Raw genomic sequence first — 57,671 nt, forward strand, 5'->3', positions numbered from 1 at the left:
AGGGATTGCCATTGGGCTATGTGTCGGTTATATCGCGTCGTTATGCCTGGGCATGGTGGATTTCAGCAGTATGCGCAATTTGCCGTTAATCACCATCCCGCATCCGTTCAAATACGGGTTTAGTTTCAGCTTCCATCAGTTCCTGGTGGTCGGCACGATTTATTTGCTTAGCGTGCTGGAAGCTGTCGGTGATATCACCGCCACGGCAATGGTTTCCCGCCGCCCCATCCAGGGAGAAGAGTATCAGTCGCGTCTGAAAGGCGGCGTACTGGCAGATGGCCTGGTTTCGGTTATCGCTTCCGCTGTCGGTTCATTACCGTTAACCACGTTTGCGCAAAATAATGGGGTTATTCAGATGACCTGTGTCGCTTCACGTTATGTCGGGCGAACCATCGCGGTCATGTTGGTTATTCTCGGCTTGTTTCCGATGATTGGCGGCTTCTTCACGACCATTCCCTCGGCTGTTCTGGGAGGCGCAATGACGTTGATGTTTTCCATGATTGCCATCGCTGGGATTCGCATCATCATCACCAACGGATTAAAGCGCCGTGAAACACTTATTGTCGCCACTTCTTTAGGTTTAGGGCTTGGCGTCTCCTACGATCCGGAAATTTTTAAAATATTGCCAGCCTCTATTTATGTATTAGTTGAAAACCCTATTTGTGCTGGTGGGTTAACTGCGATTTTATTAAATATTATTCTCCCTGGTGGCTACCGACAGGAAAACGTTCTGCCTGGTATTACCTCAGCGGAAGAGATGGATTAACAGTAAAGGAGTCAATGATGTCAGGAGAACACACGTTAAAAGCGGTACGAGGCAGTTTTATTGATGTCACCCGTACGGTCGATAACCCGGAAGAGATTGCCTCTGCGCTGCGGTTTATTGAGGATGGTTTATTACTCATTAAACAGGGAAAAGTGGAATGGTTTGGCGAATGGGAAGACGGAAAGCATCAAATTCCTGACACCATTCGCGTGCGCGACTATCGCGGCAAACTGGTAGTACCGGGCTTTGTCGATACACATATCCATTATCCGCAAAGTGAAATGGTTGGGGCCTATGGTGAACAATTGTTGGAGTGGTTGAATAAACACACCTTCCCTACTGAACGTCGTTATGAGGATTTAGAGTACGCCCGCGAAATGTCGGCGTTCTTCATCAAGCAGCTTTTACGTAACGGAACCACCACAGCGTTGGTGTTTGGTACCGTTCATCCGCAATCCGTTGATGCGCTGTTTGAAGCCGCCAGTCATATCAATATGCGTATGATTGCCGGTAAGGTGATGATGGACCGCAACGCACCGGATTATCTGCTCGACACTGCCGAAAGCAGCTATCACCAAAGCAAAGAACTGATCGAACGCTGGCACAAAAATGGTCGTCTGTTGTATGCGATTACGCCACGCTTCGCCCCAACCTCATCTCCTGAACAGATGGCGATGGCGCAACGCCTGAAAGAAGAGTATCCCGATACATGGGTACATACCCATCTTTGTGAAAATAAAGATGAAATTGCCTGGGTCAAATCGCTTTATCCTGACCATGATGGTTATCTGGATGTTTACCATCAGTACGGTCTGACAGGTAAAAATTGTGTCTTTGCTCACTGCGTCCATCTCGAAGAGAAAGAGTGGGATCGTCTCAGCGAAACCAAATCCAGCATTGCTTTCTGTCCTACCTCCAACCTTTACCTCGGCAGTGGCTTATTCAACTTGAAAAAAGCATGGCAGAAGAAAGTCAAAGTGGGCATGGGGACTGACATTGGCGCAGGAACAACTTTCAACATGCTGCAAACGCTGAACGAAGCCTACAAAGTGTTGCAATTACAAGGCTATCGCCTCTCGGCATATGAAGCGTTTTACCTTGCCACGCTCGGCGGGGCGAAATCTCTGGGCCTTGACGATTTGATTGGCAACTTTTTACCTGGCAAAGAGGCTGATTTCGTGGTGATGGAACCCACCGCCACCCCGCTACAGCAGCTGCGCTATGACAACTCTGTTTCTTTAGTCGACAAATTGTTCGTGATGATGACGTTGGGCGATGACCGTTCGATCTACCGCACCTACGTTGATGGTCGTCTGGTGTACGAACGCAACTAATAATAAAACTTTAACATCCTCGTGAGGACATCATTATGTCTGGAGACATCCTACAAACACCGGACGCACCAAAGCCACAAGGCGCACTGGATAATTATTTTAAAATTACCGCTCGTGGCAGTACCGTTCGTCAGGAAGTACTGGCTGGCTTAACGACCTTTCTGGCCATGGTTTATTCCGTTATCGTCGTTCCGGGAATGCTGGGCAAAGCAGGTTTTCCTCCCGCAGCTGTGTTTGTTGCCACCTGTCTGGTCGCGGGCTTCGGCTCGTTGCTGATGGGCTTGTGGGCCAACTTGCCAATGGCGATTGGTTGCGCTATTTCCTTAACGGCATTTACCGCATTCAGTCTGGTACTCGGGCAACAAATTAGCGTTCCTGTCGCACTGGGTGCGGTCTTTCTGATGGGCGTCATCTTCACCGCCATTTCTGTAACCGGTGTGCGAACCTGGATATTACGTAATTTACCGATGGGTATCGCTCACGGCACAGGTATCGGTATCGGCCTGTTTCTGCTGCTGATTGCTGCTAACGGTGTGGGAATGGTTATCAAAAACCCGATTGAAGGCTTGCCGGTGGCGCTCGGCGCGTTTACCTCCTTCCCGGTGATGATGAGCTTACTGGGTCTGGCGGTCATCTTCGGTCTGGAAAAGTGCCGCGTACCTGGCGGGATCTTGTTGGTGATTATTGCAATTTCGATCATCGGCTTAATCTTTGATCCAGCGGTGAAGTACCACGGTCTGGTGGCGATGCCCAGTCTGACTGGCGAAGATGGTAAGTCTCTGATTTTCAGCCTCGATATTATGGGGACACTCCAGCCAACTGTACTTCCGAGTGTACTGGCATTGGTGATGACCGCAGTGTTCGACGCCACCGGTACCATCCGTGCCGTCGCCGGTCAGGCGAATTTGTTAGATAAAGACAACCAGATCATCAACGGCGGTAAAGCCCTGACCAGTGACTCAGTAAGTTCAATATTCTCCGGCCTGGTGGGTGCTGCGCCCGCAGCGGTTTATATCGAATCAGCGGCAGGAACCGCCGCCGGGGGTAAAACAGGGTTGACCGCAACCGTAGTGGGGGCGTTATTCCTGTTGATTCTGTTTTTATCACCACTGTCATTTTTGATCCCTGGTTACGCCACTGCACCCGCTCTGATGTACGTAGGTTTGCTGATGTTAAGTAACGTCTCGAAGCTGGATTTCAACGATTTTATTGACGCAATGGCTGGCCTGGTGTGTGCCGTGTTTATCGTTCTGACTTGTAATATCGTTACCGGTATTATGCTGGGCTTTGTGACACTGGTCGTAGGCCGCGTCTTTGCACGCGAATGGCAAAAGCTGAATATTGGTACGGTAATCATTACTGCCGCACTGGTCGCATTTTACGCGGGTGGATGGGCTATCTAATAGATTCTCCGCGCCTTTCAGCGCGGAGAATTCTTTCAGAGAGGATTCTCACCGCTGGCAACAATACGCTGCTGGCGGACTAGCCTGAGTTCTCTTTCAGTAAGCAACTGCAGCGCCTGTGTCGGGCAAGATTCAACGCAGGCAGGCCCCTCTTCCCGCTGTTCACAGAGATCGCATTTCACAATTTGTTGCCGGGTATCCCCCGGCAACGACTGAATGGTGATCATCCCAAACGGACACGCACTGACGCAACTCTGACAGCCAATACAACGGGCAGAATTGGCCTGCACCACCTGCTCGCCCATCGTCAGCGCTCCCACGGGGCAAGCGCCAACACAAGGGGCGTTTTCACACTGATGGCACATCACCGGCGCACTGATGCAGTCCAGTCGCTGTACCTTCAGCCGGGGTAAAAAGACATCGGCATTCAACTCCTGTTCTGAAGGGTGAGCGACCACACAGGCCACTTCACAAGTACGGCAGCCAATACAGTCAGCCGGATTAACGATAATTAACGATTTCATCACGATGCCTTCGTATCAAACAGAGTTAACATATCGCGCGCCGCCTGCCTTCCTGCGGCCATTGCAGTGACAACCAGATCCGCGCCATGAACTGCATCCCCACCAGCAAAGACTTTTTTCAGATGCGTCTGGGTGGGTAAATACCCGACGTCCCCGGTTTGAATCAGGCCCCATTTATCGAGCTTAATTCCGCTGCCTTGCAACCACGGCATGGCATGCGCCTGGAAACCAAAGGCCATAATCAGAACATCGGCAGGCAGCTCAAACTCTGAACCCGCTACCGGACGAGGACGACGGCGTCCATCCGGACCCGGCTCACCCATAGCGGTACGAATAAGGCCCACCGCAGTTAAACGCCCATCTTCGTCACAAGCGATATATTGCGGCTGAACATTGAACTGAAACTCGACACCTTCCTCGCGCGCATTGACCACCTCTTTGCGCGAGCCCGGCATACTGACTTCATCACGACGATACGCGCAGGTCACGCTGGCGGCATTGAGGCGGATGGAAGTCCGCAAACAATCCATGGTCGTATCGCCACCGCCCAATACCACGACTCGCTTACCTTCCACATCCGTCAGCGGATACTCTTCAGACTCCGGCAATCCCATCAACTGGCGGGTATGGGCAGTCAGGAACGGTAGAGCCTGAATGACACCGGGCGCATCTTCATGCGGCAGATCTGCTCGCATCATCCCGTAAGTCCCCACGCCGATGAAAACTGCATCATATTCAGAAGTTAAATCGCTAAAGGTAATATCGCGGCCAATCTCACAGTTGAGATGAAAGTCGATTCCCATTGCGGTGAATATCTCACGCCGCTGGCTTAAGACTGTTTTATCGAGTTTGAAAGGAGGAATGCCAAAAGTCAGCATACCGCCAATTTCTGGATGGCGATCAAAGACATCAACCTGAACTCCTGCGCGCGCCAGAATATCAGCACACCCTAACCCTGCAGGCCCTGCGCCAATCACCGCCACTTTTTCGATACGGGGAACAACATGGCTGACATCAGGACGCCAGCCCATCGCCAACGCGGTATCGGTGATGTAGCGTTCCAGATTCCCGATAGAGACTGCGCCAGAGTGATCTTTCAAAGTACATGCGCCTTCACAAAGACGGTCCTGTGGACATACCCTGCCGCAGATTTCTGGTAAGGAACTGGTCTGGTGGCAAAGTTCTGCCGCTTCAATAATCTTTCCTTCCTGCACCAGACGGATGTAATCCGGAATAGCGTTATGCAGCGGGCAATGCCAGTTGCAGTTAGCTTTTTCGGCACAATAAACACAGCGGTCACTCTCATAAGTCGCTTGTTGTGGATCCAGCCCGCAATAAATTTCGCCAAAGTGGGTTTTCCGTTCACTCGCTGAAATTTTATCTGCGCCTTTACGCGAGTTAACGGGGAGCAACGCTGCACTGCGAGATGGCTGAGCGTCTGATGACGCTTTTCCTGCTGCCGTTTTGCGCTGGCGGGCCACCTTTATCTGCTGCAACCCTTTATCGTCCATCAGCCGTAACGCCTGTGTTGGGCATACGTCAATACAGGCTTGCGTGCCGGAACTGCGCTGATTACAAAGGTCGCATTTCTGCGCAATCGTATCGACCATCTCAACGACGCCAAAGGGGCAAGCGATTGCGCATCTTTTACAACCAATACATTTTTGCTCGTCCAGTTGTACGCTATCGGGCTGGAAAGTCAGAGCATTAACCGGACAAGCCGTAACGCAAGGAGCATTGTTGCAGTGATGACAGGCCACCGGATTCGCAGCCTGGCCTTTCCCTACAACGTGGATACGCGGTCGAAAGTCACTGTGACTCAGCGGCCAGTTTTCTTGATTGTGTGCCACCGCACAGGCAATTTCACAAGCATGACAGCCTATACATTCCGCAGCTTCAGCAGCGATAAACTTATTCATTTGCATCCCTTTCATTTAATGAGTTATGTCTTCTCAAAGTTCGCGATGCAATAAACGGGCATATATTAGGTAGAATGACTTTTTAATTATAAGTTTGTGACTAAGTTCAAATTATTACCCCTCAATCTGTGCCGCTTTCATTATTTCAACATTGCCGACCAAAAGAGCGCTATCCAGATAAAAACGATTAAATGCGAGAGTGCGACATGCCAGAATGATTAATGAAATATCAATATGAGAAAATTACAGATAATTCCATTGTCAGGTTCTCTTCTCATTTTCGTGGTTTAACCACGATTATGTGATTGCCTCCGCAATTCCTGTCTCTAACTCCCCTTCCTCGCAAAAACTGGCACTCCACGAGCATATGTTTAGACAGTTTCAATAACGTAAACGGTTGCTTTTTACTCTGGCGGGCGAAAGGAGAAACACTGATGAGCGCCATAGATTCCCAACTTCCCTCATCTTCAGGGCAAGACCGCCCAACTGATGAGGTTGACCGCATATTATCACCAGGAAAGCTGATCATACTCGGTCTGCAACACGTCCTTGTAATGTACGCAGGTGCAGTCGCTGTTCCTCTTATGATTGGTGACCGACTGGGCCTCTCAAAAGAAGCTATTGCGATGCTCATTAGCTCGGATCTCTTTTGCTGCGGGATCGTCACATTATTACAATGTATCGGTATCGGCCGCTTTATGGGGATCCGTCTGCCGGTGATTATGTCGGTAACCTTTGCTGCTGTAACACCAATGATAGCCATTGGCATGAACCCGGATATCGGCCTGCTGGGGATATTTGGTGCCACTATCGCCGCGGGATTTATCACCACATTATTAGCACCACTTATCGGTCGCTTAATGCCTTTATTCCCGCCACTGGTTACCGGTGTGGTTATTACTTCTATCGGGCTTAGCATTATTCAGGTCGGTATTGACTGGGCCGCTGGAGGTAAAGGGAATCCGCAATATGGTAATCCCGTTTATTTAGGTATCTCCTTTGCCGTCTTAATTTTTATCTTGCTCATTACTCGCTATGCGAAAGGATTTATGTCCAACGTCGCCGTATTACTGGGGATTGTATTTGGCTTTTTACTTTCGTGGATGATGAATGAAGTCAATTTGTCCGGGCTACATGATGCTTCGTGGTTTGCGATTGTCACCCCAATGTCGTTTGGTATGCCGGTATTTGACCCCGTTTCTATTCTAACCATGACCGCTGTGTTAATCATCGTGTTTATCGAGTCGATGGGGATGTTCCTGGCACTGGGTGAAATAGTCGGTCGTAAACTCTCTTCGCACGATATTATTCGCGGGCTGCGTGTCGATGGTGTAGGGACAATGATAGGCGGAACGTTTAACAGCTTCCCCCACACGTCATTTTCTCAAAACGTTGGCCTGGTTAGCGTGACTCGCGTTCATAGTCGCTGGGTGTGTATTTCTTCGGGGATCATATTAATCATGTTTGGCATGGTGCCCAAAATGGCGGTGCTGGTAGCCTCGATTCCGCAATTTGTGCTTGGCGGCGCAGGGCTGGTGATGTTCGGCATGGTACTGGCGACGGGGATTCGAATTCTGTCGCGCTGTAACTACACCACTAACCGTTACAACCTCTATATTGTGGCGATCAGTCTCGGCGTTGGCATGACTCCGACGCTCTCTCACGATTTCTTTTCTAAGTTACCGGCCGTACTGCAACCGTTGCTGCATAGCGGCATTATGCTCGCAACCCTTAGCGCCGTTGTGCTGAACGTCTTCTTTAATGGCTATCAGCATCATGCTGATCTGGTGAAGGAATCCGTCTCTGATAAAGATTTAAAAGTCAGGACAGTACGTATGTGGCTTCTGATGCGCAAGCTGAAGAAAAATGAGCATGGAGAATAATATGAATCTTTTAATGCGCGCTATATTCAGTCTGTTGTTGCTTTTTACTCTCTCTATTCCTGTCATTTCTGACTGTGTTGCAATGGCCATTGAAAGTCGCTTCAAATATATGATGCTGCTTTTTTAAATGGTTTTACCTGTCGACATCCGCTCAAAACGGGCGGTTGTCGATAAACGCTCACTTGGTTAATCATTTCACTCTTCAATTATCTATAATGATGAGTGATTAGAATTACATGTGAGAAATTATGCAAACGGAACACGTCATTTTATTGAATGCACAGGGAGTTCCCACGGGTACGCTGGAAAAGTATGCCGCACACACGGCAGACACTCTCTTACATCTCGCGTTCTCCTGCTGGCTGTTTAATGCCAAAGGGCAATTATTAGTTACCCGCCGCGCCCTTAGCAAAAAAGCATGGCCGGGCGTGTGGACTAACTCGGTTTGTGGGCACCCACAACTGGGAGAAAGCAACGAAGACGCGGTGATCCGCCGTTGCCGTTATGAGCTTGGCGTGGAAATTACACCTCCTGAATCTATCTATCCTGACTTTCGCTATCGCGCCACCGATCCGAATGGCATTGTAGAAAATGAAGTATGTCCGGTATTTGCCGCACGCACGACCAGTGCGTTACAGATCAACGATGATGAAGTGATGGATTATCAATGGTGTGATTTAGCAGCGGTTTTACGCGGTATTGATGCCACGCCGTGGGCGTTCAGTCCGTGGATGGTGATGCAGGCGACAAATCGCGAAGCCAGAAAACGATTATCTGCATTTACCCAGCTTAAATAAAAAACCCCGACATTTGCCGGGGTTGTGAGCATAACGTAATGCTTATTTCACCGGACGCATCGCCGGGAACAGAATAACGTCGCGGATGGTATGGCTGTTGGTGAACAGCATTACCATACGGTCGATACCAATTCCCAGACCTGCTGTCGGCGGTAAGCCGTGTTCCAGTGCGGTGACGTAATCTTCGTCGTAGAACATCGCTTCGTCGTCGCCTGCGTCTTTCGCGGCAACCTGATCCAGGAAGCGCTGCGCCTGATCTTCCGCGTCATTCAACTCGCTAAAGCCGTTACCGATTTCACGACCACCAATGAAGAACTCAAAGCGGTCAGTGATTTCCGGGTTAACGTCGTTACGACGCGCCAGCGGAGAAACTTCTGCCGGATATTCAGTAATGAAGGTCGGCTGGATCAGATGTGCTTCTGCCACTTCTTCGAAGATCTCGGTAACGATACGGCCCAGACCCCAGCTCTTCTCAACGTGGATGCCGATAGATTCAGCAATCGCTTTCGCAGAGTCGAAGTTGTCCAGATCCGCCATGTCGGTTTCCGGGCGATATTTCTTGATCGCTTCACGCATGGTCAGTTTTTCGAACGGTTTACCGAAGTCCAGCGTCACGTCGCCGTAGGTCACTTCGGTCTTACCGAGAATATCCTGTGCCAGAGTACGGAACAGCGATTCGGTCAGCTCGATCAGATCTTTGTAATCAGCGTAAGCCATATAGAGTTCCATCATGGTGAACTCTGGGTTATGACGTACGGAGATACCTTCGTTACGGAAGTTACGGTTGATTTCGAATACACGCTCGAAGCCACCAACCACCAGACGCTTGAGGTACAGTTCCGGCGCGATACGCAAGTACATGTCGAGATCCAGCGCATTGTGATGGGTGATAAACGGACGCGCCGCCGCGCCGCCTGGGATCACCTGCATCATCGGCGTTTCAACTTCCATAAAGCCACGATTCACCATGAACTGGCGAATGCCAGAGAGGATCTGCGAACGCACTTTAAAGGTGTTGCGGGATTCATCGTTAGAAATGAGATCCAGATAACGCTGACGATAGCGCGCTTCCTGATCCTGCAAACCGTGGAATTTGTCCGGCAGCGGACGCAGTGCTTTGGTCAGCAGACGCAGCTCGGTGCAGTGGATAGACAGTTCGCCGGTTTTGGTTTTGAACAGTTTACCTTTCGCGCCGAGGATATCGCCGAGGTCCCATTTTTTGAACTGCTCGTTGTAAACGCCTTCCGGCAGATCGTCACGAGCAACGTACAGCTGAATGCGGCCCCCCACATCCTGCAGGGTAACGAAAGACGCTTTACCCATAATACGGCGGGTCATCATGCGGCCAGCAACGGCAACTTCGATGTTCAGCGCTTCCAGTTCTTCGTTTTCTTTGCCGTCGAATTCTGCGTGCAATTGGTCAGAGGTATGATCGCGACGGAAATCGTTCGGGAAGGCAATCCCCTGCTCACGCAGGTTCGCCAGCTTCTCACGACGCGTTTTCAGTTCATTGTTAAGATCGACTACCGCGTCAGCGCCCTGTGCGTGTTGTTCAGACATGTTGGTTCCTCATAACCCTGCTTTCAAACTTGCTTCGATAAATTGATCCAGGCTGCCGTCCAGCACTGCCTGCGTGTTACGAGTTTCTACCCCGGTACGCAGATCTTTAATGCGGGAGTCATCAAGGACATAAGAACGAATCTGGCTGCCCCAGCCGATGTCAGATTTGTTATCTTCCATCGCCTGTTTCTCGGCATTTTTCTTCTGCATCTCCAGTTCATAAAGCTTCGCTTTCATCTGCTTCATGGCCTGGTCTTTGTTCTTGTGCTGGGAACGGTCGTTCTGGCATTGGGTCACAATCCCGGTTGGGATGTGAGTAATACGCACCGCAGATTCGGTACGGTTAACGTGCTGACCACCCGCGCCGGATGCGCGATAAACGTCGATGCGCAGATCCGCCGGATTGATTTCGATATCGATATCATCATCGACTTCCGGGTAAACAAACGCGGAGCTGAACGACGTGTGGCGACGACCGCCGGAGTCAAACGGGCTCTTGCGCACCAGGCGGTGAACGCCGGTTTCAGTACGCAGCCAGCCGTAAGCGTAATCGCCGGAGATTTTGATAGTCACGGATTTAATACCCGCCACTTCACCTTCCGACTCTTCGATGATTTCAGTTTTGAAACCACGCGATTCAGCCCAGCGCAGATACATACGCTCAAGCATGCTCGCCCAGTCCTGTGCTTCCGTACCGCCAGAACCTGCCTGAATATCGAGGTAGCAGTCGGCGCTATCATATTCGCCAGAGAACATACGACGGAACTCAAGCTGCGCCAGTTTTTCTTCCAGGGCGTCGAGTTCAGCAACGGCTTCGTTAAAGGTTTCTTCGTCGTCAGCTTCTACAGCCAGCTCCAGCAGACCAGAAACATCTTCCAGCCCCTGTTTCATTTGGTCGAGGGTGTCGACAACGGCTTCGAGGGAGGAACGCTCTTTACCCAGCGCCTGTGCGCGTTCGGGTTCGTTCCAGACATCCGGCTGTTCCAGCTCGGCGTTTACTTCTTCCAGACGCTCTTTCTTGGCGTCGTAGTCAAAGATACCCCCTAAGAACGTCGGAGCGTTCCGTGAGGTCCTGAATGCGATTATTTACCGGATTAATTTCAAACATGGTCTGATTTCTTTTATTGAGCTAGTCAAAATGCGGTGATAAGAGCGGGATTGTACCGAATCCACGCTCTTTTTTATAGATAATATGACGCTAAATTGGCCAGATATTGTCGATGATAATTTGCAGGCTGCGGTTGCCACGAAACTCGTTGATATCCAGCTTGTAAGCCAGTTGCACTTCGCGCACGCCATTATCCGGCCAGAGGGCGGTATCGACATTAAAAGCAATACCGTCCAGCAGCGGACCGCCGCCGACCGGTTCGACCATGACTTTCAAATGACGTTCACCCACCAGTCGCTGTTGCAGCAGACGGAAATGACCGTCAAACAGCGGCTCCGGGAACATCTGCCCCCACGGGCCAGCATCGCGCAGCAGCTGCGCCACTTCCATGGTCATTTCGGCTGGGCTTAGCGGACCGTCTGACACCACTTCGCCTTGCAATAGCGAAGGGTCCAGCCACTCAGTAACCAGTTCGCCAAACCGTTGCTGAAAGAGTTCGAATTTATCCTCTTCCAGCGACAGGCCTGCCGCCATCGCATGACCGCCAAATTTCAGCATCATGCCGGGGTAGAGTGTGTCTAGCCGCTCCAGCGCATCACGCATATGCAGCCCCTGAATGGAGCGACCGGAACCTTTCAGCGTACCGTCACCCGCAGGCGCAAAAGCGATAACCGGACGGTGAAAACGCTCTTTAATACGCGAAGCCAGAATACCAACCACGCCCTGATGCCATTCCGGGTGATACATTGCCAGCCCGCCGGGTAGTGTCTCGCGGCTGCGCTCCAGTTTCTCGCACAGGGTCAGGGCTTCAACCTGCATTCCCTGTTCGATCTCTTTTCGCGTCTGGTTTAGCGCATCGAGTTCATTTGCCAGTACGCGCGCTTCGCCGATGTTGTCGCACAGCAACAGCGCCACACCAACGGACATATCATCCAGTCGCCCGGCAGCATTGAGACGTGGCCCCAGCGCAAAACCTAAATCGCTGGCGGCGAGTTTTTGCGCATCGCGGTTGGCCACTTCCAGCAGCGCTTTAATCCCTGGACGGCACTTTCCGGCACGGATGCGACTCATCCCCTGCCAGGTCAGAATGCGATTATTAGCATCCAGCGGCACGACGTCTGCCACTGTCCCCAATGCGACCAGATCCAGCAGTTCTGCCAGGTTAGGAATTGCGATACCACGCTCATCAAACCAGCCCTGATCACGCAAAAAGGTGCGCAGCGCCAGCATTAAATAAAACGCCACCCCCACGCCTGCCAGTGATTTCGACGGGAAATTGCAGTCGCGCAAGTTAGGGTTAATGATCGCTTCCGCCGCGGGTAATGTTTCGCCCGGCAAATGGTGATCGGTAACAATAACCGGAATGCCCAACGAGCGAGCGTGTTCAACCCCCGCATGGGAGGAAATACCGTTATCCACCGTGACAATTAACTGCGCGCCACGGGCATGGGCCTGATCAACCACTTCCGGGCTTAAGCCGTAACCGTCTTCGAACCGGTTTGGTACCAGGTAGTCGATATTGCTGCAACCAAGCGAGCGCATCGCCAGCACGCTTAGAGCCGTGCTGGTGGCACCGTCGGCGTCGAAGTCACCGACCACCATAATCCGCGTTCCTTCGCGAAAAGCGTTGTAAAGGATCTCAACGGCCTTTTCGACGCCGCTCAGTTGCTGCCAGGGCAGCATACCTTTTACACTACGTTCCAGTTCTTGCGCACTGCGTACTCCCCGGCTGGCATATAAACGGCGCAGCAAGGGAGGCAATTCAGCGGGCAAGTCTGCCGTTTCATCGACTTCACGGCGACGAAGTTGTATCTGTTGTTTCACGCGAATTATTTACCGCTGGTCATTTTTTGGTGTTCGTCGAGGAATTCTTTCATCTCTTTCGGCGGCTGGTAACCCGGAACAAGTGTGCCATTGCTCAGCACAATTGCCGGAGTGCCACTAACGCCAAGCTGGACGCCAAGTGCGTAATGATCGGCAATATCGATATCGCAACTTGCCGGAGTGGCAGCTTTACCCGCCATCACATCATCAAATGCTTTCTTTTTATCTTTCGCACACCAGATGGCTTTCATTTGTTGCTCAGCCTGGCTCTCCAGCCCCTGGCGCGGGAAAGCAAGATAACGCACGGTGATCCCCAGCGCGTTGTAGTCTGCCATTTGCTCATGCAGTTTGTGGCAGTAACCACAGGTAATATCAGTAAACACGGTAATGACGTGTTTTTCCTGCGGCGCTTTATAAACGATCATCTCGTTTTCAAGCGCGTTCAGCTGCTTTAACAACATCTTATTAGTGACATTGACCGGAGTCGTTCCGCTAACGTCATACATTGGTCCCTGAATGATATGTTTACCATCATCAGTGATGTACAACACACCGCTGTTAGTCAGAACTGTCTTCATACCAGCCACGGGCGCAGGCTGAATATCACTGCTTTTGATGCCCATTTTGGCTAACGTTTGTTGAATTGCCGCGTCATCCGCCTGAGCAAAGCCTGAAAACGCCGCCAACAACGTAAATAACATAAAACCTTTCTTCATAAATCTTCCCGTTCTTTTCAGACATCACGCCCGCGGGTGATGCTGTTGATGAAGTTGCCGCAGACGCTCGGTAGCGACATGCGTATAAATTTGCGTGGTAGAGAGATCGCTGTGGCCCAGTAGCATCTGAACCACGCGTAAATCCGCACCATGATTTAATAAATGAGTGGCAAAGGCGTGACGCAACACATGCGGTGACAACTTTTCGCTGTCGATCCCCGCCAGCACAGCATAATGTTTAATGCGGTGCCAGAAGGTTTGTCTCGTCATCTGCTGCGCGCGCTGGCTGGGAAACAACACGTCAATTGACACACCGTTTAGCAACCACGGTCGCCCGTGTTCCAGATAAGTTTCCAGCCAGTAAACCGCCTCTTCACCTAACGGCACAAGGCGTTCTTTGTTGCCTTTACCAATGACCCGCACTACGCCCTGACGCAGGCTGATATCACTCATTGTCAGCCCGACCAGTTCAGAGACTCGCAGCCCGGTAGCATACAACACTTCAAGCATGGCTTTATCGCGCAGCTCCAGTGGCTGATCAATTAATGGTGCCTGTAATAATCGTTCGACCTGCGCTTCGCTTAAATCTTTTGGCAAACGCTGGGGCAATTTCGGCGAAGCGAGATGCGCGCTGGGATCGTCTTCACGAAACTTTTCGCGATAAAGATACTGGAACAATCGGCGCACTGCACTCAGCAAACGCGCTGAGCTGGTGGCTTTATACCCACCCTCCAGCCGTTCTGCCAGTAATGCCTGCAAATCGTCACTTTGCGCCGTCGCCAGCGTCAACCCGCGGTGATGCAACCACTCCACCATCATTGACAGATCGCGACGGTATGCGTTCAACGTATTTTCAGCCAGATTTTTTTCCAGCCACAGAGCATCAAGAAACTGCTCGATGCGTGCCAGATCCTGTTTCACTTGCGCCCCTTATGGTCACTCATTTGATCCATTATGCCTTATTGTGCCGTGACTAAAGCGATTCTGATACACTAGCCGCAAAAGCCACAGCAGAATCGAGAAGCTTACGTTATGAATATGGGTCTTTTTTATGGTTCCAGCACCTGTTATACCGAAATGGCGGCAGAAAAAATCCGCGATATTATCGGCCCAGAACTGGTGACCTTACATAACCTCAAGGACGACTCCCCGAAATTAATGGAGCAGTACGATGTGCTCATTCTGGGTATCCCGACCTGGGATTTTGGCGAAATCCAGGAAGACTGGGAAGCCGTCTGGGATCAGCTCGACGACCTGAATCTCGAAGGTAAAATTGTTGCGCTGTATGGGCTTGGCGATCAACTGGGGTATGGCGAGTGGTTCCTCGATGCGCTCGGCATGCTGCATGACAAACTCTCGACCAAAGGCGTGAAGTTCGTCGGCTACTGGCCAACGGAAGGATATGAGTTTACCAGCCCGAAACCGGTGATTGCTGACGGGCAACTGTTCGTGGGTCTGGCACTGGACGAAACTAACCAGTATGACCTTAGCGACGAGCGTATTCAGAGCTGGTGCGAGCAAATCCTCAACGAAATGGCAGAGCATTACGCCTGATGTCACTGACGGCTTAGCACACAGCCTTTGCCGTCATCTTTATCTTTGCGTCTCTTGTTGCAACAAAATCCGCCGTAAATCCCGCCATTCGGCTTCGTCCATGCTGTCGGCTGCCAGCCACAAGTGCTGACGTTTACCGCTATCAGAACGTAAACGCAACATCATGCCGCTTTTAATCATCCACGGCGCTTTGACGATGCACCACTCCTGCCCTTGCCAACGCAAACGCCCGTCCATCAACAGGCGAATTTCCCCCTGGCGAGCATTAATGCGTCGCTGGCTGCGAACGCAATCAAACACCACCAGCGAAAGTAACACCATCCATAACGGGGTGTAACTTAACGGCCAGGGCATGAGTAAAATAACAGCGGCAACCAGCCCATGAATCAGCAAGGAAAGCCACTGCGCGCGCCAGGAGACGCGTAAATCAGATTGCCACAGGACCACGTTCCCGATTCCGTGTCTGGATGAGTCGGACCATCATTTCCAGTTCTGCATCGGCCGGTTTACCGTGATTCATCAGCCAGTTGAACAGATCGGGATCGTCACATTCCAGCAGACGAATAAAGATGCGTTTTTCGTCATCACTTAAGCTGTCGTACTCATGTTCGAAAAACGGCATGATTGAAATATCGAGTTCGCGCATACCACGGCGGCATGCCCAGTGAATGCGGGCTTTGTTATTAATGTCCATCTTCTTCCTGTCTCACGAAAATCCAGTACCAGGCTATTGTAACGTGTTTTTCGACTTCTTTTGCGGGAATATCAGTAAACACAATCGCGATCGCGAAATTAACCCACAATATTTCAAGGGCTTCATTTTTTTGGAAGTCGCCTCGCAAAGCATATCAGAAGGCACAGATCGCGTAGTGAAAGCACTTGCATTGCCTCATAGCTCTTTTACCATTAGTCATAAATACGCCGTTTGTAAAACAGGACTCCATTATGGCTTTTACACCTTTTCCTCCCCGTCAGCCTACGGCTTCTGCCCGTTTACCGCTGACGCTGATGACGCTTGATGACTGGGCGCTTGCCACCATTACTGGCACGGACAGCGAAAAATATATGCAGGGTCAGGTGACAGCAGATGTCAGCCAGATGACAGAAGATCAGCACCTGCTCGCCGCCCATTGCGACGCCAAAGGTAAAATGTGGAGCAATTTACGTCTGTTCCGCGACGGCGATGGCTTTGCGTGGATTGAACGGCGCAGCGTGCGCGAGTCGCAACTGACTGAACTGAAAAAATATGCGGTGTTCTCTAAAGTGACCATCGCGCCAGACGATGAACGTGTGCTGCTTGGTGTTGCCGGTTTTCAGGCACGCGCTGCGCTGGCTAACCTCTTTAGTGAATTACCTTCGAAGGAAAAGCAGGTTATCAGAGAAGGTGCGACTACCCTGCTATGGTTTGAACACCCAGCAGAACGTTTCCTGATCGTAACCGATGAAGCTACCGCCAATACGCTGACCGATAAACTGCGCGGTGAAGCGGAACTGAACAATAGCCAACAGTGGCTGGCATTAAACATTGAAGCGGGTTTTCCGGTGATTGATGCCGCCAACAGCGGGCAGTTTATCCCACAGGCGACCAACCTCCAGGCGCTGGGCGGCATCAGCTTTAAAAAAGGCTGCTATACCGGACAAGAGATGGTGGCACGAGCTAAATTCCGCGGTGCCAACAAACGTGCCCTCTGGCTGCTGGCAGGTAGCGCCAGTCGACTGCCGGAAGCAGGTGAAGATTTAGAGCTGAAAATGGGCGAGAACTGGCGTCGTACCGGTACGGTGCTGGCTGCGGTAAAACTGGAAGATGGCCAGGTCGTGGTACAGGTCGTCATGAATAACGATATGGAACCGGACAGCATCTTCCGCGTACGCGACGATGCGAATACATTGCATATCGAGCCGCTGCCCTATTCGCTGGAAGAGTAAATCTCTGTATCGCATCAGGCATTTATCGCCTGATGCGACGCTGACGCGTCTTATCATGCCTACAACGGCGCACCAATTACGCCTGCCCAATATACAAATAGATCGCCAGAAAGTGGCACACGCTGCCGCCGAGCACAAAGCCGTGCCAGATGGCATGGTTGTAGGGAATGCGTTTGCAGACGTAGAAAATCACCCCGAGCGAGTAAACCACGCCGCCTACTGCCAGTAAGGTAACGCTGCCCGCCGCGAGCTTAACGGCCATTTCATAAATCACCACCAGCGACAGCCAGCCCATCGCCAGATAAGTCACCAGAGATAAAATTTTGAATCGGTGCGCGATGGTCAGCTTGAACAGAATCCCCAACAGCGCCAGGCTCCAGATAACAATCATCAACCCGCGCGCTAACGGAGAATCCAACCCCACCAGCAAAAAAGGCGTATAGGTTCCGGCAATCAACAGATAAATAGCGCAGTGGTCAAATTTCTTCAGCCACATTTTTGCCCGTTGATGAGGAATGGCGTGATACAGCGTCGAAGCGAGGAACAGCAGGATCATACTGCCGCCATAGAGGCTGTAACTGGTTATCGCTGTGGCGCTGGCATTGAGATCCACCGCCTGAACCAGTAGCAACACCAGCCCAACGATACCAAACACCAACCCAATGCCGTGACTGACGCTGTTGGCAATTTCCTCTGCCAGCGAATATCCCTGCTTAATGAGGGGCTTCTGAACCATAACTTACTCCGGAGAAACGTACACGCACATGTATACCTCTCCAGCGTAACTGAGAATAGTTCCAGTGAACACCTGTTAGCTAAAATAAATTCTGATTTGAGACTAATCTCCGAAAAATCATGAAATTAAATGCGAAATTTCAACTAACAGGCGTGAGTTCAATTTAAAGGCATTTAAATTCAATCACATAAAACTGTGTCTGGCCGGGATAGATATCGGCAATGACCTTTTTCAGATCAGTCAGGGTCATATTTTCCTGCTCTGCATGTTTTTCCGTCAGTGTATCCAGCGTTACGGTTGAGGTTGCGGTGACTTCAATCGTGCAAAAATAACCGTCATCTTCAAATCGCCCGACACGAAGCACATCACCCGTTTTGAAGTGCGATTCAGACTCGTCGCGGATGGTGATGGTTTTACACCCAGCCAGAATGTCATCCTGGAATCGTTGAAAAAAAGTGATGTCGTTTGGCTGCATGGTACTATTTCCTGTAAGAATTGACTCATTTGGAGCCTATGATAGTGAAAAAACTCACCTTACCGAAAGATTTCTTATGGGGCGGCGCAGTTGCCGCTCATCAGGTCGAAGGCGGCTGGAACAAAGGCGGCAAAGGACCGAGTATTTGTGACGTACTGACCGGTGGCGCACACGGCGTGCCGCGCGAAATCACCAAAGAAGTCTTGCCAGGAAAATACTATCCAAACCATGAAGCCGTTGATTTTTATGGTCACTACAAGGAAGACATCAAGCTATTTGCCGAAATGGGCTTCAAATGTTTTCGCACTTCCATCGCCTGGACGCGCATTTTCCCAAAAGGTGATGAAACTCAGCCAAACGAAGAAGGGCTGAAGTTCTACGATGATATGTTCGATGAACTGCTGAAATACAACATCGAACCGGTGATCACCCTCTCCCACTTTGAAATGCCGCTGCATCTGGTGCAGCAATACGGTAGCTGGACTAACCGTAAAGTGGTTGATTTCTTTGTCCGTTTCGCGGAAGTGGTATTTGAACGCTATAAGCACAAAGTCAAATACTGGATGACCTTCAACGAAATTAACAACCAGCGTAACTGGCGTGCACCGCTGTTCGGTTACTGCTGCTCCGGCGTGGTTTATACCGAGCATGAAAACCCGGAAGAGACGATGTATCAGGTGCTGCATCACCAGTTTGTCGCCAGCGCCCTGGCAGTGAAAGCCGCGCGTCGCATTAACCCGGAGATGAAAGTCGGCTGTATGCTGGCGATGGTGCCGCTCTATCCCTACTCCTGTAACCCGGACGATGTGATGTTCGCTCAGGAGTCGATGCGCGAACGCTACGTCTTTACCGATGTGCAGCTACGCGGCTATTACCCGTCGTATGTGTTGAACGAGTGGGAGCGTCGCGGATTTAACATCAAAATGGAAGACGGCGATCTCGATGTACTGCGTGAAGGCACCTGCGATTATCTTGGTTTCAGCTATTACATGACCAACGCAGTGAAGGCCGAAGGCGGCACCGGCGATGCGATCTCTGGTTTTGAAGGCAGCGTACCGAACCCTTATGTTAAGGCTTCGGACTGGGGCTGGCAGATTGATCCGGTGGGTCTGCGTTACGCACTTTGCGAACTGTATGAGCGTTACCAGAAGCCGCTGTTTATTGTCGAAAACGGTTTTGGCGCTTACGACAAAGTGGAAGAAAATGGCAGCATCAACGACGACTACCGCATTGATTACCTGCGAGCTCATATTGAAGAGATGAAAAAGGCGGTGACTTACGATGGCGTGGATCTGATGGGCTACACGCCGTGGGGTTGCATCGACTGCGTGTCGTTCACCACCGGGCAGTACAGCAAACGCTACGGCTTTATCTATGTGAATAAACATGACGACGGTACTGGCGATATGTCGCGTTCACGTAAGAAGAGCTTTAACTGGTACAAAGAGGTGATTGCCAGCAACGGCGAGAAGCTTTAAGTCGATGAAGTACCGGATGCAATACTTGTTGCGTTGCATCCGGTCAGACAACTGTCCTGTTTTATTTCCCGCCCGCCAAATCGATAAAACTTCCCGTAACATAAGAGGCTTTATCACTTAACAGCCAGACGATGGCCTGCGCGACCTCTTCCGCCTGTCCGCCACGCTGCATGGGGATGTTCGACTTAACGCGATCAACGCGTCCAGGCTCGCCACCGCTGGCGTGCATTTCGGTATAAATAAACCCTGGCCGCACGCCGTTAACGCGGATCCCCTGCGCGGCGACTTCCAGCGATAGTCCGGTGGTTAACGTATCAATCGCCCCTTTCGATGCCGCATAGTCAACGTATTCTCCCGGCGATCCCAGCCGTGAGGCCACTGACGAGACGTTGACGATAGCACCGCCATTACCGCCATTTTTAAGCGCCATGCGTTTTACCGCCTCGCGGCAACAGAGAAAATATCCCGTCACATTGGTGGAAAGTACCCGGTTGATTCGCTCTGCGGTAAGGTTTTCTACGGTGCACTGGGTAAACAAGATCCCGGCGTTATTGACCAGCGCGGCTAGCGGTTCATCGTGCTGATCGATTGCTGTAAACATTGCGATGACCTGATTTTCGTCGCTGATATCCGCCTGAAGCACGAATGCCTTGCCACCGGCTTGCGTGATTAACTTCACCACTTCCTGCGCCGCGTGGAGGTTTTGCTGATAATTAACCGCCACCGTATACCCTTCTTGCGCCAACAGTAATGCAGTTGCCCGCCCGATGCCGCGACTGCCACCGGTCACAAGTGCTATAGTCATTTGTTTTCCTAAAAAAATAAAGGCGCCGAAGCGCCTTTCAAATTATTGATGACAAAGTGCTTTTATTATGCCGGATGCGGCGTGAACGCCTTATCCAGCCTACAAGATCGTGCAAATTCAATACATTGCACAGACTATGTAGGCCTGATAAACGAGGTGCATCAGGCAATGTTGAGTTTGACATCAGTGTCAAAGGCGCCGAAGCGCCTTTAGAAGATAGTCGAATCAGTAAATTACTGGTATTCGCTAATCGGTACGCAGGAGCAGAACAGGTTACGGTCGCCGTAAACATCATCCAGACGTTTCACTGTTGGCCAGTATTTGTCTGCCACGCCTGCCGGGAATACTGCAACTTCACGGCTGTACGGATGCGCCCACTCGGCGACCAGTTCGCTCTGAATGTGCGGCGCGTTCACCAGCGGGTTATCTTCCAGCGGCCAAACACCGGCTTTCACCTGGTCGATTTCTGCGCGGATAGACAGCATCGCATCAATAAAGCGATCCAGTTCCACTTTGCTTTCAGATTCAGTCGGTTCAACCATCAGCGTCCCCGCCACCGGGAACGACATAGTCGGCGCGTGGAAACCATAGTCGATCAGGCGCTTGGCAATATCCAGCTCGCTGATGCCGGTTTCTTCTTTCAACGGACGAATATCAAGAATACATTCATGCGCCACGCGACCGTCGCGACCGGTATACAGCACCGGGAAAGCATCCTGCAGGCGGCTGGCAATATAGTTGGCGTTGAGGATTGCCACCTGGCTTGCTTTTTTCAGCCCTTCTGCGCCCATCATGCGGATGTACATCCAGCTAATTGGCAGAATAGAAGCGCTACCGAACGGTGCCGCAGAAACCGCGCCCTGACGGGTTAACATGCCTTCGATTTGCACCACGCTATGACCCGGAACAAACGGTGCCAAATGCGCTTTCACGCCGATCGGTCCCATACCCGGACCACCACCGCCGTGCGGAATGCAGAAAGTTTTATGCAGGTTAAGGTGCGAAACGTCCGCGCCAATAAAGCCCGGCGAAGTGATGCCAACCTGGGCGTTCATGTTCGCGCCATCAAGGTAAACCTGACCGCCGAACTTATGCACGATTTCACACACTTCACGGATCGTTTCTTCGTACACGCCGTGGGTGGAAGGATAGGTCACCATAATGCAGGAGAGATTATCGCCCGCCTGCTCCGCTTTCGCGCGCAGGTCAGTCAGATCGATGTTGCCGTTTTTATCACACGCCACAACCACCACCTGCATTCCTGCCATATGCGCGGAAGCCGGGTTAGTGCCATGCGCAGAAGCCGGGATCAGGCAGATATCGCGATGCCCTTCGTTGCGGCTTTCATGATAATGACGAATCGCCAGCAGCCCCGCGTATTCGCCCTGAGCGCCAGAGTTCGGCTGCATACAGACGGCGTCGTAACCGGTCAGTTTCACCAGCCAGTCAGCCAGTTGGGCGATCATCTGCTGATAACCTTCGGCCTGTTCCGGCGGGCAGAACGGGTGCAGTTCGGCAAATTCCGGCCAGGTGATTGGGATCATCTCGGCGGCGGCGTTCAGTTTCATGGTGCAGGAACCCAGCGGGATCATCGCCTGATTCAGCGCCAGATCTTTACGCTCCAGCGAGTGCATATAGCGCATCATTTCGGTTTCGCTGTGGTAGCGATTAAACACCGGATGGGTGAGAATTTCGTCATCGCGCAGCATTGCAGGCTGAATAGAACGGCTGTCGTGAGCCACGTCTTTGTCCAGCGTGTCGATGTCCAGTCCGTGATTATCGCCCAGCAGTACGCTGAAAAGCTGCATCACGTTTTCGCGCGTGGTGGTTTCATCAAGGGTGATCCCCACCGCATTCAGAATATCGCTACGCAGGTTGATTTCAGCCGCTTCGGCACGCGCCAGCACGCCCGCTTTGTCGGCCACTTCCACACACAAAGTATCGAAATAGTGCGCATGGCGCAGCTTCTGACCTTTTTGTTGCAGACCTGCAGCCAGGATATCGGTCAGACGGTGGATGCGGTTAGCGATACGTTTCAGGCCAACCGGACCGTGATAAACGGCATACAGGCTGGCGATGTTAGCCAGCAGTACCTGGGAAGTACAAATGTTGGAGTTCGCTTTCTCACGGCGAATATGTTGCTCGCGAGTCTGCATCGCCATGCGCAGCGCAGTATTGCCCGCGGCATCTTTCGATACGCCAATAATACGGCCCGGCATTGAGCGTTTGTATTCATCTTTCGCTGCAAAGAATGCCGCATGTGGGCCACCGTAGCCCATCGGTACGCCAAAGCGTTGCGCCGAACCAAAGACAATATCCGCGCCCTGTTTACCCGGTGCAGTTAACAGCACCAGCGCCATAATATCGGCGGCGACGCTGACTACAATTTTGCGTGATTTCAGTTCGCTGATAAGCGCAGTGTAGTCGTGAATTTCACCGGTAGTGCCGACCTGCTGTAACAGCACGCCGAAGACGTCCTGGTGATCGAGCACTTTTTGTGCATCATCGACAATCACTTCAAAACCAAAGGTTTCTGCGCGTGTACGTACTACATCTAAAGTTTGCGGATGCACGTCAGAAGCAACGAAGAAGCGGTTGGCATTTTTCAGTTTACTGACGCGTTTTGCCATCGCCATTGCTTCGGCAGCAGCAGTGGCTTCGTCAAGAAGAGAAGCCGAAGCCATATCCAGCCCGGTCAAATCCAGCGTTACCTGCTGGAAGTTGAGCAGTGCTTCAAGGCGGCCCTGGGAGACTTCAGGTTGATACGGAGTATACGCGGTATACCAGCCCGGATTTTCCAGCATGTTACGCAGGATAACCGGCGGTAGCTGCACGGCGGTGTAACCCATGCCGATGTAAGACGTGAAGCGTTTATTGCGACTGGCAATAGCCTTGAGTTCCGCCAGCGCGGCGTATTCGGTCGCCGGTGCGCCAACCTGCGGTGGTATCGCAAGCTGAATATCTTTCGGCACAATCTGGCCGGTCAGCGCGTTTAACGATTGTGCGCCAACGGCATTCAGCATTTCTTGCTGTTGCGCGGCGTCCGGTCCGATATGGCGTTCAATAAAAGCGCCGCTGTTTTCAAGCTGGCTTAACGTCTGTGTCATGAGCGATGGTTCCTGAAACGTGCAGTGAATTGTGAACCTCTCTCCTTGCGAAGAGAGTGAGGGTGAGGCGTAAATGTTCCTCACCCTAATCCTCTTCCGCAGAAGAGGAATAAAGCCGTTACTCGTCTTCTAACAATGCTTCGTATGCGGTCGCATCCAGCAGTGATTCCAGTTCGCTTTCATCGCTGGCTTTGATTTTGAAGATCCAGCCGCCTGCATACGGTTCGCTGTTCACCAGTTCCGGAGAATCGCTCAGTGCGTCGTTTACCGCCACGATTTCACCGCTTACTGGCGCATAAATGTCTGACGCCGCTTTTACCGATTCGGCAACCGCGCAGTCATCGCCCGCGCTTACCGTTGCGCCCACTTCCGGCAGGTCAACAAACACCATATCGCCTAACAGCTCCTGAGCGTGCTCAGTGATGCCAACAGTGTAAGTGCCGTCGGCTTCTTTACGCAGCCATTCGTGTTCTTTGCTGTATTTCAGTTCTGCTGGTACGTTGCTCATCAATTAATCTCCAAAAAAGTAAATCACGCGACGGCTTTGCCGTTACGCACAAAAACAGGTTTCGTCACTTTTACCGGCATTTCACGGTTGCGAATTTGCACAATCGCCGTTTCGCCAATACCTTCCGGCACGCGTGCCAGCGCAATGCTGTAACCCAACGTCGGGGAGAAAGTACCGCTGGTGATAATGCCTTCATGCTGATTGCCCTGCGCATCGGTAAAACGTACCGGCAGTTCATTACGCAGCACGCCTTTTTCGGTCATCACCAGACCAACCAGTTTTTCTGTGCCATGTTCACGCTGCGCTTCCAGAGCTTCACGACCGATAAAGTCACGATCAGCCGGTTCCCAGGCGATGGTCCAGCCCATGTTGGCTGCTAAAGGAGAAATGGTTTCGTCCATCTCCTGACCATAAAGATTCATACCCGCTTCCAGACGCAGCGTGTCACGCGCGCCCAGACCGCAGGGCTTAACGCCCGCTTCCACCAGCGCACGCCAGAAATCCGCCGCTTTTTCATTGGGCAGCGCAATTTCGTAGCCCACTTCACCGGTATAACCGGTGGTGGCAATAAACAGAGCGCCCGCCTGCACGCCAAAGAAGGGTTTCATCCCTTCCACCGCCTGACGCTGAGCATCATTAAACAGTGTGGCAGCTTTTGCCTGCGCATTCGGCCCTTGTACGGCAATCATGGAAAGGTCATCACGAACGGTAATTTCGATACCGAAGGGTTCAGCGTGTTGGGTAATCCAGGAGAGGTCTTTTTCGCGGGTGGCGGAGTTAACAACGAGGCGGAAGAAATCTTCAGTAAAGTAGTAAACGATGAGATCATCTATCACACCGCCAGAGGCATTCAACATCCCCGAGTAAAGGGCTTTGCCGCTTTTGGTGAGCTTCGCCACATCGTTCGCCAGCAGATAACGCAGAAACTCCCGGGTGCGACTGCCGCGAAGATCGACGATGGTCATATGTGACACATCAAACATTCCGGCATCGGTACGTACCGCATGATGTTCGTCGATTTGCGAACCGTAATGTAGCGGCATCATCCAGCCGTGGAAATCCACCATGCGAGCGCCGCAAAGCGTGTGTTGTTCGTACAAAGGAGTCTGTTGTGCCATCTTGTCCTCATTGAATAAGCGGGGCTGACAACTTTTCCATGGCGAAATTATCACCACGAAACCCAGCATCGGAGCCACTCCCGGTCCCCAACGCAATCGTTCTCTTTTCCCTGAACTTACCACCGAAACAGACTGTTAACCATAAGGTAAAATTGATCATCACATTAGCTTATGGTTAAAAAACGCCAGAATAACAACAGAATAAAAAACCAAAAAACATTCCATTCTCTATACAAAGATGATGTGATGAGAAACTTAATTTGAATAAGGCAATATTAAGAACTGAAAAAATGTCAAAAAACACTAAATCAAAAATTCGTGACATTAGAAAATATAATGCGAAAACGGAGGTGAAATTAGTTTATTTCAAATGAGGAAAATCTCCCGGCGAAAAAACCGGGAGATGAAAGTGTGATGGGTATCAAATAAACAACAGAGGAGAAATTTTTAACGCAGCCATTCAGGCAAATCGTTTAATCCCATTGCCTGGCGGATAAGTTGTGGTTTAACGCCAGGAAGCGTGTCGGCCAGTTTCAGGCCAATATCACGCAGCAGTTTTTTCGCCGGATGAGCCCCGGAAAACAGATCGCGGAATCCCTGCATACCTGCCAGCATCAGCGCCGCACTGTGCTTGCGGCTACGCTCATAGCGACGCAGGTAAATGTACTGCCCGATGTCTTTACCCTGACGATGCAACCGTTTCAGTTCAGCAATCAGCTCTGCAGCATCCATAAAGCCGAGATTCACCCCCTGCCCCGCCAACGGGTGAATGGTATGCGCGGCGTCGCCCACCAGCGCCAGACGGTGCGCGGCAAACTGGCGCGCATAACGCCCAGTCAGCGGGAACACCAGGCGTTCACTCTCAACCTTGCATAAGCCCAGGCGATTATCAAAAGCGATATTTAACTCGCGGTTAAATTCGTCTTCGCCTGCCTGCTGCATCCGCTGTGCTTCCTCTGGCGACAGTGACCAGACAATTGAGCAAAGATGCGGATCGCTAAGCGGCAAAAAGGCCAGAATGCCTTCGCCATGGAAAACCTGTCGCGCCACCGCATCATGCGGTTCTTCCGTGCGAATGGTCGCCACCAGCGCGTGATGCAGATAATCCCAGAAAGTCAGCGGAATATCGGCTTTGTTGCGCAACCAGGAATTAGCGCCGTCTGCGCCAATTACCAGACGCGCCGTTAACATGCTGCCATCTTTCAGCGTCAGGAAGGTTTCATTTTCTCCCCAGGCGACCTGCTGTAATTCTGCGGGGGCCAACAGAGTGATATCTGACGACTGCTGCGCTTTGTTCCACAGCGCGTAGTGAATCACTGAGTTTTCAACGATATGCCCAAGATGGCTATAGCCCATGCTTTGATCGTCAAACGAAATGTGACCAAAACTGTCTTTGTCCCACACTTCCATACCGTGATAACAACTGGCCCTACGAGAGAGAATGTCCTGCCAGACGCCAAGACGGGTGAGTAATTTTTCGCTGGCGGCATTGATAGCCGAAACGCGCAGTTGTGGTGGTGCATCCGCCGCCAGGGGTTCCGGTACGCGCTGCTCCAGTACGGCAACGCGTAAGCCGCTGCCCTGCAAGCCGCAGGCAACCGCCAGCCCCACCATGCCGCCGCCAACAATGGCTACATCAACACTTTGCATTGTTTATTCCTTAAAGCCGCCTTTAACGCGCCACCCAACCGAGGGTGCGCTGCGCCAGCACATCGCGTGCCGGAGTGAATAATTCCATTGCCATCAGCCCGATGTTGCGCCCGACAACCAGCGGCGTCCAACGGTTGGCAAAAAGATGTACAAGGCTGTCCGTGACACCGATGGTTGCTTCGCGATCGCTCTGCCGACGCTGCTGATAACGGCACAATACGCCGTAATCACCGATGTCATCTTCACGTGCCTGAGCCTGAGTCAGCGTTTCCGCAAGGCTCATGACATCCCGCATACCGAGGTTGAACCCTTGCCCGGCAATCGGGTGCAGAGTTTGCGCCGCATTGCCCACCAGCACGGTACGATGGGTAATAGGTCTGGCGGCGCGGGTTAACGCCAGCGGGTAAGCACTGCGTTTACCAGCGTGGGTAATTTTCCCAAGTCGCCAACCAAAGGCCGACTGGAGTTCACGGCAAAACGTCTCGTCGCTCCACGACAGCACCTCTTCGCGCCGTTCCAGTGGATGACACCAGACCAGCGAACAGCGTCCGTCAGACATCGGCAACATCGCCAGCGGGCCATGTTGCGTAAAGCGTTCAAAAGCGCGCCCTTCGTGCGCAACGGAAGTCGCAACGTTAGCAATCACAGCCAGTTGTTCGTAAGGCTCCTGCTGCCAGTCAACGCCGCACGCGGTGGCTAACGCGGAATGGGTGCCATCAGCGGCTACCAGCACGCAGCCCGTCAGCGTCTCGCCACTCTCCAGCGTCACTTCAACGTGACTCTGAGCACGGGCAACGTTAGCCACGCGATCAGGGCAATGCAGCGTTACGCCAGGTGCTTTGCGCAGCAATGCAAACAGCCGTTGCCCGACATTATGCAATTCGACAACCTGCCCCAGCGCCGCCAGTTGGTAATCTTCTGCGGCGAGGGTGACGAATCCGGCATGACCACGATCGCTGACATGAACGGTAGTGATGGCGGTTGCGCAATCTGCCAGAGATTGCCAGACGCCGATGCGCGCCAGTTGCTGACAGGTGCCCGCCGCCAACGCAATAGCCCGTCCATCAAAGCCCGGATGAGCATGAGACTCTGGCGCGGTCGCTTCAATCAAATGTACCGGCAGCGCCCCGTGACTTAACCGGGAAATAGCCAGCGCCAGCGTCGCGCCCGCCATGCCGCCACCGACGATGATTACGCTCATTGCTTTCTCGCAGATGCCATCAACGCTTCGATTTCTTCCGGCTTTTTCACCACGCTGGCGGTGAGGTTTTCGTTACCGGTTTCGGTAATCACAATGTCGTCTTCAATACGAATGCCGATACCGCGATATTGTTCTGGCACTTCTGCATCCGGCGCAATATACAGCCCCGGCTCTACGGTCAGTACCATGCCCGGTTCCAGAATGCGCGAGCGATCCTGGCCATAAACGCCAACGTCATGGACATCCAGTCCTAACCAGTGGCTAAGGCCATGCATAAAGAAAGGACGATGGGCGTTCTGAGCGATCAGTTCATCAACATCACCTTTCAGGATGCCGAGTTTTACCAGGCCGCTAACCATGATGCGCACCACTTCACCGGTGACTTCCTGAATGGACGTTCCCGGACGATACAGGCGCAGGCTGGTTTCAAGAGACTCCAGCACAATGTCGTAGATTTCACGCTGAGCCTGAGTGAATTTACCGTTAACAGGGAAGGTGCGGGTAATATCGCCCGCGTAACCTTTGTATTCACAACCCGCGTCAATCAACACCAGGTCACCGTCGCGCAGTTCACTCTCGTTTTCGGTGTAGTGCAGAATGCAGCCGTTTTCACCGCTGCCGACAATGGTGTTATAGGACGGATAGCGCGCACCGTGGCGGTTAAATTCGTGGTGAATTTCGCCTTCCAGATGGTACTCGAACATTCCCGGACGGCATTTTTCCATCGCCCGGGTATGCGCCAGGGCGGTGATTTCCCCCGCGCGGCGAAGTACGGCAATCTCTTCTGGTGATTTGAACAGGCGCATTTCATGAACAATGGGACGCCAGTCGATCATCGTTGCCGGGGCGGTGAGATTCTGTCGCGAACCTTTACGCAGTTTTTCAAGCGCGCTGTTCACGATTTCATCAGCATATGCATATTCGCCCTGGGCGTGGTACACCACATCCAGACCATTAAGTAGTTGATAAAGTTGCTGATTGATTTCGCTGAACGCCAGTGCGCGATCAACGCCCAGTTTATCCGGTGCAGCATCCTGACCTAAGCGGCGACCAAACCAGATCTCTGCCGTCAGGTCGCGTACGCGGTTAAACAGAACGCTGTGGTTATGAGTGTCATCACTTTTAATCAGCACCAGCACCGCTTCCGGTTCGTTAAAGCCGGTGAAGTACCAGAAGTCACTGTTCTGACGATAGGGGTATTCGCTGTCGGCGCTACGTGTTACTTCTGGTGCAGCAAAAATCAGCGCGGCGCTGCCGGGTTGCATTTGCTCCACCAGGGCCTGACGGCGACGCTGAAACTCTTGCCGGGATATCTCACTCATAACACTCTCCTTACGTTTTTTGTTTTTAGTGTAGAGTCGGTTTTTGTACTTCTGGCGCGGTCGGTTGCGGATGAGTAAAGGTGTCGTGGCATAACAGCGCGGCAACACGGACGTACTCGATGATCTCTTCAAGCGACATTTCCAGCTCTTCCTGATCTTCGTCTTCGTCGTAGCCCAGCTGCGCGATGTTACGCAGATCGTCGATGGCTTCACCGGTTTCGCCGGTCACTTTGTCCAGCTTCGGTTGCGTAACGCCAAGACCAAGCAGGAAGTGATTAACCCAACCTGCCAGCGCATCAGCCCGATCGAAAACGCTGACATCATCGCCATCAGGCAGATAAAGCTGAAAAAGGAAGCCGTCATCCTGCAGGGCATCGCTGGTAGCAGAGTGCATTTTGCGCAATGCCTGTGCCAGCTCATGACCGAAAGCCATGCCTTCGTTCGTCAGGTCGTGAAGCAGCGGCAGCCATGAGCTGTCATCGTTACCACCACATATCATCCCACTGATTAAACCATGCATCTCAGCAGGGGTCAGACCCGTCCCTTGTTGGTTCAGATACTGGTTCATTTCGTTGTAACCAGGCATTTCGTTCTGTATAGACATAAGCATTCGTCGTCAAAGGGAGGAATATTCATGATATGCTACCACTTTGGGCCCTGGTGGACCAGAAAAGGGCTTGTCTCTTCTCATCAGGGTAGCTATAGTGTCGCCCCTTCGCAGACCATGGGTCTAAAGACGAAGGCAGCGCAGTCAATCAGCAGGAAGGTGGCATGTCTGCACAACCCGTCGATATCCAAATTTTTGGCCGTTCACTGCGTGTGAACTGCCCGCCTGACCAAAGGGATGCGTTGAATCAGGCAGCGGACGATCTGAACCAACGGTTGCAAGATCTGAAAGAACGCACTAGAGTCACAAATACTGAACAGTTGGTCTTCATTGCCGCATTGAATATCAGCTATGAGTTAGCGCAAGAAAAAGCGAAGACTCGTGATTACGCGGCAAGCATGGAACAGCGTATTCGGATGCTGCAGCAGACCATAGAACAAGCGTTACTTGAACAAGGTCGCATCACCGAAAAAACTAACCAAAACTTTGAATGACACTTTTCGGTTTACTGTGGTAGAGTAACCGTGAAGACAAAATTTCTCTGAGATGTTCGCAAGCGGGCCAGTCCCCTGAGCCGATATTTCATACCACAAGAATGTGGCGCTCCGCGGTTGGTGAGCATGCTCGGTCCGTCCGAGAAGCCTTAAAACTGTGACGACACATTCACCTTGAACCAAGGGTTCAAGGGTTACAGCCTGCGGCGGCATCTCGGAGATTCCCTTCTTATCTGGCACCAGCCATGACGCAACTACCAGAAATCCCACTGACATTATCTCGACAAGAAATCCGCAAAATGATTCGGCAACGTCGTCGTGCGTTAACGCCGGAACAACAGCAGGAAATGGGTCAACAAGCCGCTACCCGGATGATGACGTATCCCCCGGTGGTGATGGCACATACGGTCGCTGTATTCCTCTCTTTTGATGGCGAACTCGACACCCAGCCACTCATAGAACAACTCTGGCGCGCCGGTAAGCGCGTATATCTTCCAGTTTTGCATCCCTTTAGTGCCGGTAATTTGCTGTTCCTGAATTACCATCCGCAAAGCGAACTGGTGATGAACAGGTTGAAGATCCATGAGCCAAAACTGGATGTGCGTGACGTGCTACCCCTTTCCCGATTAGACGTGTTGATCACACCGCTGGTCGCCTTTGATGAGTACGGTCAGCGCCTGGGAATGGGCGGTGGTTTTTATGATCGGACCTTACAAAACTGGCAGCGCTATCAAATGCAACCGGTGGGTTATGCGCATGATTGTCAGTTGGTGGAAAAACTCCCCGTTGAAGAGTGGGATATCCCACTTCCTGCGGTGGTTACACCGTCGAAAGTCTGGGAGTGGTAAGGGCGACACACCTGCATCGCCCTGATTGACATCGTTGATTCTTTAACCTAATTTAGTGAGTAAGGGTAAGGGAGGATGACTCCTCCCCTGTGACTGACTGTTAATAAGCTGGCAAACTTATCAGTAACAGTACAATCAGTATGATGACGAGTCGCATCATAACCCTTCTCCTTCAAGCCCTCGCTTCGGTGAGGGCTTTACCGTTACAGCCCCATGCTGCCCTGCCATCGTAAACTCTCTTTAAATAAGCACAACGCATTGATCTGGCTTTGATTTATTTCTTCGAGCAGACTCGCAAAGGCAATTGCAGCGCATTACAAATGGCAGTGACATGCGCGGGAAAAGGGATAATAAATATCCTCCGGCATAGCCGGAGGTTTTTCAAATGCGCCTGTAAGGCTCTGTTACCAGCCGCGCCCTAACAGGCGCATACGATCTGACATTTGCATTCAACTTCGTTACTTACGGCCCGTAAACGGGCTGCCCGGATATGGAATCGATAACTGCTCCCCCATTTTATCCTCTTCAAGCTGGTGCTTTATGTAGTCCTGTATCTTCGCCGTGTTCTTACCCACCGTATCGACATAGTACCCTCGGCACCAGAACTCCCTGTTTCTGTATTTGAATTTCAAATCCCCAAACTGCTCGTAAAGCATCAGACTGCTTTTCCCTTTCAGATATCCCATAAAGCCGGATACGCTCATTTTGGGTGGGATTTCCACAAGCATATGGATATGATCTGCGCAGCACTCTGCTTCCAGAATCCGTACGCTTTTCCACTCACACAGCTTTCTCAAAATACTGCCTATCGCCCTACGCTTCTCTCCGTAAAACGCCAGTCTTCGGTATTTCGGCGCAAAAACTATGTGATATTTACAGTTCCAGCGGGTGTGCGCTAAGCTCTTTTCGTCCCCCATTGGGACCCCCTTTTGATTTCTTGTTTGACACTTGCAGTTGCCAGACCGCAAGGTGTTTTAACAAATCAAAAGGGGTTTTAATAACTGGCTCAAAGCTGAAAGCTTTCCGGAACCCCCAGCCTAGCTGGGGGTTTTCTGTGCACAAAAAAACGGGCAAGCCAGTGACTTGCCCGTTGATTATTAAAGAAGGGAGATCAGTACAGCAGACGGGCGCGAATGGTGCCCGGAATAGCTTTCATTGCCTGCAGCGCTTTTTCGGCAACGTCTTCGTCAGCTTCAATATCAATAACCACATAACCCATCTGCGCTGAGGTTTGCAGATACTGTGCAGCGATGTTAACGCCCTGCTCGGCGAAGATTTTGTTCAGCGCAGTTAACACGCCCGGACGGTTTTCGTGGATGTGCATCAGACGACGCCCACCATGCAGTGGCAGCGAGACTTCCGGGAAGTTCACCGCAGAGAGCGTTGAGCCATTGTCAGAGTACTTGATTAATTTACCTGCAACTTCCAGACCGATATTCTCCTGTGCTTCCTGAGTCGAACCGCCAATATGTGGCGTCAGAAGGACGTTATCGAACTCGCACAGCGGAGAGGTAAACGGATCGCTGTTGGTCGCCGGTTCCGTCGGAAAGACATCGATTGCCGCACCTGCCAGGTGTTTGCTCGCCAGCGCATCACACAGTGCCGGAATATCCACCACCGTTCCGCGCGAGGCATTAATCAGCAACGAGCCGGGCTTCATTAGCGAAATCTCTTTCGCGCCCATCATATTTTTGGTAGACGGATTCTCTGGCACATGCAAACTCACCACATCGCTCATATTCAGCAGATCAGAAAGATGCTGTACCTGAGTGGCGTTGCCCAGCGGCAGTTTGTTTTCAATATCATAAAAGTAAACATACATTCCCAGCGATTCAGCCAGAATGCCCAACTGTGTACCAATATGACCATAGCCGATGATACCCAGCTTTTTGCCGCGCGCTTCAAAAGAGCCAGCTGCCAGCTTGTTCCAGACACCACGGTGCGCTTTAGCGTTGGCTTCCGGTACGCCGCGCAATAGCAGCAGAAGTTCGCCAATTACCAGCTCCGCAACAGAGCGCGTATTAGAGAACGGTGCGTTAAATACCGGGATCCCGCGTTTTGCAGCTGCATCCAGATCAACCTGGTTCGTTCCGATACAGAAACAGCCAATAGCGACCAGTTTTTCTGCGGCGTTGATCACGTCTTCAGTCAGATGGGTACGGGATCGCAGGCCGATGAAGTGGGCATCGCGGATGGATTCTTTTAATTGTTCATCATCCAGCGCGCCTTTGTGAAATTCGATGTTGGTGTAACCCGCTGCACGAAGGCTTTCCAGCGCCTTTTGGTGCACGCCTTCTACCAGCAGAAACTTAATCTTGTCTTTCTCCAGCGATACCTTTGCCATTTACCCAATCCTGTCTTTTGAAATGTTGTGTGCGGATTTGCATCCGCCTTTCAACATATCAAAAAATAATATTGCGGCAATATGAACGTTTGCGTCGCGATGTTGAGGAAATATCACGCAAAGGTTTTTCTTGGATGAATATGCTGGATTAGAGGATTTATTTAGAGCAATCGACAATAGCCAGGTAAAAACGTGACACATGTCACCAAATTTAATGAAGAGAATTTTTTTAACGGGGGAGGTTCCCCCGTCAGATCATTTCACAATGGTTTTGACACCGTCAGGTGTGCCAATCAGCGCAACGTCCGCGCCACGGTTAGCAAACAAGCCAACAGTCACCACGCCCGGAATCGCATTTATGGCGTTTTCCATCGCTATCGGGTCAAGGATTTCCATGCCGTGGACGTCGAGGATCACGTTGCCGTTATCGGTCACCACGCCCTGACGGTATTCCGGACGACCGCCCAGTTTCACCAGCTGGCGCGCCACTGCACTACGTGCCATCGGGATAACTTCTACTGGCAGCGGGAATTTGCCCAGAATATCAACCTGCTTAGAAGCGTCTGCAATACAGATAAATTTTTCCGCAACCGAAGCAATGATTTTTTCACGGGTCAGCGCCGCGCCGCCGCCTTTGATCATTTGCATGTGGCCGTTGATTTCATCTGCGCCATCAACGTAGATGCCAAGGCTGTCGACTTCGTTGAGATCAAAAACGTGAATGCCGAGGCTTTTCAGTTTTTCAGTGGACGCATCCGAACTGGAAACGGCCCCTTCAATCTGGCCTTTCATCGTGCCGAGCGCATCAATAAAGTGTGCGGCGGTGGAACCTGTACCTACACCAACAATGGTGCCGGGCTGAACATACTGAAGTGCCGCCCATCCTACTGCTTTTTTCAATTCATCCTGCGTCATGATCGTTTCGCCTGTGGTATGAAATTTCACTCGCATTATACTCTAAATAATTCGAGTTGCAGGAAGGCGACAAGAGAGTGAATCCCCAGGAGCTTACAGAAGTAAGTGACTGGGGTGAGCGAACGCAGACACAGCACATGCAACTTGAAGTATGACGAGTATATACAAAAAAAGCGATTCAGACCCCGTTGGCAAGCCGCGTGGTTAACTCATCCATAAAATATCGCGCAATGGCGGGCATCCCCTTTCGCCCGGCAAATAAAGCATATAAAGGTCTGGGTATGCCGCTCCAGGGCGCGAACTCGCTGAGCGAAATGCAATAGCGCAAATCCCTGATCTTTTAAGCTGCGTGTTTAACCACTGATACAAATGTACCCGCCGACGGCTTCGGTATATGCAACCTGACGCAAAATTGTGTCATAGTGCAGGAAAAAGCATTTACCAGGAGCAGACAACAGCAATGAAACGCCCGGACTACAGAACATTACAGGCACTGGATGCGGTGATACGTGAACGAGGATTTGAGCGCGCGGCACAAAAGCTGTGCATTACACAATCAGCCGTCTCACAGCGCATTAAGCAACTGGAAAATATGTTCGGGCAGCCGCTGTTGGTGCGTACCGTACCGCCGCGCCCGACGGAACAAGGGCAAAAACTGCTGGCACTGCTACGCCAGGTGGAGTTACTGGAAGAAGAGTGGCTGGGCGATGAACAAACCGGTTCAACTCCGCTGCTGCTTTCACTGGCGGTCAACGCTGACAGTCTGGCGACGTGGTTGCTTCCGGCGCTGGCTCCTGTGTTAGCTGATTCGCCTATCCGCCTCAACTTGCAGGTAGAAGATGAAACCCGCACTCAGGAACGTCTGCGCCGCGGCGAAGTGGTCGGCGCGGTGAGTATTCAACATCAGGCGCTGCCGAGTTGTCTTGTCGATAAGCTCGGTGCGCTTGACTATCTGTTCGTCAGCTCAAAACCGTTTGCCGAAAAATATTTCCCTAACGGCGTAACGCGTTCGGCATTATTGAAAGCACCTGTGGTCGCCTTTGACCATCTTGACGATATGCACCAGGCCTTTTTGCAGCAAAACTTCGATCTGCCCCCAGGCAGCGTACCGTGCCATATCGTTAATTCTTCGGAAGCATTCGTGCAACTTGCTCGTCAGGGCACCACCTGCTGTATGATCCCGCACCTGCAAATCGAGAAAGAGCTGGCCAGCGGCGAACTGATTGACTTAACGCCAGGGCTATTTCAACGCCGGATGCTCTACTGGCACCGCTTTGCTCCTGAAAGCCGCATGATGCGTAAAGTCACTGATGCGTTGCTCGATTATGGTCACAAAGTTCTTCGTCAGGAATAATCCATCAAATAATGCCTGGTAATACATACCAGGCATCACCTCCAGTTCTTTTTGTATTCCTTGAATCACATCACAAAATAGACAAATCTCAGGCGGCAAAAAACGACGTCTGGATGCATTTTTTTTGCTGGCGACAAACCCACGTAAAAAGCTCACCGTAAGCGCAAATACCCTCATTTTGATTGCGTTTTATGGAGCAAATAATGTCTAACGTGCAGGAGTGGCAACAGATTGCCAACAAGGAATTGAGTCGTCGGGAGAAAACTGTCGACTCGCTGGTTCAGCAAACCGCAGAAGGGATCGCCATCAAGCCGCTGTATACTGAAGCCGATCTCGATAATCTGGAAGTGACTGGTACCCTTCCTGGTTTGCCACCCTACGTTCGTGGCCCGCGTGCCACTATGTATACCGCCCAACCGTGGACTATCCGTCAGTATGCCGGTTTCTCGACAGCAAAAGAGTCTAACGCTTTTTATCGCCGTAACCTGGCCGCCGGGCAAAAAGGTCTTTCCGTTGCGTTTGACCTTGCCACCCACCGTGGCTACGACTCCGATAACCCGCGCGTGGCGGGCGACGTCGGCAAAGCGGGCGTTGCTATCGACACCGTGGAAGATATGAAAGTCCTGTTCGACCAGATCCCGCTGGATAAAATGTCGGTTTCGATGACCATGAATGGCGCAGTGTTACCCGTACTGGCGTTTTATATCGTCGCCGCAGAAGAGCAAGGAGTTACGCCCGATAAACTGACAGGCACCATTCAGAACGATATCCTCAAAGAGTATCTTTGCCGCAACACCTATATTTACCCGCCAAAACCGTCAATGCGTATTATCGCAGACATCATCGCCTGGTGTTCCGGCAACATGCCGCGATTTAATACCATCAGTATCAGCGGTTACCATATGGGTGAAGCGGGTGCCAACTGCGTGCAGCAGGTAGCATTTACGCTCGCTGATGGGATTGAGTACATCAAAGCAGCAATCTCCGCTGGGCTGAAAATTGATGACTTCGCTCCTCGCCTGTCGTTTTTCTTCGGCATTGGCATGGATCTGTTTATGAACGTCGCCATGTTGCGTGCGGCACGTTATTTATGGAGCGAAGCGGTCAGTGGATTTGGCGCACAGGATCCGAAATCACTGGCGCTGCGTACCCACTGCCAGACCTCAGGCTGGAGCCTGACTGAACAGGATCCGTATAACAACGTTATCCGCACCACCATTGAAGCACTGGCTGCAACGCTGGGCGGTACTCAGTCACTGCATACCAACGCCTTTGATGAAGCGCTTGGTTTGCCTACCGATTTCTCAGCACGCATTGCCCGCAATACCCAGATCATCATTCAGGAAGAATCAGAACTCTGCCGCACCGTCGATCCACTGGCCGGATCCTATTACGTTGAATCGCTGACCGATCAAATCGTCAAACAAGCCAGAGCCATTATCCAACAGATCAACGAAGCCGGAGGTATGGCGAAAGCGATCGAAGCAGGTCTGCCAAAACGAATGATCGAAGAAGCCTCAGCGCGTGAACAGTCGCTGATCGATCAGGGAAAACGTGTCATCGTTGGTGTCAACAAGTACAAACTGGATCACGAAGACGAAACCGATGTACTTGAGATCGACAACGTGATGGTGCGTAACGAGCAAATTGCTTCGCTGGAACGCATTCGCGCCACCCGTGATGATGCCGCCGTAACCGCCGCGTTGAACGCCCTGACTCACGCCGCACAGCATAACGAAAACCTGCTGGCTGCCGCTGTTAATGCCGCTCGCGTTCGCGCCACCCTGGGTGAAATTTCCGATGCGCTGGAAGCCGCTTTCGACCGTTATCTGGTGCCAAGCCAGTGTGTTACCGGCGTGATTGCGCAAAGCTATCATCAGTCTGAGAAATCGGCCTCCGAGTTCGATGCCATTGTTGCGCAAACGGAGCAGTTCCTTGCCGACAATGGTCGTCGCCCGCGCATTCTGATCGCCAAAATGGGCCAGGATGGGCACGATCGCGGCGCGAAAGTGATCGCCAGCGCCTATTCCGATCTCGGTTTCGACGTAGATTTAAGCCCGATGTTCTCTACACCTGAAGAGATCGCCCGCCTGGCAGTAGAAAACGACGTTCACGTAGTGGGCGCATCTTCACTGGCTGCCGGTCATAAAACGCTGATCCCGGAACTGGTCGAAGCGCTGAAAAAATGGGGACGCGAAGATATCTGCGTGGTCGCGGGTGGCGTCATTCCGCCGCAGGATTACGCCTTCCTGCAGGAGCGCGGCGTGGCGGCGATTTATGGTCCAGGTACGCCTATGCTCGACAGCGTGCGCGACGTACTGAATCTGATAAGCCAGCATCATGATTAATGAAGCCACGCTGGCAGAAAGTATTCGCCGCTTACGTCAGGGTGAGCGTGCCACGCTCGCCCAGGCCATGACGCTGGTGGAAAGCCGTCACCCGCGTCATCAGGCGCTAAGTACGCAACTGCTTGATGCCATTATGCCGTTCTGTGGTAACGCCCTGCGACTGGGTGTTACCGGCACACCCGGCGCGGGGAAAAGTACCTTTCTTGAAGCCTTTGGCATGTTGTTGATTCGTGAGGGACTAAAGGTTGCAGTTATTGCGGTCGATCCCAGCAGCCCGGTCACTGGCGGTAGCATTCTCGGAGATAAAACCCGCATGAATGACCTGGCGCGTGCCGAGGCGGCGTTTATTCGCCCGGTACCATCCTCCGGCCATCTGGGCGGTGCCAGTCAGCGAGCGCGGGAATTAATGCTGTTATGCGAAGCGGCGGGTTATGACGTAGTGATTGTCGAAACGGTTGGCGTCGGACAGTCGGAAACGGAAGTCGCCCGCATGGTGGACTGTTTTATCTCGTTGCAAATTGCCGGTGGCGGCGATGATCTGCAGGGGATTAAAAAGGGGCTGATGGAAGTGGCAGATCTGATCGTTATCAACAAAGACGATGGCGATAACCATACCAATGTCGCCATTGCCCGGCATATGTACGAGAGTGCCCTGCATATTCTGCGACGTAAATACGACGAATGGCAGCCACGAGTTCTGACTTGTAGCGCACTGGAAAAACGTGGAATCGATGAGATCTGGCACGCCATCATCGACTTCAAAACCGCGCTAACTGCCAGTGGTCGTTTACAGCAAGTGCGGCAACAACAATCGGTGGAATGGCTGCGTAAACAAACCGAAGAAGAAGTACTGAATCACCTGTTCGCGAATGAAGATTTCGATCGCTATTACCGCCAGACGCTTTTAGCGGTCAAAAACAATACGCTCTCACCGCGCACCGGCCTGCGACAGCTCAGTGAATTTATCCAGACGCAATATTTTGATTAAAGGAATTTTTATGTCTTATCAGTATGTGAACGTTGTCACTATCAACAAAGTGGCGGTCATTGAGTTTAACTATGGCCGAAAACTTAATGCCTTAAGTAAAGTCTTTATTGATGATCTTATGCAGGCATTAAGCGATCTCAACCGGCCGGAAATTCGCTGTATCATTTTGCGCGCGCCGAGTGGATCCAAAGTCTTCTCCGCAGGTCACGATATTCACGAACTGCCGTCTGGCGGTCGCGATCCGCTCTCCTATGATGATCCGTTGCGTCAAATCACCCGCATGATCCAAAAATTCCCGAAACCGATCATTTCGATGGTGGAAGGTAGTGTTTGGGGGGGCGCATTTGAAATGATCATGAGTTCCGATCTGATCATCGCCGCCAGTACCTCAACCTTCTCAATGACGCCTGTAAACCTCGGCGTCCCGTATAACCTGGTCGGCATTCACAACCTGACCCGCGACGCGGGCTTCCACATTGTCAAAGAGCTGATTTTTACCGCTTCGCCAATCACAGCCCAGCGCGCGCTGGCTGTCGGCATCCTCAACCATGTTGTGGAAGTGGAAGAACTGGAAGATTTCACCTTACAAATGGCGCACCACATCTCTGAGAAAGCGCCGTTAGCCATTGCCGTTATCAAAGAAGAACTGCGTGTACTGGGCGAAGCGCACACCATGAACTCCGATGAATTTGAACGTATTCAGGGGATGCGCCGCGCGGTTTATGACAGCGAAGATTACCAGGAAGGGATGAACGCTTTCCTCGAAAAACGTAAACCTAATTTCGTTGGTCATTAATCCCTGCGAACGAAGGAGTAAAAATGGAAACTCAGTGGACAAGGATGACCGCCGATGAAGCGGCAGAAATTATCCAGCATAACGACATGGTGGCATTTAGCGGCTTTACCCCGGCGGGTTCGCCGAAAGCCCTACCCAACGCGATTGCCCGCAGAGCTAACGAACAGCATGAGGCCAAAAAGCCGTATCAAATTCGCCTGCTGACGGGGGCGTCAATCAGCGCCGCCGCTGACGATGTACTTTCTGACGCCGATGCTGTTTCCTGGCGTGCGCCATATCAAACATCGTCCGGTTTACGTAAAAAGATCAATCAGGGCGCGGTGAGTTTCGTTGACCTGCATTTGAGCGAAGTGGCGCAAATGGTCAATTACGGTTTCTTCGGCGAAATTGATGTTGCCGTCATTGAAGCATCGGCACTGGCACCGGATGGCCGAGTCTGGTTAACCAGCGGGATCGGTAATGCGCCGACCTGGCTGCTGCGGGCGAAGAAAGTGATCATTGAACTCAATCACTATCACGATCCGCGCGTTGCAGAACTGGCGGATATTGTGATTCCTGGCGCGCCACCGCGGCGCAATAGCGTGTCGATCTTCCATGCAATGGATCGCGTCGGTACCCGCTATGTGCAAATCGATCCGAAAAAGATTGTCGCCGTCGTGGAAACCAACTTGCCCGACGCCGGTAATATGCTGGATAAGCAAAATCCCATGTGCCAGCAGATTGCCGATAACGTGGTCACGTTCTTGTTGCAGGAAATGGCGCATGGGCGTATTCCACCGGAATTTCTGCCGCTGCAAAGTGGCGTGGGCAATATCAATAATGCAGTCATGGCGCGACTAGGGGAAAACCCGGAAATTCCTCCGTTCATGATGTATTCGGAAGTGCTACAGGAATCGGTGGTGCATTTACTGGAAACGGGCAAAATCAGCGGGGCCAGCGCCTCCAGCCTGACTATCTCGGCCGATTCCCTGCGCAAGATTTACGACAATATGGATTACTTTGCCAGCCGCATTGTGTTGCGTCCGCAGGAGATTTCCAATAACCCGGAAATCATCCGTCGTCTGGGCGTCATCGCTCTGAACGTCGGCCTGGAGTTTGATATTTACGGGCATGCCAACTCAACGCACGTAGCCGGGGTCGATCTGATGAACGGCATCGGTGGCAGCGGTGATTTTGAACGCAACGCGTATCTGTCGATCTTTATGGCCCCGTCGATTGCTAAAGAAGGCAAGATCTCAACCGTCGTGCCAATGTGCAGCCATGTTGATCACAGCGAACACAGCGTCAAAGTGATCATCACCGAACAAGGGATCGCCGATCTGCGTGGTCTTTCCCCGCTTCAACGCGCCCGCACCATCATTGATAATTGTGCACATCCTATGTATAGGGATTATCTGCATCGCTATCTGGAAAATGCGCCCGGCGGACATATTCACCACGATCTTAGCCACGTCTTCGATTTACACCGTAATTTAATTGCAACCGGCTCGATGCTGGGTTAATGACTCGTCCCGTCACGATCTTCAGCAATATGCTGAAGCATCGTGGCGGTATAACGATGATTTCTGATTGAATAAAGATATTCCTGCATATACATCGGCCTGTGCGGCGCATCAAAATATTTCAGCGTTGCCGGATTAACCAGTCGCCAGGCAAAATGCGGGATCACCGTCAGAAAATGTCCGCGCTCCACGGCGCTGATTTTGGCCATAAAACTGTAAGGTCGATAAATAATGGTGGGATTGATCCCACAAGGACGCATATTCGCATCAATCATTGCTTCGAAGTTGGCCCGGTTCTGAAAGCGCATTTGTAGCCAGGGTAGCTCCTGAAGCAACTCTTGCTCTTGTCGCTCTTCATAACGGCGAGAAACGAGAAAGCCCAATCGCAGCGGTGGTAGTTCACTAATAGTCAGGTTTTCCAGTTCCTGAACTCGTGCAGATACATGCTGTGGGGAGATTATAAAATCTAACTGACGGTCAAAAAGATTATCGATAACGCCGTTTTCGCTGAACTCAACTGGCTGGGCGGTCACGCCTTCGTACTTATCTCCGAGACTAATCAACTGATCAAAAATAATGGTCGGATAAGTATTATCTATGCCTATCACAATTTCTCGTGAACGACGTCCTGAGTTATGGATTTCATTATCAATCGCAGAAAGCCGTTGATAAACCGGGAACAGTTTTTGATACAGTTCCTGCCCGGCTTTATTGAGGCTGATATTATTATCTTTGCGGGTAAATAGCGTATAGCCAATTTGTTCTTCCAGCGCGGCAATGCTTTTGCCAAATGGCGAAGCCGTCATATGGATTTTTTCTGCCGCCCGGGCAATATTATTAGTTTGCGCTAATAAAATGAAATTGCGCATCTTTTTCGAAATAAAAATGTCCATCCCAGCTCCCCCGCATCCTTGTCCGCTTAACCGTTTCAGTTAGCCTATCCTTGATGAAACCGCGAGCAAAGATAGGTGATTACGTCATGGTTTTACAGAAAATTACAGAAAAAGGAGGCAATATCGGGTAAAGGCATTAGCCCGACCAATACGTCGGGCTACAAGTATTATTGTGCGGCAGGTGTTTTAGCGGGTTGTTGATCCACAGGTTCTAACTGGAAGACCACATCGACCTGATCATCAAACTGAATAGCAGCCTGCTCGTAAGTTTCCTGGGCTGAGACCGGCGCGGCATCGGCTTTCATCATCCGCACCATTGGGCTGGGCTGATAGTTGGAAACATGGTAGCGCACGCTATATACCGGCCCTAGTTTACGATGAAAGCCGTTCGCCAGTTCCTGCGCCTGATGAATCGCGTTATCAATCGCTGCCTTACGCGCTTTGTCTTTATAGGCATCCGGCTGCGCCACGCCCAGCGATACAGAACGAATTTCGTTAAGACCCGCCTTCAGCGCACCATCCAGCAAGGAATTCAGTTTGTCTAACTGACGGAGCGTGACTTCCACCGTTCTCACAGCACGGTAGCCTTTCAGGATACTTTTACCATCCTGATAATCATAATCTGGCTGGGTGCGTAAGTTCGCTGAGCTGATATCTTTTTTCGCGATCTGATTGAGTTCAAGGAAGGAAATGTATTGTGCGACGCGCTCATCCGCCTGTTTCTTGGCAGTAGCGGCATCCTTCGCGGCCACGTTGACTTCAATCGCAAGAGTGGCAATGTCTGGCACCGCATCCACGCTTGCCGTACCGGAGGTGACAATATGCGGTCCATCCGGCAATTCGTTAGCCTGCGCTGCCATCCCGCTAATACCCATTAATGCCGCCAGGGCGATAACTTTGAACTTCACGTTAGTCTCTCCGTGTTAATTGACTTGCCCAAAATTCAGGACCTCTGGAGGCAAGCTTAGCGCCTCTGTTTTATTTTTCCATCAGATAGCGCCTAACTGAACAAGGCTTGTGCATGCGCAATACCGTCTCTCGCCAGCTGCAAGGCAATAAACCACATAACACATCCCACTACCAGATTGATAATGCGCTGTGCTTTTGCCGTACGCAGACGCGGTGCCAGCCAGGCTGCGAGAAGAGCCAGACCAAAGAACCAGAGGAAAGAGGCGCTAATTGTCCCGAGCGCAAACCAACGTTTTGGTTCGACGTCAAGCTGCCCACCAAGGCTGCCCAGTACAACAAAAGTATCCAGGTAAACATGCGGATTCAGCCAGGTCACTGCCAGCATGGTGGCGATAATTTTCCATCTGCCTTGCTTCATGACTTCGGCACTGGCTAACTCAATATTACTGCTCATTGCTGTTTTAAAAGCGCCATAACCATACCACAGCAAGAAGGCTACGCCGCCCCAGGTGACCAGCGCAAGCAACCACGGCGACTGCATCAATAACGCACTGCCACCAAAAATCCCGGCGCAAATCAGGACCAAATCGCTGATAGCACAAAGTAAGGCAATCATAATGTGGTACTGACGACGTATGCCCTGATTCATCACAAAAGCATTTTGTGGACCGAGCGGTAGGATCATAGCCGCCCCAAGGGCAAGACCTTGAAAGTAATAAGAAAACACGTTGGATATTCCGAATTAAGTATCTGATGCAGAGACTATATCGCGGGATTGTTATTAGCGGAAATTGATAATATTAATTGGCAATCAGAAAAACTAATAAGAGAGAGGCCAGAGAGTATTATCTGGCCTCAGCGTTGATTATGCAGCTTTGTCTTCTTTCACCCGCTTAAAGTTCACATCCATTTGCGGGTACGGGAAGCTGATACCGGCGGCATCAAATTCACGTTTAATACGCTCCAGCACATCCCAGTACACGTTTTGCAGATCGCCGCTTTTGCTCCAGACGCGGACCACGAAATTAATCGACGATGCGCCAAGTTCGTTCAGACGCACAGTCATTTCGCGATCTTTCAAAATGCGGTCTTCAGACTGGATAATATTGGTCAGGATCTGCTTAACCTGATCGATATCGGAATCATACGCCACGCCAATAATAAATTCGTTACGGCGAACTGGCTCGCGGGAGAAGTTAATAATATTCCCGGCAATAATTTTACCGTTCGGAATAACGATAATTTTACCGTCTGCAGTACGCATGGTGGTGGAGAAAATCTGCACGCTCAGCACAGTACCGGCTACGCCGCCGAGGTCAACATATTCTCCGGCACGGAACGGGCGGAACATGACCAGTAACACGCCAGCGGCCAGGTTAGACAGTGACCCCTGCAAAGCCAGACCAACAGCTAAGCCTGCGGCACCGAGTACAGCAATGACTGACGCTGTTTGTACGCCCACGCGGCCCAGTGCAGCGATTAGCGTAAAGGCGATAATTCCGTAACGGACTAATGCAGAAAGAAAATCAGCAACGGTGGCATCGATTTTACGGGAGATCATCAGGCGATTCACCGCGTTGGAAATCATCCGCGCGATAATCAAACCAACGATGATGATCGCGAGTGCCGCCACGATGTTTACTGCATAACTTAGCAGCAGCGCCTGGTTAGCCACCAGCCAGCTCCCCGCGCCGTTTATGCTATCGACAACATTCAAATCTTCCATTCAATATTCCTTTTCAACTGACTCAAAATGGAGAAATACACTCCGCCGCCTTATGACGGGCAGTCTGACAAGGGTAAACAATAAAGCATAATTTTGCCAAATAGATCACAGATTTCTCATCTGCATCACCTTGCTTTTGGTGAAAAAAGATCCGCAGAGCGGGCCTCAGACAGATAGCAATGTGCGATTTGTCATACTGGATGCGGCTTTAACGCCTTACCAGACCTACAAAAGCCTGTAAATTCAGTATATTGCAGGATACGTGTAGGCCTGATAAGCGTAGCGCATCAGGCATTTTTTCTTTTGGCGAAAAAAAGACCCGCAGAGCGGGCCTTGAGATAAGCAGAAAGGAATATCTTACAGAACGTCGATCGCGTTCAGTTCCTGGAATGCTTTTTCCAGACGAGCGATCATCGAAGTCTGACCGGCACGCAGCCATACGCGCGGATCGTAGTATTTCTTGTTCGGCTGATCTTCGCCTTTCGGGTTGCCCAACTGACCCTGCAGATAAGCTTCGTTCGCTTTGTAGTAGTTCAGAACACCTTCCCAGGTTGCCCATTGGGTATCGGTATCGATGTTCATTTTCACTACGCCGTAGCTTACGGAGTCTTTGATTTCCTGAGCAGTAGAACCGGAACCGCCGTGGAATACGAAGTTCAGGCTGTTGTGCGGCAGGTTGTGTTTCTTAGAAACATATTCCTGAGAGTCACGCAGGATGGTCGGAGTCAGAACAACGTTACCCGGCTTGTATACGCCGTGTACGTTACCGAAGGACGCTGCGATGGTGAAGCGCGGGCTGATTTTGCTCAGCTCGGTGTATGCGTAATCAACGTCTTCCGGCTGGGTGTACAGTGCAGAAGCGTCCATGTGGCTGTTGTCCACGCCGTCTTCTTCACCACCAGTGCAACCCAGTTCGATTTCCAGAGTCATGCCGATTTTGGACATACGCTCCAGGTATTTAGAGCAGATTTCGATGTTCTCTTGCAGAGATTCTTCAGACAGGTCGATCATGTGAGAAGAGAACAACGGCTTACCGGTAGCTGCGAAGTGTTTTTCACCCGCGTCCAGCAGACCGTCGATCCACGGCAGCAGTTTTTTCGCGCAGTGGTCGGTGTGCAGGATCACTGGAACACCATAGTGTTCAGCCATCTGGTGAACGTGATGCGCACCAGAGATCGCACCCAGGATAGCAGCACCCTGCGGAACGTCAGATTTCACGCCTTTACCAGCGATAAAGGAAGCACCACCGTTGGAGAACTGAACGATAACCGGCGCTTTAACTTTAGCCGCGGTTTCCAGTACGGCGTTGATGGAGTCAGTACCGACGCAGTTTACTGCTGGCAGTGCGAAGTTGTTTTCTTTTGCTACCTGGAAAACTTTCTGTACGTCATCACCAGTGATTACGCCAGGTTTTACGAAATCAAAAATCTTAGACATGTCTCTTGTCCTGTATCGTCGGGCCTTATACTCGTCATACTTCAAGTTGCATGTGCTGCGTCTGCGTTCGCTCACCCCAGTCACTTACTTATGTAAGCTCCTGGGGATTCACTCTCTTGTCGCCTTCCTGCAACTCGAATTATTTAGAGTATGAAAAAATGCGTGCTCTAAAAGCGCGCTGCAACAAGGGCAGGTTTCCCTGCCCTGTGATTTTTTACTTCTTAGCGCGCTCTTCGAGCATCGCTACTGCAGGCAGTACTTTACCTTCCACGAATTCGAGGAATGCGCCGCCGCCAGTGGAGATGTAGGAGATTTTGTCAGCAATGCCGAACAGGTCGATTGCTGCCAGAGTGTCACCGCCACCAGCGATGGAGAACGCTTCGCTGTCTGCGATAGCGTTAGCCACGATTTCAGTACCTTTGCGGAAGTTCGGGAATTCGAACACGCCAACCGGGCCGTTCCACAGAATGGTTTTCGCATTCTTCAGGATTTCAGCCAGTTCCTGCGCAGAAGCATCGCCGATATCCAGGATCTGCTCGTCAGCTTTCACATCGTTAACAGATTTCAGGGTAGCCGGTGCAGTTTCAGAGAACTCAGTTGCTACGCGAACGTCAGACGGAACCGGAATGTTGCAGGTGGTCAGCAGACGTTTTGCTTCGTCAACCAGGTCAGCTTCGTACAGGGATTTACCCACATCGTGGCCTTGTGCCGCGATAAAGGTGTTAGCGATACCACCACCCACGATCAGCTGGTCAGCGATTTTGGACAGGGAATCCAGAACGGTCAGTTTGGTAGATACTTTAGAACCACCAACGATAGCCACCATCGGGCGAGCAGGTTCTTTCAGTGCTTTACCCAGCGCGTCCAGTTCAGCTGCCAGCAGCGGGCCTGCGCACGCAACATCAGCGAATTTACCGATACCGTGAGTAGAAGCCTGCGCGCGGTGAGCAGTACCGAATGCGTCCATTACGAACACGTCACACAGTGCAGCATATTTTTTGGACAGGGTTTCGTCGTCTTTCTTCTCGCCTTTGTTGAAGCGAACGTTTTCCAGAACAACCAGTTCACCTTCAGCAACGTCAACGCCGTCGAGGTAATCTTTAACCAGACGAACCGGGTTAGACAGTTTGTCTTTCAGGTAGTTAACAACCGGCAGCAGAGAGAATTCTTCGTTGTACTCGCCTTCGGTAGGACGACCCAGGTGGGAAGTTACCATCACTTTCGCGCCTTGTTTCAGGGCCAGTTCGATGGTCGGCAGAGAAGCACGGATACGCGCGTCGCTGGTTACTTTCCCGTCTTTTACTGGTACGTTCAGATCCGCACGGATAAATACACGTTTCCCAGCAAGATCCAGATCGGTCATCTTAATTACAGACATGGTGAATCCTCTCGTTGATTCTAAAAGTTTTGCAGACGCTGCTTGCGTCTTACCTGAAAGCAACAGTAGCCATAGCTAACGTCGTGTCGAGCATTCGGTTAGCAAAGCCCCATTCGTTATCGCACCAGACCAACGTTTTGATCAGGTGCGCGCCACTGACCCGGGTTTGGGTGCCATCGACAATGGCACTGTGCGGATCGTGGTTAAAATCTACAGAGACCAACGGCAATTCCGTATAGTCAACTATACCATGAAATGCACCTTGTGCTGCTTTTTGCAGCAACAGGTTGACTTCATTGGCTTTTACAGGTTTCTTCACCGTCACGCTTAAATCGATTGCCGTCACATTTATGGTTGGTACACGCACCGCAATCGCTTCAAAGCGATCGTTAAATTGCGGAAAAAATCGTGTGATACCGGCGGCCAGTTTAGTATCGACTGGAATGATCGACTGGCTGGCTGCCCGGGTGCGACGCAGGTCAGGATGGTATGCATCAATAACCTGTTGATCGTGCATGGCGGAGTGAATTGTGGTCACTGTGCCGGACTCAATACCGTACGCATCATCTAACAATTTGATGACGGGAATTATGCAATTCGTGGTACAGGAAGCGTTAGAAACGATGCGGTGTTCCGCACGAAGTTGATCCTGATTGACGCCGTAAACCACGGTCGCGTCGAGATCGTTACTGCCAGGATGTGAAAAGAGCACTTTTTTGGCCCCGGCGGCAATATGCGCTTCGCCATGCTCGCGGGAGCCATATACGCCGGTGCAGTCAAGAACCACATCGACGCCAAGTTCACGCCATGGGAGCGATTGCAGTGAACGTTCGTGCAATACGCGGATGGCGTCATCACCAACAAAAAGTTGATCGCGTTCCTGTCGTACTTCCCATGCAAAACGGCCATGACTGGTGTCATATTTCAACAAATGCGCCATGCCCGCAGCATCCGCCAGTTCGTTGATTGCCACCACGGTAATTTCCGCCCGGCGTCCGGATTCATACAAAGCACGAACCACATTACGCCCGATGCGACCGAAGCCATTTATCGCTACGCGTACGGTCATAGATCTCCTGCAAGGTTTTCCCTGAGCAAATTTGCCAGACAGAGTAATCCAGCAAATCGTCCGGGGAAACCTTACCTGTCGCAAACTGCGACTGATTGGTTAATTGTCGAACATTTAATCGACTGAAACGCTTCAGCTAGGATAAGCGAAACGTGGAATAAAAGGAATGATTGTCCAGTCAAAGAAGACAATTATCTGACTTGTATCACACTTTCTTCCCTTCTTGCAGGAGGCTTTATTCCAGACTGGCGTAATAATAACCGCACAATAACTGGAATAAATTGTCAGCTTATGAAGTTATACCTGCCTTCTTCCGTCATCTCTAATATCAGATTGGCCTGACAACTATTCAGCAGCACACGCTCGACATTGGGACCATCGGTTCGGGCATAAAAAGCTTCGGCTTCATCCCGCGATAATCCCCCCGCAATTTTACGACTAATCAAGCGTTCCCGCAGAATTTGAACGGGGGCATGAATAAAAACAGAAAAATCGCAGAACGATGCCAACGCCCGCCACTTCTCGTCATCCAGCAACAACCAGTTTCCTTCGACGATGACGAGTGGTGCGGTAACGTGCAACACATCTTCAACAGGATCATGCTTTTGTCGATCGTACTGCGGCCACGTACAATCCCCTTCCACGACCTGGCGCAGATTTTCCGCCAGTTTCGCAACGTCAAATGTCTCTGGTGCGCCTTTGAAGGGGCGCAATTGATGCGCGTCCAGCCAGCTATTGTAATGGTGAAAACCATCCATCGGCAGCGTCTGAATAGCGGGTAGTTCCGGGTCTTGTTGCGCGAGATATTCCCAGAAAGTGGTTAGGGTAGATTTACCCGTCCCCGGCGGAGCGCAAAGAAAAACCACGGTACGCCGCTGCGGATTTACCGTCTGTAAGGCTGCCAGCATACGCAGCAACGGTTTATGCACATTTTCAATCTCTTCGTTCGGGTACTGCGCCTGTACCTTCAATCCATTCACCGTCAGTTCGATTTTCACGGCGTTAATTCCTTTAAGGTGGTCGTTACTGCCAGCGTCAGCGCCGTTTTGACCATCCCACTAAAACGCACCTCTGACCAGACGGCGAAATCAGCGAACTTCATCGCTTTTAACGCGTCATAGAGCGTCGCATTGCGGGTTATGCTATTGACGTTGCTGATAAAATCCCAGGTAATGTCATCGGCAAATCCGGGCGTTTCATCCTGTTCATTCAGGTAATGCCAGAACTGGGAAAAGTGCGTGATATCGGCATACAGCCATTTGTCCATTTTCCCCAGCGCAAAAATCAAACGTAGCGCAACATCAATATCGTCAAGCGGGCCGCTTTGAGCGAGTAACGGCTTCACTGCATATTCCACGATCTCTTCATCATTATCGACAAACAGCGACGGCAGAAACTGGCGTATCCCCTGGAGCAAAATGGCATATGCAGTTTTCATAAATGACAATAAATTGTCCTGTGCGTCCAGTTGCTCAAGCACATCATCTTCTGTCAGCGTCGCCATTCGTCTTCCGATAGATCACCATCAATGCAGGGAGTTTATTATATTACACGTTTGGTCCGCGCCGCCGATCAGTAATGTCTGCGTCCGCACCCCATTCGCCGTCTGTTGGATACCATTCACCAACTCGCCGCCCGTCACGCCCGTAGCGCTAAAGAGGATATCGTTCCCCCTCACCAGTTCATCGAGCGAGTACACACGGTTAACGTCAACGCCCATTGCCTTGCAACGCTGGCGTTCCTGTTCTGCAATCTGCCGATTTTCCGTGTAATCCCCTTTGGCCTGACAAAAATCAATCAGCTCGGCCTGCATATCCCCACCCAATGCTTTAACAGCACAGGCAGAAATAACTCCTTCCGGCGCGCCGCCGATGGTGTACATCACGTCGTAAGGATTATCCTGCCAGCAGGTCAGCACGCTGGCGGCGACATCGCCATCTGGCAGGGCAAAAACCTTCACGCCCAGTTGTGTCGCTTCCTCAATTGCGGCTCTCAGGCGCGGTTTATCCAGCGTAACCATACGTAGCTGGTCCAGCGGTTTGCCTAACGCTTTCGCCACATTGCGCAAGTTGTCCGCCAGGGGTAACGCCAGATCAATCGCGCCCGCCGCCAGCCGATTAACGACCAGCTTTTTCATATACATATCGGGCGCGTGTAACAGGCTGCCTCGTGGGGCGAAAGCCATTACCGCCAGCGCATTGCTCTGCCCCATCGCCACCATCCGCGTGCCTTCAATCGGGTCAACCGCGATATCGACTTCTGGCCCATCGCCTTTGCCCACCTCTTCGCCAATCCACAGCATCGGCGCATGGTCAATTTCTCCCTCGCCGATGACCACTCGCCCACGAAAAGCGACATCGTTTAATGCCTGGCGCATCGCGGTGACCGCCAGGCCATCAATTTTATTTTTGTTGCCACATCCGGTTTGCGGCCAGGCAGCCAACGCTGCCTGCTCCGTAACGCGAAATAATGGCCACGCCAGGGACATCATTGCGCGGCCTCCCCGATATCAACGCCAAATTGCGCCAGCAGATATTTCTCGGCCTGTTCATTCCAGATGCCGTGCGTTTCCTCAACCAGCCGCGCAAGCTCTTTAAACAGCGGATCTGTTTTACCTTTTTCGGCAAAATCGGCAATGGCGGTGAGCGGCATGGTAACGCCGTTGTAAATGAGTTTTTTACCACCGGGGATATCCGGTAAATTGAGAACGGTTTCTGGCACTGCATCCAGGCCACCGATATGCGTCACCATAAACGACGGTTGCAACTGCCCCGTGGCGCTCAGGGCAATCGCCTCTTTCATATCGTCCGTTGAACCACCCGATGTACCGACGACGTGCGTGCTGTTGTAATGGACGTTGTAGAAATTAAACGGCACTTTGAAGTTTTTATCCGTCGGCCCGGCAAAGAAGTTCAGGCAGCCATCTTCCGCCAGTAATTCGTCAGCCATCTCAACGACAGCAGGCACCGCCGCATAAACAAAAATGTCATCGAACCCAGCATCTCCTGTCAGCGCCCGCAGCTTCTGTACCGGATCGGCCATTCCTTTGGTATTCACATATATCAGCTCAATGCCTTTGCTGGCCGCCAGCTCCACCGGCAGCAGCTTCTGCACCTGTGCCAGGCGTTTGTCGTCGATATCGACCACCACTACCCGCGACGGTTGTATGCCGCCGTTAATAGCGTAATCGATAGCGCCTATCCCCATCGGGCCAGCACACGCCAGCAGCGCAATATTGCCACCAGGTTTCACGCCCATGCGATGCTCATAAACATATTGCGTGGTGTGATAATTGGCATGATAAGCGCCAATAATGCAGCACATCGGCTCTGCCAGAGACGCCGCAGCAAAATAAGATCCGTGATACGGTAATACGCAGCCCAGGTTAATGGCGATCTCCGGAATAATCATATAGGTAGCATTACCGCCAAAATATTCGTAGCTGTATCCCGCAGAATACCCGCTTGGTAGCCCCATCGCCGGTTGCAATACAAAACGTTGGCCTTTTTTATATTTGTCGGTAAGATTTTTCCCCACTTCAACAATAATCCCGGCACATTCATGCCCGGTAATGACCGGATGATTTTCTAAATCGTCGGGCACCCGTTTATGTTCGCTACCGAGTAACGCCGCTTTCCAGGTCGATAAACACACACTGTCAGAAATTACACTCACCAGCAGTTCATTATCGGTAATTTCGGGCAGTTCAAATTCGCGCAGACGGACATCCCGCTTGCCATAAATAGCAGCAACTTTGGTTTTCATTTTTACCTCGGCAATCAGTTTTTATGTTCAGCGGTTAATTGATTAAATAAAGTGTCGAGTTTGGGATCGCCAATATAGTTATTAATCAATATCAGCGGTTTATCCGTCACACGTTTCACGCGCCCTTCCAGACTAGCGTGAGTAACGACGATATCCACATCTGCAGGCACGTTTTCTATCGCGTAATGTTTTACTTCTATTGCCAGCCCCGCTTTTTCCAGGCGCTTACGGAAGGTGGTTGCGCCCATCGCGCTGGAGCCCATTCCCGCATCGCAAACAAAGGCGATACGCTTAACCCGGCTTAACGAGAATGTACCTTCTTGTTTCATCGCCTTAACCGCATTGGCGGACTGCACAAACTCATCTTCGCTCTCCGTTTCCACCGTTTTTTCCATCTTCAGTATTACGGAAGTGATAGCAAAGGACACCAGGGTACCTACCGTAACACCGGCAATTGTCGCCAGGAACGAGCCTTTCGGCGTCAGTGCAAGGTAAGCAAAGATAGACCCCGGACTTGGACCAGCCACCAGACCACCGTCCAGTAAGTTAAACATCCAGGTGCCAGACATACCGCCGGCAATCATGGCAATAATGGTCAGCGGCTTCATCAGCACATACGGGAAATACAGTTCGTGGATCCCACCGAGGAAGTGAATAATCATCGCCCCGGGCGCAGAACGTTTACTCATCCCTTTACCAAACAAAGTAAACGCCAGCAGCAGTCCTAAGCCAGGCCCAGGGTTGGACGCCACCATAAAGAAGATGGATTTACCGTTAACTGAAGCCTGTTGCATCCCCAACGGGTAATAGACGCCCTGATCTATCGCGTTATTGAGGAAAAGCACTTTCGCCGGTTCATTGATGACTGACAGCAAAGGCAGATAGCCCGCATGTACCAGCGCCTCAATACACTCTTTGACGAAAGTATTGGCAATTAACACCGCCGGGCCGATTACTTCAAAACCCAGCAGACAAAGGAGCATCCCGGTGATACCTAATGAGAAGTTATTGATAACCATCTCAAAACCAGCAGGTATGCGTTTTTCCAGTGCCTTATCGACATATTTTATGACCAGCCCACCTAACGGTCCCATGATCATTGAACCAAGGAACATCGGGATTTCTGCGCCGACGATTACACCAATTGTCCCTATTCCGCCCATGACTGCGCCGCGTTTACCGCCGACTAAATGGCCACCGGTAGAACCAATCATTACGGGCAATAAATAGGTAATCATCGGGCCGACAATTTTGGCGAAATGTTCGTTAGGCAGCCAACCAGTAGGAATAAATAATGCAGTAATAAAACCCCAGGCAATAAAAGCACCAATATTGGGGATGACCATTGCCGTCAAAAAGCCCCCAAAAGCCTGGACCTTTGCACGAGCAGACTTGTTTTCCATAATATTATCCTGTAGAGGAGAGAGTCATTATTCGCGGCTGATAATGTCCGCTAATTGTTTTTCTGATGTTGCAGTTAAGAGTTGTTCAAGTATTTCTTCTTCGCACAGCAATTCACTTAACGCCTGAATAGCACCAATGTGCGAATCGGCATCGGCAGCAGAAAGACCGATAAGTAATTTAATCGGTTCGTCATTCCCCGGAAAATAAACGCCTGGTTTAAGTAACGTCAAAGACATCCCGGTTTTAAGCGCCCCACATTCCGGTCGCGCATGAGGCATTGCCACGCCTGGTGCGAGAATATAATAAGGGCCATTGTTAATGGTGGAATCTTTAATAGCCTGAATGTAATTCTCGCTGATATAGTTTTTATCCAGCAATGATGCCATCGAGAAATTGATAGCTTCCTGCCAATCTTTTGCTGAATGTATAACTGAGATTGATGATTCTGGAAAATAATCAATAAGCCGCATAAATTATCCTTATTTTATTTTTAGGGTACCGTCCGGCGGTAAAAATAAAATACTCGTGCGATTTAATGAAAGCAATTGGGCACGCGAGAAGAAAAAAAACATGAACCAAAATAATAAAATGTTAAATAACAACAACATGAAATTTATACTTATAAAGTCAAGTTTGTGTTTGCTATGTTTATCACAAAACCAATGTTTTATCTGCCTATGTATTTGTGATGCATATCTCTATTTATCTATTGAATGTTCGAAAACATACTTTTTTAGCCGATGTTTTTCGCTCTCCCCCTTTATAGATTCTGAATTCTCACCTGTTGGCTGTTTTCTCCTCACCTCATGTGACATATTCCCACGCTTTACTCAAGGAAGATTCTCATGAAAGCACCTGTTTCAATAACCTCATTTCGCCCACAAAAATCTATTGCTATCGCCATTGGCGTGCTTACCGTGGTTGTGCTGCCATTTCTCTCGTATTACACCGTTAATGAAGGTGAACGCGGCATTTTGCTGCGCTACGGAAAAATCGTAAAAGTTGCCGAGCCGGGTCTGGGTTTTAAGATCCCTTTTATGGAAAGCGTAGAGAAAATTTCCACGCGTAATCAGGCTGTGGTTTATCAGGGATTACAGGCCTACAGCCGCGACCAGCAACCGGCACAAATGACAGTATCAGTCAGCTTCCACATTAAACCTTCAGAAGCAGGCGCGGTTTATACCACCTACAACACCATTGAAGCATTAAAAGATCGTCTGATTGTCCGTCAGTTGCCAACTCAACTGGAGAACGTTTTCGGCCAATATACCGCCATCAGCGCGGTACAGGATCGTACAAAACTGGTTCAGGATCTGCAAAATGCAATGCGTAAAGCCGTTGTTGGCCCGGTGGTGATTGATGGTGTCCAGATTGAAAATATTGATTTTTCTGACGCTTATGAAAAATCGATTGAAGATCGAATGAAAGCAGAAGTCGCCATTGCCACACGTAAGCAAAATCTGGAAACAGAGAAAATCCAGGCGCAAATAGCGGTAACTCAGGCCCAGGCAGAAGCAGACAGTAAACTGGCGGCAGCCAAAGCAGAAGCTGAGACTATTCGCGTAAGAGGCGCGGCAGAGGCTGAAACTATTCGTTTAAAAAGTGCGGCTGAAGCAGAAGCGATCCGCCTGCGCGGTGAAGCTCTGCGGGATAATCCCGGACTTGTTGCCCTCACCACTGCTGAGCGTTGGGACGGTAAGCTACCCGATACCATGATCCCCGGCAGTACAGTTCCGTTTATCTCTACTAAGTAAAAAAAGGGCCGCTTTCGCGGCCCTTCTCACAAAGCATCTTACCGATTACAGCAGTTCTTTTGCTTTCGCAACAACGTTGTCAACGGTGAAGCCGAACTCTTCAAACAGCAGCTCTGCCGGAGCAGATTCACCGAAGGTGGTCATGCCGACGATAGCACCGTTCAGGCCAACATACTTGTACCAGTAGTCAGCAATGCCAGCTTCCACCGCAACGCGTGCAGTAACCGCTTTCGGCAGTACAGACTCACGGTAAGCCGCATCCTGCTTGTCGAATGCGTCGGTAGACGGCATGGAAACCACGCGCGCTTTCACGCCTTCAGCAGTCAGTTTTTCGTAGGCAGCAACCGCCAGTTCAACTTCAGAACCGGTAGCGATGAAGATCAGTTCCGGCTGACCGGCACAGTCTTTCAGCACATAACCACCGCGCGCGATGTTTGCCAGCTGCTCTTCAGTACGTTCCTGCTGCGCCAGGTTCTGACGGGAGAGGATAAGCGCAGTCGGGCCGTCCTGACGCTCAACGCCGTATTTCCACGCGACCGCGGATTCAACCTGGTCACACGGACGCCATGTGGACATGTTCGGGGTCACGCGCAGAGAAGCGACCTGCTCTACCGGCTGGTGAGTCGGGCCATCTTCGCCCAGACCGATGGAGTCGTGGGTGTAAACCATCACCTGACGCTGTTTCATCAGCGCAGCCATACGTACGGCGTTACGTGCGTATTCCACGAACATCAGGAAGGTGGAGGTGTACGGCAGGAAGCCACCGTGCAGGGAGATACCGTTAGCAATCGCGGTCATACCGAACTCGCGAACACCGTAGTGGATGTAATTACCCGCAGCATCTTCGTTGATTGCTTTAGAACCAGACCACAGGGTCAGGTTAGACGGTGCCAGGTCAGCAGAGCCGCCGAGGAATTCCGGCAACAGCGGGCCGAACGCTTCAATCGCATTCTGAGACGCTTTACGGCTGGCGATTTTCGCCGGATTAGCCTGCAGTTTAGCGATGAATTCTTTCGCTTTGGCATCGAAGTCAGACGGCATTTCGCCTTTCATACGGCGGGTAAATTCAGCGGCTTCCTGCGGATAAGCTTTGGCGTAAGCAGCGAATTTCTCGTTCCATGCGGATTCTTTCGCCTGGCCTGCTTCTTTCGCATCCCACTGAGCATAGATTTCAGACGGGATTTCGAACGGTGCATATTTCCAGCCCAGCTGTTCGCGGGTCAGGGCAATTTCAGCGTCGCCCAGCGGCGCACCGTGGGAGTCGTGCGTACCGGCTTTGTTCGGTGAACCGAAACCGATGATGGTTTTGCACATCAGCAGGGACGGTTTGTCAGTCACTGCGCGCGCTTCTTCTACTGCGCGTTTGATGGATGCCGCGTCATGACCGTCGATGCCGCGAATAACGTGCCAGCCGTAAGCTTCGAAA

General features: G+C 51.3%; 56 protein-coding genes and 1 other RNA gene (2 of these 57 running past the window's edge). 19 read left to right on the forward strand and 38 right to left on the reverse strand.

Annotated elements, in window-relative coordinates:
* The 3 genes in view from xanQ to ghxQ are tightly spaced (at most 35 nt apart) and all read left to right on the forward strand, a layout consistent with a single transcriptional unit that may run on beyond the window.
* Positions 1-766, forward strand: partial view of a xanthine/proton symporter XanQ gene (gene xanQ / locus QUE34_RS17845; protein ID WP_286338868.1) — the 3' portion only. 635 nt of this gene lie to the left of the window's left edge; the window shows 766 of its 1,401 coding nt (coding positions 636-1,401); its start codon lies off the left edge, out of view; it ends in the stop codon at positions 764-766.
* 17 nt (positions 767-783) lie between these two features.
* Entirely contained in the window at positions 784-2,100 is a 1,317-nt protein-coding gene (gene guaD / locus QUE34_RS17850; protein WP_001352959.1) for a guanine deaminase, read from the forward strand.
* Between the two features lie 35 nt (positions 2,101-2,135).
* The gene (gene ghxQ, locus QUE34_RS17855; RefSeq protein ID WP_105268671.1) at positions 2,136-3,503 is read left to right on the forward strand and encodes a guanine/hypoxanthine transporter GhxQ; all 1,368 of its coding nucleotides are present in this window, start codon (positions 2,136-2,138) and stop codon (positions 3,501-3,503) included.
* A 35-nt stretch (positions 3,504-3,538) separates the two neighbouring features.
* On the opposite strand, the gene QUE34_RS17860 is transcribed toward ghxQ, so the two are convergent.
* A complete protein-coding gene (locus tag QUE34_RS17860) occupies positions 3,539-4,027 on the reverse strand; it encodes a 4Fe-4S dicluster domain-containing protein (RefSeq protein WP_103253722.1) in 489 nt (162 codons plus the stop codon).
* Positions 4,027-5,946, reverse strand: a complete 1,920-nt coding sequence (gene ygfT, locus QUE34_RS17865; protein ID WP_039020577.1) for a formate-dependent uric acid utilization protein YgfT — start codon at positions 5,944-5,946, stop codon at positions 4,027-4,029. The genes QUE34_RS17860 and ygfT overlap by 1 nt, the downstream gene beginning before the upstream one ends.
* 434 nt (positions 5,947-6,380) lie before the next feature.
* Between ygfT and uacT the strand changes: the two genes are divergently transcribed.
* Both uacT and yqfG read left to right on the forward strand, forming a co-directional pair.
* Complete coding sequence (gene uacT / locus QUE34_RS17870; protein ID WP_001354956.1) at positions 6,381-7,829, forward strand: urate/proton symporter UacT; 1,449 nt, start codon at positions 6,381-6,383, stop codon at positions 7,827-7,829.
* Position 7,830: 1 nt separating this feature from the next.
* Positions 7,831-7,956, forward strand: coding sequence for a protein YqfG (gene yqfG, locus QUE34_RS17875; RefSeq protein ID WP_001050745.1), 126 nt, complete (start codon positions 7,831-7,833; stop codon positions 7,954-7,956).
* On the opposite strand, the gene QUE34_RS17880 is transcribed toward yqfG, so the two are convergent.
* Complete coding sequence (locus QUE34_RS17880; RefSeq protein ID WP_223344823.1) at positions 7,931-8,023, reverse strand: hypothetical protein; 93 nt, start codon at positions 8,021-8,023, stop codon at positions 7,931-7,933. The two genes, yqfG and QUE34_RS17880, sit on opposite strands and share 26 nt — an antisense overlap.
* 54 nt (positions 8,024-8,077) lie before the next feature.
* Here QUE34_RS17880 and idi point away from each other — a divergent pair, with 54 nt between their 5' ends.
* A complete protein-coding gene (idi, locus tag QUE34_RS17885) occupies positions 8,078-8,626 on the forward strand; it encodes an isopentenyl-diphosphate Delta-isomerase (RefSeq protein WP_103253721.1) in 549 nt (182 codons plus the stop codon).
* A 42-nt stretch (positions 8,627-8,668) separates the two neighbouring features.
* On the opposite strand, the gene lysS is transcribed toward idi, so the two are convergent.
* From lysS to xerD, 5 genes are all read right to left on the reverse strand, one after another.
* Positions 8,669-10,186 carry a lysine--tRNA ligase gene (lysS, locus tag QUE34_RS17890; protein ID WP_000003071.1) on the reverse strand — a complete coding sequence of 506 codons (1,518 nt, stop codon included), beginning with the start codon at positions 10,184-10,186 and terminating at the stop codon, positions 8,669-8,671.
* A 9-nt stretch (positions 10,187-10,195) separates the two neighbouring features.
* Positions 10,196-11,294 (reverse strand): peptide chain release factor 2 gene (prfB, locus tag QUE34_RS17895; protein ID WP_001701073.1). Its coding sequence is split into 2 segments (ribosomal slippage): positions 10,196-11,218 and positions 11,220-11,294, totalling 1,098 coding nucleotides; the frame shifts between segments, so codons are not numbered across the junction.
* A gap of 90 nt (positions 11,295-11,384) precedes the next feature.
* Entirely contained in the window at positions 11,385-13,118 is a 1,734-nt protein-coding gene (recJ, locus tag QUE34_RS17900) for a single-stranded-DNA-specific exonuclease RecJ (RefSeq protein ID WP_103253719.1), read from the reverse strand.
* 5 nt (positions 13,119-13,123) lie between these two features.
* Complete coding sequence (dsbC, locus tag QUE34_RS17905; protein ID WP_000715223.1) at positions 13,124-13,834, reverse strand: bifunctional protein-disulfide isomerase/oxidoreductase DsbC; 711 nt, start codon at positions 13,832-13,834, stop codon at positions 13,124-13,126.
* Between the two features lie 24 nt (positions 13,835-13,858).
* Positions 13,859-14,755 carry a site-specific tyrosine recombinase XerD gene (gene xerD / locus QUE34_RS17910; protein ID WP_000806638.1) on the reverse strand — a complete coding sequence of 299 codons (897 nt, stop codon included), beginning with the start codon at positions 14,753-14,755 and terminating at the stop codon, positions 13,859-13,861.
* A 111-nt stretch (positions 14,756-14,866) separates the two neighbouring features.
* On the opposite strand from xerD, the gene fldB reads away from it, so the two are divergent.
* On the forward strand, positions 14,867-15,388 hold the full coding sequence (fldB, locus tag QUE34_RS17915; protein WP_001055874.1) for a flavodoxin FldB: 522 nt from the start codon (positions 14,867-14,869) through the stop codon (positions 15,386-15,388).
* A 39-nt stretch (positions 15,389-15,427) separates the two neighbouring features.
* On the opposite strand, the gene QUE34_RS17920 is transcribed toward fldB, so the two are convergent.
* Both QUE34_RS17920 and sdhE read right to left on the reverse strand, forming a co-directional pair.
* A complete protein-coding gene (locus QUE34_RS17920) occupies positions 15,428-15,835 on the reverse strand; it encodes a protein YgfX (protein WP_000244774.1) in 408 nt (135 codons plus the stop codon).
* Positions 15,816-16,082, reverse strand: a complete 267-nt coding sequence (gene sdhE / locus QUE34_RS17925) for an FAD assembly factor SdhE (protein WP_000354046.1) — start codon at positions 16,080-16,082, stop codon at positions 15,816-15,818. The genes QUE34_RS17920 and sdhE overlap by 20 nt, the downstream gene beginning before the upstream one ends.
* 251 nt (positions 16,083-16,333) lie before the next feature.
* On the opposite strand from sdhE, the gene ygfZ reads away from it, so the two are divergent.
* A complete protein-coding gene (gene ygfZ / locus QUE34_RS17930) occupies positions 16,334-17,314 on the forward strand; it encodes a tRNA-modifying protein YgfZ (protein ID WP_103253718.1) in 981 nt (326 codons plus the stop codon).
* A 76-nt stretch (positions 17,315-17,390) separates the two neighbouring features.
* Here ygfZ and trhA read toward each other — a convergent pair whose 3' ends face one another.
* Together trhA and yqfB are read right to left on the reverse strand one after the other, a co-directional pair.
* Positions 17,391-18,050 (reverse strand): PAQR family membrane homeostasis protein TrhA, encoded by a 660-nt coding sequence (gene trhA, locus QUE34_RS17935; RefSeq protein WP_000250274.1) that lies wholly within the window; start codon positions 18,048-18,050, stop codon positions 17,391-17,393.
* Positions 18,051-18,213: 163 nt separating this feature from the next.
* The gene (gene yqfB, locus QUE34_RS17940) at positions 18,214-18,525 is read right to left on the reverse strand and encodes a N(4)-acetylcytidine aminohydrolase (RefSeq protein WP_039020582.1); all 312 of its coding nucleotides are present in this window, start codon (positions 18,523-18,525) and stop codon (positions 18,214-18,216) included.
* A 44-nt stretch (positions 18,526-18,569) separates the two neighbouring features.
* Between yqfB and bglA the strand changes: the two genes are divergently transcribed.
* Positions 18,570-20,003, forward strand: a complete 1,434-nt coding sequence (gene bglA, locus QUE34_RS17945) for a 6-phospho-beta-glucosidase BglA (RefSeq protein WP_141218821.1) — start codon at positions 18,570-18,572, stop codon at positions 20,001-20,003.
* A 61-nt stretch (positions 20,004-20,064) separates the two neighbouring features.
* Here bglA and QUE34_RS17950 read toward each other — a convergent pair whose 3' ends face one another.
* From QUE34_RS17950 to gcvT, 4 genes are all read right to left on the reverse strand, one after another.
* Positions 20,065-20,808: an SDR family oxidoreductase gene (locus QUE34_RS17950; protein ID WP_000150658.1), complete on the reverse strand. Its 744-nt coding sequence runs from the start codon at positions 20,806-20,808 to the stop codon at positions 20,065-20,067.
* A 233-nt stretch (positions 20,809-21,041) separates the two neighbouring features.
* Entirely contained in the window at positions 21,042-23,915 is a 2,874-nt protein-coding gene (gcvP, locus tag QUE34_RS17955) for an aminomethyl-transferring glycine dehydrogenase (RefSeq protein ID WP_103253716.1), read from the reverse strand.
* A gap of 118 nt (positions 23,916-24,033) precedes the next feature.
* A complete protein-coding gene (gcvH, locus tag QUE34_RS17960) occupies positions 24,034-24,423 on the reverse strand; it encodes a glycine cleavage system protein GcvH (protein WP_001295377.1) in 390 nt (129 codons plus the stop codon).
* A 23-nt stretch (positions 24,424-24,446) separates the two neighbouring features.
* Positions 24,447-25,541, reverse strand: coding sequence for a glycine cleavage system aminomethyltransferase GcvT (gene gcvT, locus QUE34_RS17965; RefSeq protein ID WP_103253715.1), 1,095 nt, complete (start codon positions 25,539-25,541; stop codon positions 24,447-24,449).
* A 290-nt stretch (positions 25,542-25,831) separates the two neighbouring features.
* On the opposite strand from gcvT, the gene QUE34_RS17970 reads away from it, so the two are divergent.
* Entirely contained in the window at positions 25,832-25,915 is an 84-nt protein-coding gene (locus tag QUE34_RS17970) for a hypothetical protein (RefSeq protein ID WP_122633141.1), read from the forward strand.
* Positions 25,916-25,988: 73 nt separating this feature from the next.
* Here QUE34_RS17970 and ubiI read toward each other — a convergent pair whose 3' ends face one another.
* The 4 genes from ubiI to ygfB are packed head-to-tail and all read right to left on the reverse strand — an operon-like array spanning position 25,989 to position 30,318.
* Positions 25,989-27,191 carry an FAD-dependent 2-octaprenylphenol hydroxylase gene (gene ubiI, locus QUE34_RS17975; RefSeq protein ID WP_103253714.1) on the reverse strand — a complete coding sequence of 401 codons (1,203 nt, stop codon included), beginning with the start codon at positions 27,189-27,191 and terminating at the stop codon, positions 25,989-25,991.
* A gap of 22 nt (positions 27,192-27,213) precedes the next feature.
* Positions 27,214-28,392: a 2-octaprenyl-6-methoxyphenyl hydroxylase gene (ubiH, locus tag QUE34_RS17980; RefSeq protein WP_103253713.1), complete on the reverse strand. Its 1,179-nt coding sequence runs from the start codon at positions 28,390-28,392 to the stop codon at positions 27,214-27,216.
* Positions 28,389-29,714 carry a Xaa-Pro aminopeptidase gene (gene pepP / locus QUE34_RS17985; protein ID WP_103253712.1) on the reverse strand — a complete coding sequence of 442 codons (1,326 nt, stop codon included), beginning with the start codon at positions 29,712-29,714 and terminating at the stop codon, positions 28,389-28,391. The genes ubiH and pepP overlap by 4 nt, the downstream gene beginning before the upstream one ends.
* Before the next feature lie 25 nt (positions 29,715-29,739).
* Positions 29,740-30,318: a UPF0149 family protein YgfB gene (ygfB, locus tag QUE34_RS17990; RefSeq protein ID WP_001295378.1), complete on the reverse strand. Its 579-nt coding sequence runs from the start codon at positions 30,316-30,318 to the stop codon at positions 29,740-29,742.
* A gap of 167 nt (positions 30,319-30,485) precedes the next feature.
* Here ygfB and zapA point away from each other — a divergent pair, with 167 nt between their 5' ends.
* The 3 genes from zapA (at position 30,486) to QUE34_RS18005 (ending at position 31,663) form a co-directional block, all read left to right on the forward strand.
* Positions 30,486-30,815 carry a cell division protein ZapA gene (gene zapA / locus QUE34_RS17995; RefSeq protein WP_001276008.1) on the forward strand — a complete coding sequence of 110 codons (330 nt, stop codon included), beginning with the start codon at positions 30,486-30,488 and terminating at the stop codon, positions 30,813-30,815.
* Between the two features lie 41 nt (positions 30,816-30,856).
* Positions 30,857-31,040: non-coding RNA, 6S RNA (gene ssrS, locus QUE34_RS18000), on the forward strand.
* 20 nt (positions 31,041-31,060) lie between these two features.
* Positions 31,061-31,663, forward strand: a complete 603-nt coding sequence (locus QUE34_RS18005) for a 5-formyltetrahydrofolate cyclo-ligase (protein ID WP_000192738.1) — start codon at positions 31,061-31,063, stop codon at positions 31,661-31,663.
* 100 nt (positions 31,664-31,763) lie between these two features.
* Here QUE34_RS18005 and QUE34_RS18010 read toward each other — a convergent pair whose 3' ends face one another.
* The 4 genes from QUE34_RS18010 to rpiA form a co-directional block, all read right to left on the reverse strand.
* Positions 31,764-31,823: a type I toxin-antitoxin system Ibs family toxin gene (locus QUE34_RS18010; RefSeq protein WP_100635201.1), complete on the reverse strand. Its 60-nt coding sequence runs from the start codon at positions 31,821-31,823 to the stop codon at positions 31,764-31,766.
* Between the two features lie 298 nt (positions 31,824-32,121).
* Positions 32,122-32,580, reverse strand: a complete 459-nt coding sequence (gene tnpA / locus QUE34_RS18015; RefSeq protein WP_000502112.1) for an IS200/IS605 family transposase — start codon at positions 32,578-32,580, stop codon at positions 32,122-32,124.
* Between the two features lie 194 nt (positions 32,581-32,774).
* Positions 32,775-34,007: a phosphoglycerate dehydrogenase gene (gene serA / locus QUE34_RS18020; protein WP_001151604.1), complete on the reverse strand. Its 1,233-nt coding sequence runs from the start codon at positions 34,005-34,007 to the stop codon at positions 32,775-32,777.
* Between the two features lie 255 nt (positions 34,008-34,262).
* On the reverse strand, positions 34,263-34,922 hold the full coding sequence (rpiA, locus tag QUE34_RS18025) for a ribose-5-phosphate isomerase RpiA (protein ID WP_000189743.1): 660 nt from the start codon (positions 34,920-34,922) through the stop codon (positions 34,263-34,265).
* Between the two features lie 460 nt (positions 34,923-35,382).
* Between rpiA and argP the strand changes: the two genes are divergently transcribed.
* From argP to scpC, 5 genes are all read left to right on the forward strand, one after another.
* Complete coding sequence (argP, locus tag QUE34_RS18030) at positions 35,383-36,276, forward strand: DNA-binding transcriptional regulator ArgP (RefSeq protein WP_001360955.1); 894 nt, start codon at positions 35,383-35,385, stop codon at positions 36,274-36,276.
* A 203-nt stretch (positions 36,277-36,479) separates the two neighbouring features.
* A complete protein-coding gene (gene scpA / locus QUE34_RS18035) occupies positions 36,480-38,624 on the forward strand; it encodes a methylmalonyl-CoA mutase (protein WP_103253860.1) in 2,145 nt (714 codons plus the stop codon).
* Positions 38,617-39,612 carry a methylmalonyl Co-A mutase-associated GTPase MeaB gene (meaB, locus tag QUE34_RS18040; RefSeq protein WP_000606507.1) on the forward strand — a complete coding sequence of 332 codons (996 nt, stop codon included), beginning with the start codon at positions 38,617-38,619 and terminating at the stop codon, positions 39,610-39,612. The genes scpA and meaB overlap by 8 nt, the downstream gene beginning before the upstream one ends.
* 10 nt (positions 39,613-39,622) lie before the next feature.
* Positions 39,623-40,408 carry a methylmalonyl-CoA decarboxylase gene (gene scpB / locus QUE34_RS18045; RefSeq protein ID WP_000122080.1) on the forward strand — a complete coding sequence of 262 codons (786 nt, stop codon included), beginning with the start codon at positions 39,623-39,625 and terminating at the stop codon, positions 40,406-40,408.
* A gap of 23 nt (positions 40,409-40,431) precedes the next feature.
* Positions 40,432-41,910, forward strand: coding sequence for a propionyl-CoA:succinate CoA transferase (gene scpC, locus QUE34_RS18050; RefSeq protein WP_000449927.1), 1,479 nt, complete (start codon positions 40,432-40,434; stop codon positions 41,908-41,910).
* Here scpC and srsR read toward each other — a convergent pair.
* The 13 genes from srsR to cmtB form a co-directional block, all read right to left on the reverse strand.
* Positions 41,907-42,803, reverse strand: coding sequence for a LysR family transcriptional regulator SrsR (gene srsR / locus QUE34_RS18055; RefSeq protein ID WP_000350807.1), 897 nt, complete (start codon positions 42,801-42,803; stop codon positions 41,907-41,909). The two genes, scpC and srsR, sit on opposite strands and share 4 nt — an antisense overlap.
* Positions 42,804-42,970: 167 nt before the next feature.
* On the reverse strand, positions 42,971-43,711 hold the full coding sequence (locus QUE34_RS18060; RefSeq protein WP_000669834.1) for an oxidative stress defense protein: 741 nt from the start codon (positions 43,709-43,711) through the stop codon (positions 42,971-42,973).
* A gap of 92 nt (positions 43,712-43,803) precedes the next feature.
* A complete protein-coding gene (argO, locus tag QUE34_RS18065; protein WP_103253861.1) occupies positions 43,804-44,439 on the reverse strand; it encodes an arginine exporter ArgO in 636 nt (211 codons plus the stop codon).
* Positions 44,440-44,577: 138 nt separating this feature from the next.
* A complete protein-coding gene (mscS, locus tag QUE34_RS18070) occupies positions 44,578-45,438 on the reverse strand; it encodes a small-conductance mechanosensitive channel MscS (RefSeq protein ID WP_000389817.1) in 861 nt (286 codons plus the stop codon).
* A 357-nt stretch (positions 45,439-45,795) separates the two neighbouring features.
* A complete protein-coding gene (gene fbaA / locus QUE34_RS18075; RefSeq protein ID WP_000034372.1) occupies positions 45,796-46,875 on the reverse strand; it encodes a class II fructose-bisphosphate aldolase in 1,080 nt (359 codons plus the stop codon).
* Between the two features lie 214 nt (positions 46,876-47,089).
* Complete coding sequence (gene pgk / locus QUE34_RS18080) at positions 47,090-48,253, reverse strand: phosphoglycerate kinase (protein WP_000111269.1); 1,164 nt, start codon at positions 48,251-48,253, stop codon at positions 47,090-47,092.
* A gap of 49 nt (positions 48,254-48,302) precedes the next feature.
* A complete protein-coding gene (gene epd, locus QUE34_RS18085) occupies positions 48,303-49,322 on the reverse strand; it encodes an erythrose-4-phosphate dehydrogenase (protein WP_000218480.1) in 1,020 nt (339 codons plus the stop codon).
* Between the two features lie 284 nt (positions 49,323-49,606).
* Positions 49,607-50,320 carry a nucleoside/nucleotide kinase family protein gene (locus tag QUE34_RS18090; protein ID WP_103253862.1) on the reverse strand — a complete coding sequence of 238 codons (714 nt, stop codon included), beginning with the start codon at positions 50,318-50,320 and terminating at the stop codon, positions 49,607-49,609.
* Positions 50,317-50,826 carry a fumarase E gene (gene fumE / locus QUE34_RS18095; RefSeq protein ID WP_103253863.1) on the reverse strand — a complete coding sequence of 170 codons (510 nt, stop codon included), beginning with the start codon at positions 50,824-50,826 and terminating at the stop codon, positions 50,317-50,319. The genes QUE34_RS18090 and fumE overlap by 4 nt, the downstream gene beginning before the upstream one ends.
* Positions 50,827-50,847: 21 nt before the next feature.
* Complete coding sequence (glpX, locus tag QUE34_RS18100; RefSeq protein WP_103253864.1) at positions 50,848-51,813, reverse strand: class II fructose-bisphosphatase; 966 nt, start codon at positions 51,811-51,813, stop codon at positions 50,848-50,850.
* On the reverse strand, positions 51,810-53,087 hold the full coding sequence (locus QUE34_RS18105) for a zinc-binding dehydrogenase (protein ID WP_103253865.1): 1,278 nt from the start codon (positions 53,085-53,087) through the stop codon (positions 51,810-51,812). Before QUE34_RS18105 ends, glpX begins: the two co-directional genes overlap by 4 nt.
* 14 nt (positions 53,088-53,101) lie before the next feature.
* Positions 53,102-54,490: a PTS mannitol transporter subunit IICB gene (gene cmtA, locus QUE34_RS18110; protein WP_000428833.1), complete on the reverse strand. Its 1,389-nt coding sequence runs from the start codon at positions 54,488-54,490 to the stop codon at positions 53,102-53,104.
* Positions 54,491-54,517: 27 nt separating this feature from the next.
* Positions 54,518-54,961: a PTS mannitol transporter subunit IIA gene (gene cmtB / locus QUE34_RS18115; RefSeq protein ID WP_103253867.1), complete on the reverse strand. Its 444-nt coding sequence runs from the start codon at positions 54,959-54,961 to the stop codon at positions 54,518-54,520.
* A gap of 375 nt (positions 54,962-55,336) precedes the next feature.
* Here cmtB and QUE34_RS18120 point away from each other — a divergent pair, with 375 nt between their 5' ends.
* On the forward strand, positions 55,337-56,245 hold the full coding sequence (locus QUE34_RS18120) for a prohibitin family protein (protein ID WP_000646925.1): 909 nt from the start codon (positions 55,337-55,339) through the stop codon (positions 56,243-56,245).
* 45 nt (positions 56,246-56,290) lie between these two features.
* On the opposite strand, the gene tkt is transcribed toward QUE34_RS18120, so the two are convergent.
* Positions 56,291-57,671: the 3' portion of a transketolase gene (gene tkt, locus QUE34_RS18125; RefSeq protein WP_000098632.1), read on the reverse strand. The gene runs 611 nt beyond the window's last position; the window shows 1,381 of its 1,992 coding nt (coding positions 612-1,992); its start codon lies beyond the right edge, outside the window; its stop codon occupies positions 56,291-56,293.

This window comes from Escherichia sp. KS167_9B, from assembly GCF_030295215.1.
Taxonomy (GTDB): Bacteria; Pseudomonadota; Gammaproteobacteria; order Enterobacterales; family Enterobacteriaceae; genus Escherichia; species Escherichia coli_F.

Excerpts from the sequence above, each read along its gene's own strand:
- guaD (WP_001352959.1), top strand. The coding sequence starts at position 784 with ATGTCAGGAGAACACACGTTAAAAGCGGTACGAGGCAGTTTTATTGAT.
- ghxQ (WP_105268671.1), top strand. The coding sequence starts at position 2,136 with ATGTCTGGAGACATCCTACAAACACCGGACGCACCAAAGCCACAAGGC.
- QUE34_RS17860 (WP_103253722.1), bottom strand. The coding sequence starts at position 4,027 with ATGAAATCGTTAATTATCGTTAATCCGGCTGACTGTATTGGCTGCCGT.
- ygfT (WP_039020577.1), bottom strand. The coding sequence starts at position 5,946 with ATGAATAAGTTTATCGCTGCTGAAGCTGCGGAATGTATAGGCTGTCAT.
- uacT (WP_001354956.1), top strand. The coding sequence starts at position 6,381 with ATGAGCGCCATAGATTCCCAACTTCCCTCATCTTCAGGGCAAGACCGC.
- yqfG (WP_001050745.1), top strand. The coding sequence starts at position 7,831 with ATGAATCTTTTAATGCGCGCTATATTCAGTCTGTTGTTGCTTTTTACT.
- QUE34_RS17880 (WP_223344823.1), bottom strand. The coding sequence starts at position 8,023 with ATGATTAACCAAGTGAGCGTTTATCGACAACCGCCCGTTTTGAGCGGA.
- idi (WP_103253721.1), top strand. The coding sequence starts at position 8,078 with ATGCAAACGGAACACGTCATTTTATTGAATGCACAGGGAGTTCCCACG.
- lysS (WP_000003071.1), bottom strand. The coding sequence starts at position 10,186 with ATGTCTGAACAACACGCACAGGGCGCTGACGCGGTAGTCGATCTTAAC.
- dsbC (WP_000715223.1), bottom strand. The coding sequence starts at position 13,834 with ATGAAGAAAGGTTTTATGTTATTTACGTTGTTGGCGGCGTTTTCAGGC.
- fldB (WP_001055874.1), top strand. The coding sequence starts at position 14,867 with ATGAATATGGGTCTTTTTTATGGTTCCAGCACCTGTTATACCGAAATG.
- sdhE (WP_000354046.1), bottom strand. The coding sequence starts at position 16,082 with ATGGACATTAATAACAAAGCCCGCATTCACTGGGCATGCCGCCGTGGT.
- ygfZ (WP_103253718.1), top strand. The coding sequence starts at position 16,334 with ATGGCTTTTACACCTTTTCCTCCCCGTCAGCCTACGGCTTCTGCCCGT.
- trhA (WP_000250274.1), bottom strand. The coding sequence starts at position 18,050 with ATGGTTCAGAAGCCCCTCATTAAGCAGGGATATTCGCTGGCAGAGGAA.
- yqfB (WP_039020582.1), bottom strand. The coding sequence starts at position 18,525 with ATGCAGCCAAACGACATCACTTTTTTTCAACGATTCCAGGATGACATT.
- QUE34_RS17950 (WP_000150658.1), bottom strand. The coding sequence starts at position 20,808 with ATGACTATAGCACTTGTGACCGGTGGCAGTCGCGGCATCGGGCGGGCA.
- gcvP (WP_103253716.1), bottom strand. The coding sequence starts at position 23,915 with ATGACACAGACGTTAAGCCAGCTTGAAAACAGCGGCGCTTTTATTGAA.
- gcvH (WP_001295377.1), bottom strand. The coding sequence starts at position 24,423 with ATGAGCAACGTACCAGCAGAACTGAAATACAGCAAAGAACACGAATGG.
- gcvT (WP_103253715.1), bottom strand. The coding sequence starts at position 25,541 with ATGGCACAACAGACTCCTTTGTACGAACAACACACGCTTTGCGGCGCT.
- QUE34_RS17970 (WP_122633141.1), top strand. The coding sequence starts at position 25,832 with ATGTCAAAAAACACTAAATCAAAAATTCGTGACATTAGAAAATATAAT.
- ubiI (WP_103253714.1), bottom strand. The coding sequence starts at position 27,191 with ATGCAAAGTGTTGATGTAGCCATTGTTGGCGGCGGCATGGTGGGGCTG.
- ubiH (WP_103253713.1), bottom strand. The coding sequence starts at position 28,392 with ATGAGCGTAATCATCGTCGGTGGCGGCATGGCGGGCGCGACGCTGGCG.
- pepP (WP_103253712.1), bottom strand. The coding sequence starts at position 29,714 with ATGAGTGAGATATCCCGGCAAGAGTTTCAGCGTCGCCGTCAGGCCCTG.
- ygfB (WP_001295378.1), bottom strand. The coding sequence starts at position 30,318 with ATGTCTATACAGAACGAAATGCCTGGTTACAACGAAATGAACCAGTAT.
- zapA (WP_001276008.1), top strand. The coding sequence starts at position 30,486 with ATGTCTGCACAACCCGTCGATATCCAAATTTTTGGCCGTTCACTGCGT.
- QUE34_RS18005 (WP_000192738.1), top strand. The coding sequence starts at position 31,061 with ATGACGCAACTACCAGAAATCCCACTGACATTATCTCGACAAGAAATC.
- tnpA (WP_000502112.1), bottom strand. The coding sequence starts at position 32,580 with ATGGGGGACGAAAAGAGCTTAGCGCACACCCGCTGGAACTGTAAATAT.
- serA (WP_001151604.1), bottom strand. The coding sequence starts at position 34,007 with ATGGCAAAGGTATCGCTGGAGAAAGACAAGATTAAGTTTCTGCTGGTA.
- rpiA (WP_000189743.1), bottom strand. The coding sequence starts at position 34,922 with ATGACGCAGGATGAATTGAAAAAAGCAGTAGGATGGGCGGCACTTCAG.
- argP (WP_001360955.1), top strand. The coding sequence starts at position 35,383 with ATGAAACGCCCGGACTACAGAACATTACAGGCACTGGATGCGGTGATA.
- scpA (WP_103253860.1), top strand. The coding sequence starts at position 36,480 with ATGTCTAACGTGCAGGAGTGGCAACAGATTGCCAACAAGGAATTGAGT.
- meaB (WP_000606507.1), top strand. The coding sequence starts at position 38,617 with ATGATTAATGAAGCCACGCTGGCAGAAAGTATTCGCCGCTTACGTCAG.
- scpB (WP_000122080.1), top strand. The coding sequence starts at position 39,623 with ATGTCTTATCAGTATGTGAACGTTGTCACTATCAACAAAGTGGCGGTC.
- scpC (WP_000449927.1), top strand. The coding sequence starts at position 40,432 with ATGGAAACTCAGTGGACAAGGATGACCGCCGATGAAGCGGCAGAAATT.
- srsR (WP_000350807.1), bottom strand. The coding sequence starts at position 42,803 with ATGGACATTTTTATTTCGAAAAAGATGCGCAATTTCATTTTATTAGCG.
- mscS (WP_000389817.1), bottom strand. The coding sequence starts at position 45,438 with ATGGAAGATTTGAATGTTGTCGATAGCATAAACGGCGCGGGGAGCTGG.
- fbaA (WP_000034372.1), bottom strand. The coding sequence starts at position 46,875 with ATGTCTAAGATTTTTGATTTCGTAAAACCTGGCGTAATCACTGGTGAT.
- pgk (WP_000111269.1), bottom strand. The coding sequence starts at position 48,253 with ATGTCTGTAATTAAGATGACCGATCTGGATCTTGCTGGGAAACGTGTA.
- epd (WP_000218480.1), bottom strand. The coding sequence starts at position 49,322 with ATGACCGTACGCGTAGCGATAAATGGCTTCGGTCGCATCGGGCGTAAT.
- fumE (WP_103253863.1), bottom strand. The coding sequence starts at position 50,826 with ATGGCGACGCTGACAGAAGATGATGTGCTTGAGCAACTGGACGCACAG.
- glpX (WP_103253864.1), bottom strand. The coding sequence starts at position 51,813 with ATGATGTCCCTGGCGTGGCCATTATTTCGCGTTACGGAGCAGGCAGCG.
- QUE34_RS18105 (WP_103253865.1), bottom strand. The coding sequence starts at position 53,087 with ATGAAAACCAAAGTTGCTGCTATTTATGGCAAGCGGGATGTCCGTCTG.
- cmtA (WP_000428833.1), bottom strand. The coding sequence starts at position 54,490 with ATGGAAAACAAGTCTGCTCGTGCAAAGGTCCAGGCTTTTGGGGGCTTT.
- cmtB (WP_103253867.1), bottom strand. The coding sequence starts at position 54,961 with ATGCGGCTTATTGATTATTTTCCAGAATCATCAATCTCAGTTATACAT.
- QUE34_RS18120 (WP_000646925.1), top strand. The coding sequence starts at position 55,337 with ATGAAAGCACCTGTTTCAATAACCTCATTTCGCCCACAAAAATCTATT.